Origin of the sequence: Actinokineospora enzanensis DSM 44649 (assembly GCF_000374445.1) — a bacterium.
Classification (GTDB): domain Bacteria; phylum Actinomycetota; class Actinomycetes; order Mycobacteriales; family Pseudonocardiaceae; genus Actinokineospora; species Actinokineospora enzanensis.
In genome coordinates this window covers 461,372-519,042 of sequence record NZ_KB894404.1, presented here as the reverse complement: position 1 = coordinate 519,042, position 57,671 = coordinate 461,372, and the positions used below count along the sequence as shown (strand labels likewise).

General features: G+C 69.8%; 50 protein-coding genes (2 of these 50 running past the window's edge). 27 read left to right on the top strand and 23 right to left on the bottom strand.

Translation table 11 applies throughout. From position 1 onward, the window contains the following. On the top strand, positions 1-28 hold the end of the coding sequence (locus C503_RS0104590) for a pyruvate, phosphate dikinase (RefSeq protein WP_018681029.1). 1,430 nt of this gene lie to the left of the window's left edge; 28 of the gene's 1,458 nt are visible here — the last part of the coding sequence; the start codon falls outside the window, past its left edge; the stop codon is at positions 26-28. On the opposite strand, the gene C503_RS0104585 is transcribed toward C503_RS0104590, so the two are convergent. Next, positions 29-616, bottom strand: a complete 588-nt coding sequence (locus tag C503_RS0104585; protein ID WP_018681028.1) for a histidine phosphatase family protein — start codon at positions 614-616, stop codon at positions 29-31. It abuts the gene before it with no gap. A 188-nt stretch (positions 617-804) separates the two neighbouring features. Between C503_RS0104585 and C503_RS0104580 the strand changes: the two genes are divergently transcribed. Both C503_RS0104580 and C503_RS0104575 read left to right on the top strand, forming a co-directional pair. Then, positions 805-1,764 (top strand): NAD-dependent epimerase/dehydratase family protein, encoded by a 960-nt coding sequence (locus C503_RS0104580; protein ID WP_018681027.1) that lies wholly within the window; start codon positions 805-807, stop codon positions 1,762-1,764. 16 nt (positions 1,765-1,780) lie between these two features. Next, positions 1,781-2,350 carry a TetR/AcrR family transcriptional regulator gene (locus C503_RS0104575; protein ID WP_018681026.1) on the top strand — a complete coding sequence of 190 codons (570 nt, stop codon included), beginning with the start codon at positions 1,781-1,783 and terminating at the stop codon, positions 2,348-2,350. Positions 2,351-2,399: 49 nt separating this feature from the next. On the opposite strand, the gene C503_RS0104570 is transcribed toward C503_RS0104575, so the two are convergent. The 3 genes from C503_RS0104570 to C503_RS0104560 form a co-directional block, all read right to left on the bottom strand. After that, the gene (locus C503_RS0104570; RefSeq protein WP_156892953.1) at positions 2,400-3,209 is read right to left on the bottom strand and encodes a hypothetical protein; all 810 of its coding nucleotides are present in this window, start codon (positions 3,207-3,209) and stop codon (positions 2,400-2,402) included. A 23-nt stretch (positions 3,210-3,232) separates the two neighbouring features. After that, complete coding sequence (locus tag C503_RS37865; protein ID WP_018681024.1) at positions 3,233-3,544, bottom strand: beta/gamma crystallin domain-containing protein; 312 nt, start codon at positions 3,542-3,544, stop codon at positions 3,233-3,235. A 183-nt stretch (positions 3,545-3,727) separates the two neighbouring features. Further along, positions 3,728-5,968: an ATP-binding protein gene (locus C503_RS0104560; RefSeq protein WP_018681023.1), complete on the bottom strand. Its 2,241-nt coding sequence runs from the start codon at positions 5,966-5,968 to the stop codon at positions 3,728-3,730. A 92-nt stretch (positions 5,969-6,060) separates the two neighbouring features. Here C503_RS0104560 and C503_RS0104555 point away from each other — a divergent pair, with 92 nt between their 5' ends. Next, positions 6,061-6,708, top strand: a complete 648-nt coding sequence (locus C503_RS0104555) for a helix-turn-helix transcriptional regulator (protein WP_018681022.1) — start codon at positions 6,061-6,063, stop codon at positions 6,706-6,708. A 179-nt stretch (positions 6,709-6,887) separates the two neighbouring features. Next, entirely contained in the window at positions 6,888-8,015 is a 1,128-nt protein-coding gene (locus C503_RS0104550; RefSeq protein ID WP_156892952.1) for a hypothetical protein, read from the top strand. Between the two features lie 243 nt (positions 8,016-8,258). Here the strand turns inward: C503_RS0104550 and C503_RS0104545 are convergent, their stop codons facing one another. From C503_RS0104545 to C503_RS0104535, 3 genes are read right to left on the bottom strand one after another with little or no spacing between them, the layout of a single operon-like run. Continuing rightward, the gene (locus tag C503_RS0104545; RefSeq protein ID WP_018681020.1) at positions 8,259-8,699 is read right to left on the bottom strand and encodes an SRPBCC family protein; all 441 of its coding nucleotides are present in this window, start codon (positions 8,697-8,699) and stop codon (positions 8,259-8,261) included. 20 nt (positions 8,700-8,719) lie between these two features. Then, positions 8,720-9,058 (bottom strand): ArsR/SmtB family transcription factor, encoded by a 339-nt coding sequence (locus tag C503_RS0104540; RefSeq protein WP_018681019.1) that lies wholly within the window; start codon positions 9,056-9,058, stop codon positions 8,720-8,722. Next, positions 9,055-9,513, bottom strand: coding sequence for an SRPBCC family protein (locus tag C503_RS0104535; RefSeq protein ID WP_018681018.1), 459 nt, complete (start codon positions 9,511-9,513; stop codon positions 9,055-9,057). Before C503_RS0104535 ends, C503_RS0104540 begins: the two co-directional genes overlap by 4 nt. 145 nt (positions 9,514-9,658) lie before the next feature. On the opposite strand from C503_RS0104535, the gene C503_RS0104530 reads away from it, so the two are divergent. Then, positions 9,659-10,678, top strand: coding sequence for a LacI family DNA-binding transcriptional regulator (locus C503_RS0104530; RefSeq protein ID WP_018681017.1), 1,020 nt, complete (start codon positions 9,659-9,661; stop codon positions 10,676-10,678). Positions 10,679-10,732: 54 nt separating this feature from the next. Here the strand turns inward: C503_RS0104530 and C503_RS0104525 are convergent, their stop codons facing one another. Next, complete coding sequence (locus C503_RS0104525) at positions 10,733-11,197, bottom strand: cupin domain-containing protein (RefSeq protein ID WP_018681016.1); 465 nt, start codon at positions 11,195-11,197, stop codon at positions 10,733-10,735. Between the two features lie 225 nt (positions 11,198-11,422). Between C503_RS0104525 and C503_RS0104520 the strand changes: the two genes are divergently transcribed. The 4 genes from C503_RS0104520 to C503_RS0104505 are packed head-to-tail and all read left to right on the top strand — an operon-like array spanning position 11,423 to position 16,544. Further along, positions 11,423-12,955, top strand: a complete 1,533-nt coding sequence (locus tag C503_RS0104520; protein WP_018681015.1) for an ABC transporter substrate-binding protein — start codon at positions 11,423-11,425, stop codon at positions 12,953-12,955. Between the two features lie 13 nt (positions 12,956-12,968). Next, complete coding sequence (locus tag C503_RS0104515) at positions 12,969-13,937, top strand: ABC transporter permease (protein ID WP_245572395.1); 969 nt, start codon at positions 12,969-12,971, stop codon at positions 13,935-13,937. After that, positions 13,934-14,773, top strand: a complete 840-nt coding sequence (locus C503_RS0104510) for an ABC transporter permease (protein ID WP_018681013.1) — start codon at positions 13,934-13,936, stop codon at positions 14,771-14,773. The genes C503_RS0104515 and C503_RS0104510 overlap by 4 nt, the downstream gene beginning before the upstream one ends. Before the next feature lies 1 nt (position 14,774). Beyond that, positions 14,775-16,544: a dipeptide ABC transporter ATP-binding protein gene (locus C503_RS0104505; protein WP_018681012.1), complete on the top strand. Its 1,770-nt coding sequence runs from the start codon at positions 14,775-14,777 to the stop codon at positions 16,542-16,544. On the opposite strand, the gene C503_RS0104500 is transcribed toward C503_RS0104505, so the two are convergent. Genes C503_RS0104500 through C503_RS0104490 form a run of 3 tightly spaced genes read right to left on the bottom strand, consistent with a single transcriptional unit; the run spans position 16,531 to position 19,402 of the window. Further along, entirely contained in the window at positions 16,531-17,286 is a 756-nt protein-coding gene (locus tag C503_RS0104500) for a carbohydrate ABC transporter permease (protein ID WP_033400237.1), read from the bottom strand. The genes C503_RS0104505 and C503_RS0104500 overlap by 14 nt on opposite strands. Then, positions 17,286-18,170, bottom strand: a complete 885-nt coding sequence (locus C503_RS0104495; RefSeq protein WP_018681010.1) for a carbohydrate ABC transporter permease — start codon at positions 18,168-18,170, stop codon at positions 17,286-17,288. Before C503_RS0104495 ends, C503_RS0104500 begins: the two co-directional genes overlap by 1 nt. After that, positions 18,167-19,402 carry an ABC transporter substrate-binding protein gene (locus tag C503_RS0104490; protein ID WP_018681009.1) on the bottom strand — a complete coding sequence of 412 codons (1,236 nt, stop codon included), beginning with the start codon at positions 19,400-19,402 and terminating at the stop codon, positions 18,167-18,169. Before C503_RS0104490 ends, C503_RS0104495 begins: the two co-directional genes overlap by 4 nt. A 121-nt stretch (positions 19,403-19,523) precedes the next feature. On the opposite strand from C503_RS0104490, the gene C503_RS0104485 reads away from it, so the two are divergent. Beyond that, a complete protein-coding gene (locus tag C503_RS0104485; protein ID WP_018681008.1) occupies positions 19,524-19,895 on the top strand; it encodes a VOC family protein in 372 nt (123 codons plus the stop codon). Positions 19,896-20,046: 151 nt separating this feature from the next. On the opposite strand, the gene C503_RS0104480 is transcribed toward C503_RS0104485, so the two are convergent. Further along, positions 20,047-20,718 carry a papain-like cysteine protease family protein gene (locus tag C503_RS0104480; protein WP_018681007.1) on the bottom strand — a complete coding sequence of 224 codons (672 nt, stop codon included), beginning with the start codon at positions 20,716-20,718 and terminating at the stop codon, positions 20,047-20,049. Between the two features lie 240 nt (positions 20,719-20,958). Here C503_RS0104480 and C503_RS0104475 point away from each other — a divergent pair, with 240 nt between their 5' ends. From C503_RS0104475 to C503_RS43000, 7 genes are all read left to right on the top strand, one after another. Further along, positions 20,959-21,381, top strand: coding sequence for a PPOX class F420-dependent oxidoreductase (locus tag C503_RS0104475; RefSeq protein ID WP_018681006.1), 423 nt, complete (start codon positions 20,959-20,961; stop codon positions 21,379-21,381). A 112-nt stretch (positions 21,382-21,493) separates the two neighbouring features. Next, entirely contained in the window at positions 21,494-21,976 is a 483-nt protein-coding gene (locus C503_RS37860; RefSeq protein WP_018681005.1) for a YbaB/EbfC family nucleoid-associated protein, read from the top strand. Then, positions 21,976-22,299 (top strand): WXG100 family type VII secretion target, encoded by a 324-nt coding sequence (locus tag C503_RS0104465; protein ID WP_018681004.1) that lies wholly within the window; start codon positions 21,976-21,978, stop codon positions 22,297-22,299. Before C503_RS37860 ends, C503_RS0104465 begins: the two co-directional genes overlap by 1 nt. Before the next feature lie 15 nt (positions 22,300-22,314). Continuing rightward, complete coding sequence (locus tag C503_RS45670) at positions 22,315-29,367, top strand: WXG100-like domain-containing protein (RefSeq protein ID WP_156892951.1); 7,053 nt, start codon at positions 22,315-22,317, stop codon at positions 29,365-29,367. Next, positions 29,367-29,798, top strand: coding sequence for a hypothetical protein (locus tag C503_RS0104450; RefSeq protein WP_018681003.1), 432 nt, complete (start codon positions 29,367-29,369; stop codon positions 29,796-29,798). Before C503_RS45670 ends, C503_RS0104450 begins: the two co-directional genes overlap by 1 nt. Before the next feature lie 21 nt (positions 29,799-29,819). Further along, positions 29,820-31,745, top strand: coding sequence for a YrhB domain-containing protein (locus C503_RS0104445; RefSeq protein WP_018681002.1), 1,926 nt, complete (start codon positions 29,820-29,822; stop codon positions 31,743-31,745). Between the two features lie 191 nt (positions 31,746-31,936). Next, on the top strand, positions 31,937-32,818 hold the full coding sequence (locus C503_RS43000) for a GerMN domain-containing protein (RefSeq protein WP_156892950.1): 882 nt from the start codon (positions 31,937-31,939) through the stop codon (positions 32,816-32,818). Between the two features lie 199 nt (positions 32,819-33,017). Here the strand turns inward: C503_RS43000 and C503_RS0104430 are convergent, their stop codons facing one another. The 5 genes from C503_RS0104430 to C503_RS37850 form a co-directional block, all read right to left on the bottom strand. Beyond that, entirely contained in the window at positions 33,018-33,887 is an 870-nt protein-coding gene (locus C503_RS0104430; RefSeq protein ID WP_026315970.1) for a universal stress protein, read from the bottom strand. Positions 33,888-33,904: 17 nt separating this feature from the next. Further along, a complete protein-coding gene (locus tag C503_RS0104425; RefSeq protein WP_018680998.1) occupies positions 33,905-34,300 on the bottom strand; it encodes a universal stress protein in 396 nt (131 codons plus the stop codon). Between the two features lie 214 nt (positions 34,301-34,514). Continuing rightward, complete coding sequence (trpA, locus tag C503_RS0104420; protein WP_018680997.1) at positions 34,515-35,300, bottom strand: tryptophan synthase subunit alpha; 786 nt, start codon at positions 35,298-35,300, stop codon at positions 34,515-34,517. Continuing rightward, complete coding sequence (trpB, locus tag C503_RS0104415) at positions 35,297-36,472, bottom strand: tryptophan synthase subunit beta (RefSeq protein ID WP_018680996.1); 1,176 nt, start codon at positions 36,470-36,472, stop codon at positions 35,297-35,299. The genes trpA and trpB overlap by 4 nt, the downstream gene beginning before the upstream one ends. 134 nt (positions 36,473-36,606) lie before the next feature. Continuing rightward, a complete protein-coding gene (locus C503_RS37850) occupies positions 36,607-37,371 on the bottom strand; it encodes a GntR family transcriptional regulator (RefSeq protein WP_169514492.1) in 765 nt (254 codons plus the stop codon). Positions 37,372-37,948: 577 nt separating this feature from the next. On the opposite strand from C503_RS37850, the gene C503_RS0104405 reads away from it, so the two are divergent. After that, complete coding sequence (locus C503_RS0104405) at positions 37,949-38,737, top strand: hypothetical protein (RefSeq protein ID WP_018680994.1); 789 nt, start codon at positions 37,949-37,951, stop codon at positions 38,735-38,737. A gap of 460 nt (positions 38,738-39,197) precedes the next feature. On the opposite strand, the gene C503_RS0104400 is transcribed toward C503_RS0104405, so the two are convergent. After that, positions 39,198-39,593, bottom strand: a complete 396-nt coding sequence (locus C503_RS0104400) for a helix-turn-helix transcriptional regulator (RefSeq protein ID WP_018680993.1) — start codon at positions 39,591-39,593, stop codon at positions 39,198-39,200. Positions 39,594-39,671: 78 nt separating this feature from the next. Here C503_RS0104400 and C503_RS0104395 point away from each other — a divergent pair, with 78 nt between their 5' ends. After that, positions 39,672-40,907, top strand: a complete 1,236-nt coding sequence (locus C503_RS0104395; protein WP_018680992.1) for an MFS transporter — start codon at positions 39,672-39,674, stop codon at positions 40,905-40,907. A gap of 10 nt (positions 40,908-40,917) precedes the next feature. On the opposite strand, the gene C503_RS0104390 is transcribed toward C503_RS0104395, so the two are convergent. Together C503_RS0104390 and C503_RS0104385 are read right to left on the bottom strand one after the other, a co-directional pair. Beyond that, a complete protein-coding gene (locus C503_RS0104390; protein WP_018680991.1) occupies positions 40,918-44,814 on the bottom strand; it encodes an endonuclease/exonuclease/phosphatase family protein in 3,897 nt (1,298 codons plus the stop codon). Between the two features lies 1 nt (position 44,815). Next, on the bottom strand, positions 44,816-47,584 hold the full coding sequence (locus C503_RS0104385; protein ID WP_020608203.1) for a hypothetical protein: 2,769 nt from the start codon (positions 47,582-47,584) through the stop codon (positions 44,816-44,818). Between the two features lie 379 nt (positions 47,585-47,963). Between C503_RS0104385 and C503_RS0104380 the strand changes: the two genes are divergently transcribed. From C503_RS0104380 to C503_RS0104350, 7 genes are all read left to right on the top strand, one after another. Continuing rightward, positions 47,964-48,767 carry a S1 family peptidase gene (locus C503_RS0104380; protein WP_018680990.1) on the top strand — a complete coding sequence of 268 codons (804 nt, stop codon included), beginning with the start codon at positions 47,964-47,966 and terminating at the stop codon, positions 48,765-48,767. 161 nt (positions 48,768-48,928) lie between these two features. Further along, positions 48,929-50,383, top strand: a complete 1,455-nt coding sequence (locus C503_RS47240; RefSeq protein ID WP_156892949.1) for a HEAT repeat domain-containing protein — start codon at positions 48,929-48,931, stop codon at positions 50,381-50,383. Positions 50,384-50,459: 76 nt separating this feature from the next. Beyond that, positions 50,460-51,668: an ROK family transcriptional regulator gene (locus C503_RS0104370; protein ID WP_018680988.1), complete on the top strand. Its 1,209-nt coding sequence runs from the start codon at positions 50,460-50,462 to the stop codon at positions 51,666-51,668. Positions 51,669-51,779: 111 nt separating this feature from the next. After that, complete coding sequence (locus C503_RS0104365; protein WP_018680987.1) at positions 51,780-53,111, top strand: LLM class flavin-dependent oxidoreductase; 1,332 nt, start codon at positions 51,780-51,782, stop codon at positions 53,109-53,111. 75 nt (positions 53,112-53,186) lie between these two features. Continuing rightward, entirely contained in the window at positions 53,187-54,158 is a 972-nt protein-coding gene (locus tag C503_RS0104360; protein WP_018680986.1) for an ABC transporter substrate-binding protein, read from the top strand. Further along, entirely contained in the window at positions 54,155-54,949 is a 795-nt protein-coding gene (locus tag C503_RS0104355; RefSeq protein ID WP_018680985.1) for an ABC transporter ATP-binding protein, read from the top strand. Before C503_RS0104360 ends, C503_RS0104355 begins: the two co-directional genes overlap by 4 nt. Further along, the gene (locus tag C503_RS0104350; RefSeq protein ID WP_018680984.1) at positions 54,946-55,776 is read left to right on the top strand and encodes an ABC transporter permease; all 831 of its coding nucleotides are present in this window, start codon (positions 54,946-54,948) and stop codon (positions 55,774-55,776) included. Before C503_RS0104355 ends, C503_RS0104350 begins: the two co-directional genes overlap by 4 nt. 134 nt (positions 55,777-55,910) lie before the next feature. Here the strand turns inward: C503_RS0104350 and C503_RS0104345 are convergent, their stop codons facing one another. The 3 genes in view from C503_RS0104345 to C503_RS0104335 are tightly spaced (at most 40 nt apart) and all read right to left on the bottom strand, a layout consistent with a single transcriptional unit that may run on beyond the window. Beyond that, entirely contained in the window at positions 55,911-56,639 is a 729-nt protein-coding gene (locus C503_RS0104345) for an alpha/beta fold hydrolase (RefSeq protein WP_018680983.1), read from the bottom strand. Between the two features lie 40 nt (positions 56,640-56,679). Beyond that, positions 56,680-57,264, bottom strand: a complete 585-nt coding sequence (locus C503_RS0104340; protein ID WP_018680982.1) for a TetR/AcrR family transcriptional regulator — start codon at positions 57,262-57,264, stop codon at positions 56,680-56,682. Between the two features lie 28 nt (positions 57,265-57,292). Beyond that, positions 57,293-57,671, bottom strand: the 3' portion of a protein-coding gene (locus C503_RS0104335) for an ATP-binding cassette domain-containing protein (RefSeq protein WP_018680981.1). Its footprint extends 467 nt past the window's final position; only the last 379 of its 846 coding nucleotides appear in the window; the start codon falls outside the window, past its right edge; the stop codon is at positions 57,293-57,295.

Sequence of the window (57,671 nt, the reverse complement as noted above, 5' to 3'; positions counted from 1 at the left end):
CGCCCAGGCCGCCCTGCGCCTCAGGTGATCACGGCCGGACACCGGGGCCGAACCCCGTCCACCGCAGATCCGCTGGAAGGTGCCCCATGTCGTTGTAGAGCAGGACCGTCGGCTCCAACACGTCGTGAAACCCGATCGCCGTCAACGCCGCATTCCCACAACTCAGCCCGAGCCACCGCACCGACGGCGCGCCGAGCGCGTGCCGCACCAGCCAGGACACCTGGTAGGCATGCGTGACCAGCACCTCGTGCGTCTCGGTCTCCGCCGGACGCGCGAACCGCTCCACCAACGCGGCCGCGCGCCTGGCCCCCTCCGCCGCCTCGGCAGCGTCGAACCCATCGAAGAACCCGACCCACGCCGCAGGCGGCACCTCCGGCACATACGGAACATGGTCGATCAGCTCCGCCGCCTCACGCACCGGCACCCCCGGCAGGTACTCGCCGAGAACCCCGGCACACGCCACCGCCCGCGACAACGGCGAATGCCACACCGCGTCGATCGGCAACCCGACAAGCCGCTCCCCGAGCAACCCCGACTGCCGCCGCCCCACCTCGGTCAACTCCCCGAACGCATCCGCCGCCCCATGCCGCACCACATACAGCTGCCTCGTCGCCATCCCACCCCTCCAGATGTCATTGACACTCGGATGTTGCCATCATCTTAGCGACCGACTCACGGTTGTCGCCGCCAAGCAATCGGGTTGACACCGGCGACTGTGAGTGGTTGATTACTCCTATGGCCAGCTCGACCAGAACCGAGCACATCCAGAAAGTGAGTGACCTACCACTCAGCGAAGGGAATGTCATGAACAGCGCAACCGGAGAGCTGCACGTCGTATACGGCACCGGCCCCGCCGGGCTCACCCTGGTCGACGAACTCCTGGCCCGCGGGCACGCCGTCCGCGCGGTCAACCCGGACGGCTCCGCGCCCGTGCCGAACGGCGTCGAGGTCGTGGCGGGCGATGTCACCGACATCCAGGCCATGCGGGAGCTCAGCGCGGGCGCGACGGCGATCTACCACTGCGTCCACGCCCCCTACCAGCTCTGGGACGACCTCCTCCCCCGCTTCCAAGCCGGGTTCCTGGCAGGCGCGGCGAGCAGCGGCGCCCGTCTCGTGGTCACCGACACGCTCTACATGTACGGCCTCACCGGCGGCGCGCCCATGACCGAGCAGACCCCGCACCTGGCCACCTCGCACAAGGGCAGGCTGCGGGCGAAGATCGCGGACCGCTACCTGCGGGCCCATGCCGACGGCGAGGCGGAGGTGGCCATCGCCCGGTCGGCCGACTTCTACGGGCCGCGGGTGATCAACTCGGCGCTCGGTGGCGCGGTGTTCCCGCCCGCCCTCCACGGCGCGCCGGTGCGCGCGCTCGGTGACATCGACCAGCCGCACGCGTACAGCTACATCGGCGACGTCGCCAAGACGCTGGCCACCCTGGGTGAACGCAAGGAGGCGCAGGGCCGGGTCTGGCACGTCCCCACCACCTCGCACCTGTCCACCCGACAGGTGCACCGGCTGATCGGGGAACGCCTGGGCCGCGAACTCGTCGCCGACGTCCTGCCCGCCGCGACCGACCAGGCGTGGGGGCCGTTCGACGCCACTTTCATGCGCGAGTACGCCGAGCTGTTCTACCAGTACCTGGAGCCCCAGATCGTGGACTGCCAGGCCGTCGCCGACACGTTCGACCTCCGGCCGACGCCGATCGGGGACGCCCTGGACACGACCATCGCGTGGTACCGCCAACTTGACAACACCGCCATGTGAGTGATTAATGAGTCACATGACGAGACCCACCGGCAGGCAGCTCTCCACGGCGGGTGAGCGCCGCGAGGTCGTGCTGCGGACCGCCATCGGCACGTTCGCCGCCCGCGGTTACTACGGGACCACGACGTCCGAGGTGGCCAAGGCCGCCGGGATCTCCCAGGCCTACGTCTACCGCCTGTTCCCCGACAAGGAGTCCCTCTTCGTCGCCGTCATCGAGCACTGCTCGGTGCGCATGCGCGAGGCCTTCGCCGACGCCGCGGCCACCGCGAAGGGCAGCGACCCCGCGGCCGTGCTCGACGCACTGGGCGACGCCTACGCGCGGCTGATCGTCGACCGGGATCTGTTGCTGGTCCTCATGCAGGCCACCTGCGCGGCCAGCGAACCGCCCATCCGCGACGCGATCCGCGAGTGCTACGCCCGCGAGGTCGAGTACGTGCGGGCGGTCTCCGGTGCGTCCGATGAGGACATCCAGCAGTTCTTCGCGCGCGGCTTCCTGTGCAACAGCCTGACCGCCATGGGCATCGACGGTGTGGACGCCCCCTGGGCGCGCACCCTCATGACCGGCATCCGCCACTACGGCACATGACCGGATGGCGGGCCGCCCCCGAGAAGTCAGGGGACGGCCCGCCTGCATTTCAGTGGTTCCGCGTGTAGTCCTGCAGCCTCCGTTTGAAGGCATCGAGCTGGTCCACACGCGACTCGATGTACTGCTTGTCGTACGCCGCCTGGACCGCGACCGCGACGCCCACCAGGTTCGTCTCGACCTTGCACCGCACGTCGGCCGTGGCGGTGTCGATCTCGGCGGGGGTGGGCGGCGGCCGGGTGCCGTCCGCCGTCGAGATCGGGCGCTGCCACTTCGGGTCCAGCAGCGGGTCGATCGGCCTCCGGTACGGATGACCGGCCTGCGCCATGCACGCCGACCACTTCTCCCCGGCGTCCACGACCCGCCGGTCGGCGACCGCCGCCGTCGGGCCGCCGTCCGGGAGGATGCGTTCGTCGGTGACCAGATTCAGGTTGCCGATCGCGGTGCTGCCCGCCTTCTCGCAGGTCTGCACCACATCCGGGGCCGCGTACGGCGCGGACACCTCCATCGCGCCACCGCTCCCGGACGCCGCACCGTAACCGTCCTGCCGGGCGGTGCCGGGGCTGAAGAACCCGTAGAGCCGGGTACGGGTCCGGTCTTCCGCGCGTAGGACCCGCAGCCGGTCCCGGAGCCCCGCCGGGACGTTCTCGCGGTTCGCGGTCCCGTGTTCGGCGTAGCAGGCCGCCGCGGCGGCACCCCGCACCTCCCACAACCGCACGAGATCGTCCGCACTGGGCAGGTAGGCGTCGATGGGCCGGGTGATCTGCGTGTCCTCGGTGACCACGCCGACCGCCCCCACCTCCGGTTCGGAGCTGCTACCACATCCGGCGGCCAGGGCCGCCAACGCCAACGCTCCGGCCAACGCCCGCACTCGACGGCCGGGCACTAGTCGATGTGGACGGTGTCGATGCGGCGGTTGCTGAACTGGTAGGTGGAGAACTTGTTCGGGAAGAACACGTAGCCCGACGGCGAGGCCAGCCAGCCGGCGTTGTTGCCGCTGTTCACCGCGTAGACGCCGTAGAGCGCGACGCCGACGGTGCCCGCGTTCGCCCAGCAGGTGGTGTCGGACGAGACGATCCAGGTGTAGCCGGATTCGTTGCAGCTGACGCGGTTGATGGCACTCGCGGTACCCGCGCTCGCGACGATCCCGGCGGTGGCCAGGGCCGCGATCGTGCCCGCGGCGAAGAGCTTGCGCATGAGCCTGCTCCGTTCGATGGTGGGTTCGGCACCGTGGCGACATGTCCCCAGTGCTGCGGGATTCCCCTGCCCCGCTGGTACCGAGTCTCACCCTTTGCAGCGCGGCGGAACACCTTCCACGACAGCTGATGCCCCAAAAGACCGGCATCACTGCCTGGAATCACCCCACGCCCGGTACGAACCTCAAGCCCTGGGAAGGAGTTCCAGCTCCGCCTGCACGCGAACCCGTAACCGACGGGTGATCGCGAGGTCCGACCCCTGCATCGCCACGTGGAGACGATCCCGCGCGGTCGCGTACTCGCCCGCCTCCCGCCAGGCGATCCCTTCCTGCAACGCGTTCTCCGCGGCCTCGACCACGTAACCGGCCTCCCACGCGAACTGCCAGGCGGCGTGGAACGCCTCGGCAGCCGCCCGCCATTCCCGGCGCGCCAGCAGGACCCGGCCGATGTCGGCGGTGGCGAGCGCCTTCAGGAACCGCCAGATCTCCGGGTTGGCCTCGTCCCGGTACATGTCCGCGCCTGCCAGCACACCCCGGTGCACGGCCAGCGCCTCGTCGTAGCGGCCGAGGTCGCGCAGGATGTGCCCGAGCGTGTTCTGGATGGTGCACCGGCCGATCCAGAAGGTGAACACGCCGGAGAGCGCCGCGGCCCGGCGGGCGTGGTCGAGCGCCTCGTCCAGGCGGCCGAGGGCGCGCAGGCTCCGGGCCAGGTACGTGTGCGCCCACCCCTGTTCGGCCTCGTCGCCGATCTCCTCGGCGACGGCCAGCCCCGCCCGCAGCGTGCGCACCGCGGCCTCGTCGTCGCCGACGCAGCACCGCTCGGCCCAGCCGACGAAGTTGAGCAGCGTCGCCTCGTCGGGCTTGCTGCCCAACGCGCGCGCGGCCGTCACGCCCAGCGAGAACACCTCCTCCCACGGGTGTTCCTTGCTGCGGCCGTCGGAGTACCAGTGCATGGCCCTGGCCAGCTCCATGACCGGCCGGTGCCTGCCCAGGCGGGCCGCGACCCGTTGTGCGGCAAGCCAGTTCGACCCTTCCAGCTCCAGCCAGCGCGAGGCGTCCTGCCGCGAGGAGAACGCGCCGGTCTCCAGGACGTCCGGGAAGAAGATCCGGGCCGCCGTCGCCGACGCGTCGAGCAGGTACGTCAGCACGGCGTCCCGCACCCGCGCGCACACCTCCGGCGACTCCTCGGTCTCCAGCTGGCGACCGGCGAACAGTCGGATCAGATCGTGGAACTGGAACCGACCGGGGGTGGGCGAGTCCTGGAGCAGGCTCGCCTCCACCAGCTCGTCGAGGTGCCGGTCGATCCCGCGCTCCCCCACCGCGACCTCGGCCAGCTCCACGCCGAAGTCCGCGCCCGGGATCGCGGCCAGCCTGCGGAACACCGAGCGGGCGGACGGCGAGAGCCGTTGGTAGGACAGGTCGAACGCCGAACGCACCTGCAGGTCGCCGACGGCGAGGGCGCTGAGCCGCGTGCTCTCGTCGCGTAGCCGCTCGACCAGGTACGCCAGCCGCCAGCGCGGCCGGGTCGCCAACCGGTTGCCCACGATCCGCACGGCCAGCGGCAGGTTCCCGCACAGCGCCGCCAGTTCCGCGGCGTCCTCGGGCTCGGCCTGGACACGGTCGGGTCCGACGATCGCCGCGAGCAGGTCGACCGCGTCCGGGGTGGTCAACGGGTCCAGCCAGACCCGGCGGGCGTGCTCAAGGCCGCCGAGGGCCCGGCGGCAGGTGACCAGGGTGAGGCAGCCGGTGCCGGTGACCAGCAGCGGGCGGACCTGTGCCTCGTCGGCCACGTTGTCGAGCAGGAACAGCACCTGCCGGTCCTCCACCAGCGACCTCAGCAGCGCGGACTGCTCGGATTGCCGGGTAGGGACGTGCTGCGCCGCGATGCCCAGGGCGCGCAGCAGGCGGTCGAGGGCCGTACGGGGGCTGACCGGCTCCTCGTCGACACCGCGCAGGTCGACGGCGAGGCAGCCGTCCGGGAACAGTGGCCGCAGCCGGTGCGCGGCCGCCACGGCCAGCGTGGTCTTGCCCACACCCGGCTGTCCCACGATCACCACGGCGGTCCCGCCGTGCGCCGCCGACTCGATCTCCGCCAGTTCCGCGTCACGTCCGCGCAGGTCGGCGATCCGGGGCGGGAGCGCGCAGGTGCCGACGGGGATGGGACCACGGCGTCGGCCCTCCCTGGCCAGGGTCAGGAACAGCTCCCGCTCGCTGCCCGCCAGGCGTAACGCGTCGGCCAGCAGCTCGGCCGACCGGCGCTGCGCCGCCTGCGCGCGTCCCCGTTCCAGGTCGCGCAGCGCACGCACGCTCACCCCGGAGGCACCCGCGAGCTCCTCCTGGGTGAGCCCACCGGCGCGACGGTGTGCAAGCAGCAACTTGCCGAAGGCCGATGGTTTGTCGTCGGGGATGTCAGATGTGTCGCCCACCGGGCCTATTCAACCGGCAGGATCGCCGGTCGGGAAACCTGCCGCCCCTCCGTCCTTGTTCCGGCGGGCCGAAAGCCGGTTATCTGGAGGTCATGCTGTCGATGATTTCGTTGCCGTCCGGTGGTTTTCTCGCCTCGCGCGACCCGCACGCCGCCGTACGGGTGGCCGTGCGCGCGACCGACCCGCTGGACCACGCCGGACTGCTCACCCAGCTGCGGGAGAGCCCGGAGATCGAGCTGGCCGAGGACGTCGAGGACGCGGACGTCCTGGTCGTGGTGGCCGAGGACGGCCTGCCGGAGCTGCCCGCCGCCGACCGGCCGCTGGTGCTGATCACCGACCGGCCGCGGCAGGCCGAGCTGTGGCGGGCGATCGAACACGGCCTGGCCGTGCTGCTGCCCAGACCGGCGGCGACCCCGGCCCGGCTCCGCCAGGCGATCACCGACGCCCACCAGGGCCGCGGCGACCTGCCCGGCGAGGAGCTGGGCGGCCTGCTGCGTGGCCTGGTCCGGCTGCACGAGGAGATCCTGGCCCCGCGCGACCTCGCGCTCAGCGGCCTGGGCCCGCGCGAGGCCGACCTGCTGCGCATGCTCGCCGACGGGCTGAGCACCGTCGAGATCGCCACGCGGATGGCCTACTCGGAGCGCACGGTCAAGAATATTCTCCAGTCGTTGCTGTCCCGGTTGGGGTTGCGCAACCGCACCCACGCGGTGGCGCACGCGCTCCGGCACGGGCTGATCTGACGTCCTTTGTGGATGAATGGGTGATCTGTGCCCGTACGGACCTGTTTGCGCGCGTGGGCGCACGAGACACTGAGGGCGGAGGGTGTTTCGTGCAGGGGAGGTAGGTCATGCGAAGAACGGGTTGGGGTTCGTGGTCCATTGGGGCTATCGGCTTGCTCGTCGCGGCGATGGTGGGATCGGTGGCCCCGATCGCGTCGGCCGCGCCCGGTGTCCGACGGCTGGTCACGTTGGAGACGCCGGGGCTGGAGAGCCGGGCGGTCGACATCAACGAGTCGGATGTCTCGGTCGGTTCCGTCGACCGTGCGAGCGGCAACGTACCCGTGCGCTGGGACCGGAACGGGCGGCTCACGGAATTGCCACTGCCTGACGGTTTCGGAACAGGGCGGGCGAACGGGATCAACGACGCGGGCACGATCATCGGATACGCCTACGGCAACGACTATTCCACCCGCGCGCTCAGCTGGGACCGGGATGGTTCGCTGACCGCGTTGACCGTGCCGGATCACGAGAATGCCGAGGCAGACCACATCAACCGGCGCGGGGTCGTGCTGGGCCAGGTCTACGAGCCGAAGGGGCAGCAGTTCCGGGCCGTGCGCTGGGACCACGGTCGTGCCACGCTGCTGGAGCCGTTGCCCGGACATGCCAGAACGCACGCGTGGGGACTGCTGGGAGACAACGGGCCGATCGTGGGCGACTCCTTCGGCGGGGACGCCGGGTCCGACTACATTCCCGTACAGTGGGATCGCAGCGGGAAGGCGACCGCGCTGCCGGTTCCCCCGGGGACACAGCGGGCCTTTCTCCAGGGTGCCAACGGCTACACCGCTTTCGGCTCCATCATCCCGGTCTCGGGACTCACCTACTCGGTGCGGTGGGACCTGGACAAGGGCACGGTCTCCCCGATCCCGTTCATCGGTACCGCGGAATGGTTGTACCCGACGGCGGTCAATGGGTGCGGGACGATCGTGGGGATCACTCGGCGGTCGTATTGGTCCGCCGGGGCCAAGTGGCCTGCGAGCGGGGACGCGGTGCAGCTCCCGTGGTTGCCCGGCCATGCCTCGGGCGGGGCGTTCGCGATCAATGACGCGGGGGCGGTCGCGGGGATTTCGAGCTCGGCGGACGCCACGGACGACGAGGTGCCGGTGGTCTGGGATGTGGCGGGGAATGTCACGGCGTTGGAGCAGGTGCCCGGCGCCAAGGGGATGCCGGTGGCGATGTCCGAACGTGGCTCGGTTCTCGGGTACGCGATGGTGAAGGTGGATCAGTCGTATCGGTATCGGTCGTTCCTGTGGACTTCGTCGCGGCGGTGAGGTTGTCGGTCCTCGTTGGGGATCTCGCTCGTTGACGCGAGTTTCGTAGTGGCTCGGTACGTGCCCAGCTCGGCGGAGATCGCCGGGCAGGCCGCGTTGTGCGAGCAGGCGAGATGCCCCGTCCTGCACCGTTCCCGGTGCCGTGGTGGCGATGTGGCTGCCAGGCCGGGAACGGTGCCGGGCGGGAATGAGGGGTGGGTGGCGGGAGGAAAAGACGAAGGGTGGGTGGCGGGAGGAAAAGACTCAGTGCCAGTTGCTGATCTGGACGTCGTTGGGTGCCGGTTCGCCAGTGCCGGTTTCCAGTAGGCGCTTGAGGCTCATCAGGAACGTTCCCCACTTGGTATTGCAGTGGTACATGAAGTCCACCGGTTCGCGCCAGCCCTCGTGTCGGAACAGGACGATCGTGTAGTCCTCCTCCTGCTTCAGCTCGAAGCGGACACGGGTGCCGATCCACTCCTCCGGTCCCTCGACCACCTCCCACAGCACGAGCTCGGCCGGTCGGGCTTCCAGGACTCGCATGTCGAACCCGCCCTGTTCAAACCGGAACTGCAGTAAGCCGCCGACGTCGCCACTCCCCTGGGTGTCCTCGGTCCACCACTTGGCGAGTCCATCCACTGTGGTCAGGGCCGGGTAGACGGCGGCGGGAGTCCGGGTGATGCCGATGCGGTGCATGATGTCGACCATTGCCATACCTTCGTCTCGGGTCAGTTCTCGCGGGTGCGTTGGATGGCTTCGGCGATCCGCTTGATACGGAGCAGACGGGCGTTCCAGGCCGCGCCCACGGAAGCCAGCTGGGCGACCGCGCGGGCCAGTTGGACTTCGTCCACTTCGTACCGACGTTCACGGCCCGCCGGGGTCGCGTGGACCAGGCCGACGCGGTCGAGGACGCCGAGGTGTTTGGCGACGGCCTGGCGGGTCACCGGGAGGTGGTCGCTCAGTGTGGTCGCGGTGCCGCCGCCGTCGGCCAGCAGAAGATCCAGCAGGCGGCGGCGGGTGGGGTCGCCGATGGCGGACCACAGGTCGTCGTCGATGGCGGCGGTCATGGGGTCTTGACGAGACGGGCGATGTAGGGGGTCAGGCGGGGCAGGAAGTAGTCCCAGCCGGACACATGGTCGCGGTACTGCTCTTCCAGGATCGCCGCCTCCCAGCCCTTCTCGCGGAAGCCGGTCTCGGTCATCCGCAGCAGGGTGCCGGTGCCGACCGGCACCAGGTCGAAGGTGACCAGGAGCGAGTTGGTCGCGGTCGCCACGTCCTCGTAGACCCAGCGGAAGGAGAACCTGCGGGGCGGGTCGGCCTCCACGACCGTGATCGGGGCGATGTTGTCGGCGGACGAGATGTCGCCGCCGAAGGAGATCACACCCGTGGCGCCGGCAGCGGAGGTGAAGTCCGCGTCGTCCGGCCACCACTCGCGCAGATGCTCGGGCGTGCTGACCACTTCGTACACCACCCCCGGTGCCGCCTCGATGTGGATCTCGCGCTCGATGCTCCCGTACTCCACGCCATTCTCCGTTCGCGCAACCATCGGTTGCTCATGACTGTAGGCCGCCCGCCGGTCATGCGCAACCATCGGTTGCACGGAGATCCACCGCCGCCCGGTGCTCTACAGTGGGGCGCAGCAACCCGACCGGACAGGAGCCAGGCGCGTGGGAAGCAAGAGGACGGCCCGCTCCACGCGCAAGCCCACCCTGCTCGACGTCAGCCGGTTGGCCGGGACGTCGACCGCCGTGGTCAGCTACGTGCTCAACGGCGGGCCCCGGCCGGTGTCGGACAAGACCCGGGTGAAGGTCGAGGAAGCCATCCAGCTGCTCGGCTATCGGCGCAACCCGCTCGCGGGCGCGCTGAGCGGCGGACGGTCCAATCTGATCGGTCTGCTCGTCCCCGACACCGCGAACGCCTTCTTCGGGGAACTCTCGCGGTGCGTCGAGGCCGAGGGGCGGCGGCGTGGGTTGCTGACACTGCTCGGCAACACCGGCTACCACTCCACGCTCGGCGACCAGTACGCCGAGGCGTTCGCGGAACTGCGGCCGCGCGGGATCTTCGTGACCACCGGGGAACGACCCCGCCACGAGGACGAGACCCCGCGCGTCTACCTGCAGTGGGCCGCGCCCGAGCCCGGCTCCCCCAGCGTCACGTTCAACGACCTGCAAGGCGCCACACTCGCCGTGGAGCACCTCATCGGACACGGCTACACCGATATCGTCTGTGTCGCGGGCGAGATCGAGGTCGGACCGGCCGTGGGTCGTGAAGGCGGCTGGCGCCAGGCGATGGCGGCCGCGGGCCTGCCAACCGACGGCAGGCTCATCCGCACCTCGTTCGACCGGGTCGAGGCGGAACGCGCGGTGCGACAGGTGCTGGAGAGCGACACTCGCCCGCGCGCCATCTACGCCACCACCGACGAACAGGCGCTCGTCACCATCCGCACGGCCACGCACCTGGGCCTGCGGGTGCCCGAGGACCTGGCCGTGGTCGGGTTCGACGGCATCCGCGAGGCGCGTCTGGGCGCGTTCCCGCTCACCACGGTCGGCCTGCCGCTGGAGGAGTTCGCCGTCCGTGCCTTCGACGCCCTGGACGAGGCCTTCTACGAGGGCGGACAGGCAGGCACTGTCGTCCTTGACGGCACCCTCAGCATCGGCGTGACGTGCGGGTGTCCGACCGACCGGTGACGCGCGTCGGCCCCGCCGCGGGCACACGACGGGGCCGACGAGACCACAGAGGACTTACTCGACGGGCTTGTGCTCGTCCGAGGAGTAGTTCGGGCTCAACGACAGCGCGCTGAACCGGAACGGCCGGTCGACCCGGTTGAATCCGAGCGGGCAGTGCCGGGTGCCCGCCGGGATGTAGACCGAGCCGCTGGTCGTGATGGTGTGCCGGACGCCCTCGATGTCCATGTAGATCTCGGCGCCGAGGTCGTCGACGTTGTCCGGGTCGTTGCCGTGCCAGATCAGGATCTCGTCGTAGTCGTGCTCGTGCTCCTTCACCCACTGCACCGGCTCGGAGCACTCGTGGATCCAGCAGTAGGTCAGGTGGATCTTGCTCTGCGGCACCTCGTTCGACCGCATCAGGGCGAGCGCCTCGCCCACGTTCGGCGGCTCGACGACGCCGCTCGCGGCGCCCTCGTTGACGAGGTCGTCCAGGCAGTTCGGCATCTTCCTGACGAACAGGTGCTCGTACGGGCTGGTCATCGTCGTACTTCCTCCTAGCTCCGTCCCCCTGACATCTCGACGCAGAAGGTAACACGTCCTCAGTTCTTGAATCTAAGCGTTTAGAAAGTTCTCTTCGCGGTCTTCCCTTCGCCCATCCGGCGTCGTAGCCTGGGCCGAACTTCTTCCGGGGACCAGGCATCGGGGATCTGGTCTAAGGGATTAGAGCTGTCCCGCGTGCCGTATTCACCAGACTGGAGCCGCCCAGTGACCCGCTGCCCGACATCCCCCGGACCCACTCGGTCGACCCGTGCGCTCGCCGCCGTCCTCGCCGCCGCATTGCTCGCGGCCTGCTCGGCCCCAGACCGCGCGAGCGGGGGTGCCGGGAGCGCCACGCTCCGGATCGCGGCCGCCACCGACCCGGGCGAGACGCTCAACCCCTACGCGAGCAACCAGAGCCCGACCCAGCAGCTGCGCAGCGCGCTGCTCTACGAGGGACTCACCCGCCTGGACCCCACCGGCAAGGTGGACTGGGCGCTGGCCACGGACATGACGCCGAACGCCGACCTGACCGAGTGGACGATCAAGCTGCGGTCCGGCGTGAAGTTCAGCGATGGCAGCGACTTCACCTCTGCCGACGTCGTGTCCAGCATCAAGTACCTGCGCGACCCCGCGCACGCGGTGCAAGGATTGGCTTTCATCCAGACAGTCGACGCGAACACCGTCACCGCACTGGATCCACTGACCGTCCGAGTAGGACTCAGCCAGCCGTTCGGGCCGTTCAAGGACATCTGGGCGAACATCCTGCTGCCCATGACCAAGACCGGCACCGCACCGGCGAAGCCGGTCGGAACCGGTCCGTTCTCGGTCAAGACCTTCACTGCCGGACGGCAGTCCACACTGGCCCGGTTCGACGGCTACTGGGGTGACAAGCCCAAGCTCGGCGCGGTCGACATCGTCGAGTACGAGAGCCAACAGGCGCAGGCGAACGCACTGCTGTCCAAGCAGGTCGACATCGCCTCCGGCGCGAGCCCGACCATCGCGAAGTCGTTGGCGGGCAAGGACGGCATCCAGCTGCTGGACAGCAAGGGCGACTACACCCTGCGGATCGGTCTCAACACGACAGTCGCGCCGTTCGACGACATGCGCGTGCGGCAGGCATTGCGGCTGTTGATCGACCGCGACCAGGTCGTCTCCAACGCGTTCGGCGGCTACGCGCGAGTGGCCAACGACCACGAGGGCGGGACGCCGCAATGCCCCGCGCCGGACTTCCCGCAACGCAAGCAGGACATCCAGCAGGCGAAGAAGCTGCTGGCCGAGGCCGGGCAGAGCAACCTGTCCTTCGCCATCACGACCGACGGCCTGCTGCCGGGTATGCGGGAGCTGGCGCAGGTGTTCGCCGAGAACGCGGCCAAGGCCGGGGTGAAGGTCGAGGTCAACGTGGTCCCGGTGCCGGAGCTGCTGTCGAAGTGGGGCAAGTGGCCCGCGTTCGTCGACTTCAACCCGATCCCCTACCTGCCGACGGTGATCGGGACGCTGCAGCCCGACCAGGTCTCGAACGCCACGCACTGGGACAACGCCAACTTCATCAAGCTGTCCGGCGAGCTGTTCCAGGCGACCGGCGACCGGCAGTGCGCGGTCATGAACCAGCTGCACAAGATCGAGAACGAGCAAGGGTCGATGATCATACCGGCGTTCGTGGACGTGCTGATGCCCTACCAGGGCAGCGTGCAGGGGCTGGTGACGGATGTGAACGGGCGGCCGCTGTCCTTCCTGACGAATGTGACCGTCGGAAGCTGATATGTCCTCACTGATGACGCGTGTTTCCGTCCCGCGAGGTGGGTTGTCCTTCTCGTGGCTGGTTCGTCGTCTCCTGCTCGGCGTGTTCGTGCTGCTGCTGGTGTCCGTGCTGCTCTTCCTGGTGACGCAGGCGTTGCCCGGTGACGTCGCGCGGATCATCCTGGGCAAGGACGCGACCGCCGAGCAGGTGGCGGACCTGAGGCAGCAGCTCGGGCTGGACCGGTCGCTCGTGGTCCAGTACTGGCACTGGCTCACCGGGGTGCTCACCGGGGAGATGGGGTCGTCGTTGCAGAACGGCGAGCCGGTGGTCGACATCATCGGGCCGCGAATGCTCGACTCGTTCGCGCTGGGTCTGATCTCGCTGGTGCTGATCCTCCCGATCGCCGTGGTGGTCGGGGTGTTCAGCGCCCACCAGCGGGACAGCGCGTGGGACAAGGCGTTCGTGGCGGTGTCCTCGCTGTTCACCGCGTTGCCCGCGTTCGTGGTGGGGATGCTGCTGATCGCCTTGTTCGCCACATCGGTGCTGGGTGTGCTGCCGGGCGTGTCGAACATCCCGCCCGGGGACATGCCGTGGTGGCATCCGGCGGAGTTGGTGCTGCCGGTGACGACATTGACGCTCATGGGCGTGATGTATCTGGGGCGGTTGGTGCGGGCGTCCTTCATCGACGCGATGAACAGCGAGTACGTGCAGATGGCGACGTTGAAGGGGCTCAGCGGGCGGCGCATCCTGTTCCGGCACGCCCTGCCCAACGCGGTCGCGGCAAGCCTGCCTGCGGCGAGCCTGGTCGCGGCGGTGACCATCACGGGTGTTGTGGTGGTCGAGTACGTCTACTCGTATCCGGGCCTCGGCACGGCGGTGGTGAGCGCGGTGAACTCGCACGACCTACCGGTGTTGCAGGCGTGCATTCTCGTTCTGGCCACCGCGTACTACGTGTTCAACCTTCTCGCGGACATTCTCTCGGCGATGGGCAGGTCGCGATGAACGGCAACCTGTCGGTACTCGGGCGCGCTATGCGGACCGGACAGGCCCGTCTGGGGCTGGTGTTGTTGTCCGTGGTGGGGTTCGTGGTCCTGTTCGGCCACTTCCTCATGCCGTACGCACCGGACACGATCGTGGGACAGCCGTTGGCGGATCCCGATGGGAGCTTCCTGCTCGGGACGGACATCCTTGGCCGGGATGTGCTGAGCAGGCTGCTCGACGGTGGGCTCACGCTGTCGTGGATGGCCGTGCTCGCGGCGGGGCTGGGCGTGTTCCTGGGATGTCTGGTCGGGTTGACCGCCGCCTACCGGGGCGGCGCGGTGGACGCGGTGCTCATGCGGGCGATGGATGTCCTGCTGAGCTTCCCGGAGATCATCTTCGTGCTGCTGTTCGTGTCGATGCTCGGGCGCAGCACGCTGCTGACCTCGGTGCTGGTCGGCATCGCGTTCATGCCCGGCGTCTCTCGGGTGCTGCGCGGGGCCGCGCTGCCGGTGGTGGCCAGCGAATACGTGCTGTGGGCGCGGGCGAACGGCCTGCCACCCCGCCAGGTCCTGCTGCGCGAGGTGCTGCCGGGGGTGACGTCGCCGCTGATGGTGGAGACCGGCATGCGGCTGGTGTGGGCGGTCGCGGCGATCGCCTCGCTGAGCTACCTGGGGTTCGGCATCGCGCCGCCCGCGGCGGACTGGGGACTGATGGTCGGGGAGAACCAGGACGGCCTGTCCGTCGCGCCCCTGCCGGTGCTGGCGCCGATCACGCTGATCCTGATGATGGCGCTCGGCGGCAACCTGGTCGCCGAGTCCGTCGCCCGAACTGTCGGCCGCACGGAAGGGAAGCGCTGACTTGATCGAGGAAGTCACCCAGGAAGTCCAGGTCTCCGGCGTCACGGTGACGATCGACGGGACGGGGCACGACATCGTCCAGGACATCGGCTTCGCCCTCGGCCGGGGCGAGGTCATGGGCGTGGTCGGGGAATCCGGCTCGGGCAAGAGCACGCTGGCGCTCGCGCTGCTCGGCTTCGCCCGACCGGGAGCGACGATCACCGGCGGCCGAGTGGTCGTCGACGGCGTCGACCTTCTCGCCCTGCCGGAGGGCCGGTTGCGGCGGGCGCGGGGGCGCAAGGTCGCGTACGTGCCGCAGGACCCGGCCACGGCGCTGAACCCGAGCCTGAGCCTCGCGACGCAGCTCACCGAGGGCCTGGGGGTCCCCCGGAGAGAGGCGTTGCCCCGGGTCAAGCAGCTACTCGTGGACGTGGGCCTGCCCGGCGACGACGCGTTCCTGAAGCGCCGCCCCCGCCAGCTGTCCGGCGGCCAACAACAACGCGTGGCCATCGCGATGGCGATCGCGGCGGGCCCCCGGCTGATCGTGCTGGACGAGCCGACCACCGGGTTGGACGTGTCCACGCAGGCGCGGGTGTTGGAGATGGTGCGGTCGCTGTGCCGTTCGCGGGACATGGCGGCGATCTATGTGTCGCACGACTTGGCGGTGGTGGCGGATGTCGCGGACTACGTGACGGTGATGTACGGGGGTGAGGTTGTCGAGAGCGGTAGTGACCGGGATGTGCTTGTGCGCTCCGGCCACCCGTACACGCGTGCGCTGTTGGCAGCGGTGCCATCCGCTACTCACCGACACCAGTTGGTCCCCATTCGCGGGCGCGCGCCTGGGGCCGATGAAGCCCGTCAAGGGTGTGTTTTCGCGCCTCGATGTGACCATGCTGTGGATGCCTGCTCGGTGACTCGTCCGTTGTTGACGCCAGGCCCGTCAGGGACCTCGGTGCGGTGTCTGCGGATGGACGAGGTGGCCCGGACTTCTCGGGCTGTGTCGCGCGCGCCCTCGGCTCGGGTTGTCGGTGGTGGCGAGGAGGTGTTCTCGGTCGCCGGGCTCAACGCGGGGTATGGCGGGCGACAGGTGCTGTTCGATGTGTCGTTCAGCCTGCCTCGGGGTGAGTGTCTGGCGTTGGTGGGCGAGTCGGGCAGCGGGAAGACGACGTTGTCGCGGTGTCTGGTCGGGTTGCATGAGGAGCAGGAGGGGGTGCTGACGTTCTCCGGCGCTGCCATCGGGAGGACGCGCGGGAAGGAGGTCCAACGCCAGGTGCAGTACATCTTCCAGAACCCTTATGGCTCCCTGAATCCCCGCCGGACCGTGGGCCGCAGCCTGGCCGTGCCGCTCCAGCACTACTTCGGCCTGACCGCCCGTCAGGCCGAAAGCCGGGTCCACGAGGCCCTCGAACGCGTCGAGATCCCTGCTCGGCTGGCATCTCGCCATCCTGCCGATCTCTCGGGCGGCCAACGCCAACGTGTCGCGATCGCTCGCGCGCTGGTGTGTGATCCGGCGGTGCTTGTCTGCGATGAAGTGACGTCTGCGCTTGATGTGTCTGTTCAGGCCTCTGTGGTGGAGCTTCTTCGTTCGCTGCTGAGTGATGGTCTGTCGATGGTGTTCGTGACGCATAACCTGGCGGTTGTCCGCAGCATCGCCGATACGACTGTGGTCCTCAACCAGGGGCGGGTCGTGGAATCCGGCGTGACGGATTCCGTGCTCGGCAATCCGACGCACCCCTACACCCAGAGCCTCATGGCCGCGACCCTGGAGGTCCCTGAAGCTACTGGCCGGTGAGGCCGGTTTCGGTGACGCCGCGGACGAGGTAGCGCTGGAGGACGACGAAGATCAGGACGATCGGGAGGATGGAGACGGTCGCGGCGGCGAAGAGCAGGGTGATGCGCGGGTTCTGGGCGGTCAACAGGCTCGACAATGCCACCTGGACCGTCCACGTGGAGGAGTCCTGGGCGATGATCAACGGCCACAGGAACTGGTTCCAGCTGCCGATGAAGTCGATCACCGCGATAGCCGCCACGAACCCCCTCGAATTGGGAACGACGACCCGCCAATAGACACCCCACACAGTCAGGCCGTCCAAGCGGCCTGCTTCCTCCAAGGGCGTAGGAAAGTCCTGGAAGTACTGGCGGAAAAGGAAGACGTTCAACGCGCTGAACAAGCCAGGGACGATCAGGCCGCGAAGGTCGGACAGCCACCCCAGGCTGGACACGACCACGAAGCTCGGCAGGAATGTCACCGCCGTGGGCACCATCAGGGTGGCCACGATCGCGTACAGCACGACGGATGCGTGCCGGTACGGGACCCGCGCCAAGCCGTAGCCCGCCAGTGCGCACAACACCACCTGACCCACGGTCTGCCCGACCGCCACCACCGTCGAGTTCAGCAGGCTGCGCACCAACGGGATCTCCCGATCGGAGAACACCTCCGACCAGCCACCCACCCCGTCCCGGACCAGAACCGCGAACGGCAGCAGGAACACCACCGCACCGACCGACAGAGCAAACCACCGCAGAGCGCGCATCACTGCGACCTCCGGAAGACCCGACCGGTCAGCAAGGTCACCAACGCGATCACCAGCGCCAGGACGACCGCGCCCGCGCTCCCCCGGCCCAGATCCTGGCCGCCGGAGCCGAGCGACGTGTAGTACAGGTACACCAACGGCGGGCGCGCGAACGGCGGGTAGCCACGGGAGTCGCCGAGGATGTTGTAGAACTCGTCGAAGGCCTGGTAGGCGTTGATGAGGTTCAGGGTCAGTACGGCGATCAGCGTGCCGCGCAGGCCGGGCAGGGTGATGTGCCGGAACGCCTGTCGAGGCGAGGCGCCGTCGATCCACGCCGCCTCGTACAGGTTTCCCGGGATGCGTTGCAGGGCGGCGATGAACAGGATCATGTAGAAGCCCAGTTGCAGCCACAGTCGGACGGTCACCAACACGACCCAGTACAGCGGCGGGTCGACGGTCCCGATCCACGCCTGCGGCTCGCCACCGAACCAGCCGAACACCGTGTTCACGACACCACTGTCCACTCCGGAGAACAGCGACATCTTCCACACCAACGACGCAACGACATACGAGCACGCGAACGGCAGGAAGAACACCGATCGGAAGAACGTGCGCGCGAACCGGATCCGATTCACGAGCAGTGCCAACGCGAGTGCCAGCGCCGTAGTAGTAGGGATGATGAACGCCGCGAACACCGTGAACGTGCTGACACTACCGAGGAACTCCCCGTCCGTGAGCACGTCCACATAGTTGGCGAGCCCGACGAAGTCCGTCGGTGCCACCGTGTTGTGCGCGTCGAAGAAGCTCAGGTACGTACTCCACCCGATCGGCACATACGTGAAGACCAGCAGCCCGGCGACGAACGGGCCGACGAACAGCCAGAACGTGCGCGCGGACCGCCTCACCGGTCCAGCCGCGCGATCTCGTCCCTGGCCACGTCCAGCGCCGTCCCCAGCTCGCCCGCCGCGTCGGCACCTTCGCGCGCGATCCGCGACACCGCGTCCGACAGCGCCAGGTTGGCCCGCGACGACCACCGCGCGGGCGCGGCGATCCGGCCGCTACGCGTGACGAACTCGACGACCTCCCGGCCCGGCCCGTTCTGCGCCGTCTTCGCGGCCAGGCTCTGCCGTGCGGGCAGGTGCGCGCCGAACGCGGTGGCGAACTCGGTCTGGTAGTCGGTCTTCTCGACCCACAGCCACTTCACGTACGCCTTCGCCGCCGCCACGTCCGCACTGCGCGCGTTCACCATCGCGCTGTACGCGCCCACCGGCACCGACTCGTCGCCCGCCATGTCCAGGCGCGGGAACGGCAGCACGCCCACGTCGCCACCCAGCGCCGCGGTGATCTTGGGCAGGTTCCACAGGCCGGTCCACTGCATGGCCGCGAGCCCGTTGACGAACGCGCCCGGGTCGGACCAGTCGGTCGGCGAGCCGAGCAGCAGGCCGCCCTGGTTGAGCTCGCGCAGCTTGCCGAACACCATGGCCGCGCGGGCGTCGTCGAAGCCGGGGGCCTTGCCGTCGCGGGAGAGGAAGTCCAGGCCCGCCGACCACAGCAACGGCCCGGTGAGCACGGCCACGCCGCCGTCGTTGCCCGCGAACAGGCCGCGCACGCTGCCGGTGTCCAGCCGTTTCACCGCCTCCACCAGCTCGTCCAAGGTCTTGGGCGGGGTGACGCCCGCCTTCTCCAGCAGGCTCGGCCGGTAGTAGAGGATCTGGGTGTCGATGGCCTGCGGGATTCCGTACAGCTTCCCGTCGACCGTCTGGGAGTCCAGCAGCGTGCGGACGAAGTCGTCGCGGGTGTCGCCGAGCAGGTCGTCCAGCGGCACGACCTGCTTCTGCCGCACCCAGTCGACCTTGAGCTGGGCCTCGAAGACGTCCGGCACGGCGCTGTTCTGCAACGCGGTCACGATCTTGGAGTCGTAGTCGCCGGGGTTCCACTGCACCTCGACCTTGGCCCCCGGGTAGGCGGCCGCGTACCGGCGGACCGCGTCCTGCACCCCGTCCTCGCCATACGCGTGGTACCAGTGCCGCAACGTCCCGGCCGCGGACCCCTCCCGCCCGGTATCCGACCCGCACGCTGCCAGCCCCAACAGGCCCGCGACCACCAGGAACGACCGGCGGTTCAGCTCGGCGCCCATCCCCCACCTCCCGACTCGACGTGGGGGAATTGTCGAACCAGAATGATCATCTGTCGAATTCTCCCACCAGGAGGGACCCCGCCCGGTTTCGGATCGCGACCGTCCGGGCAGGTCCACCCCTGTGATCGGACGACTGCGCAGCATCGTGCTCGACACCCGTGACCCGGGGAGACTCGCCCGCTTCTACGCGGCCCTGCTGGGCGGCGAGGTCACCACAGAGGAGGAGGACTGGTACGTCGTCACCGACCCGAACGGGGGACGGCTGGCGTGTCAGCTGTCACCGGAACACGAGCCGCCGCGGTTCCCGGACCCGGCGGGGTCGCAGCAGCTGCACCTGGACATCGCGGTCGAGGACATCGAGGAGGCCGACCGCCGGGTGCTGGAGATCGGCGCGACCCGGGTGCCCGATCCCCATCCGGAGACCGACTTCCGGGTGTACCGCGACCCGGCGGGTCACCCGTTCTGTCTGGTTTTCCACCTCAGCGCCCAGTAGCGCCCGGCGGTGAAATGGCGCGTGCACGGCGGTTGTCCACCGTGCACGCGCCCCGGTCGTGGGGCTGTCGGTCCGGGGGGCGGGGGTGGCGGTCCGAGGGCGGGCCCACCACCTTCCGCCGGTCCGGCCGGTGGCCGCACGACCGCGTCCGTCACGCCTTGGCGATGTTGACGATGGTGTCGCCCCAGGTGAACTGGCCGTTGGTGCGGTACCGGCTGTACGCCCAGGTCTGGTAGCGCTGGTACTCGGGCCACGGGTCGCCGACCATGATGCTCTTGTTGGTCGAGTCGTAGCCGTAGATGACGTTGGCGTGACCGCCGCCGGAAGTCCAGTAGATACCGGTCAGGTGCGGGATTCCCGCGTCGATCTGGCCGACGACCGCGGCGAAGGTGATGGCCCCGTTGGCGTTCTCGGCCTTGTATCCGGTGCCTTGGAAGGCATGCACGATCTCGTCGATCTCCGCGCCCTCGTTCGGGCAGTACGACGCCGAGCTGTCCTTGCCCGCCGCGCAGAACTGCCGCTGCGTCGCCTTGCCGCCCAGCGTCCGCTCGATGCTGGACCCGGTCGCCGCCCAGCACCACTGGTCCTGCGACTGCACCTGCTCGGTGAAGGTCAGCTTCTTCGCCGCCGACGGCGTCGCGTTCAACGGCGCGTGCACGGGCACGACGTCCCGGGCCCCGGTGTGGTCCGCGGTCTTGATCAGCCCGTTCGGCCGCGCGGGCGCACCGGAGTCGGCCACGGCCGGGGTGGCCGACGCGAGCGCGGACACCGCCGCGGCGGCCACGAGGCACGGCAGGCCGCGCCGGAGGAGTGTTCGGTCCACGAGGTCTCTCCTTGCAGGGTGAGGACTGTCGAGGGACCTGACCGGCGGCCCCGATCCCACCGTCGCCCGCACCCCCACACCGGACAACGCCGCACCGTTACCAGGCGGAACCCTGTGATCGTTCACCGCCGGTACCTGGCCCCGGGGCCTCCAATGGCAACGTTCCTGGTCGTTCACCTGTGATGAAATGTGGAACCGGGTGACGGGAATAGCCCACGACCCGCACGCCTTGCCGCAGATATGACGACATTCGACCCACGAGCCCTCCTGACCGAGAGCCGCCTTGGCATCCTGGCCACCATCAAGTCCGACGGCCGCCCCCAGCTGTCCCCCGTGATGCCGTTCTACGACCCCGACACGAACCTGCTCTACGTCTCCATGACCGACGGCCGCGCCAAGACCGTCAACCTCCGCCGCGGCCCGCGCGCCACCCTGGAGGTCACCGCCCCCGACGGCCGCTCGTGGGCCACCGCCGAGGGCGTGGCCACCCTCACCGGCCCGGGAACCGATCCAGCGGGCCCCGAGGTCGACGCCCTGGTCGAGTACTACCGCCGAGCCGCGGGCGAACACCCCGACTGGACCGAGTACCGCACCGCCATGGTCACCGACCGCCGCGTCCTGATGTCCATGCCCGTCGACCGCGTCTACGGCCAGAACCTCTGACACCGGCCCACCGGAACGGCACCTACCAGCGACTTACCCGGACGCGCGCGGTAGCAGAACACCGTCACGATAGGGTCGGAGCCGCACTACCACCGGGGGAGCTGGGGGACGGATGCCAGGCGAGGACCTGACCGAGTTGCGGGCACGCAACGCGGCCATGAAGGAGCAGGTCGACAACCTGCTGGACACCTTCCACCGCCAGACCGAGGCACTGCGCGACGCGCAGCAGGAAGCCGCCCAGGTCACCGCCACCGTGACGTCTACCGACGGCCTCGTCACCGCCACCGTCGACGCCACCGGTGTGCTCTCCGCGCTGGAGATCTCACCCTCCGCGTTCGCCAAGACCACCCCCGAGGTCCTGGCCAGGGAGGTGCTGCGGCTGTCCCGGCAGGGCGCGAGCAAGGTGCGCGGTCAGGTTTCCGCCCTGATGACGCCGCTGACCAGCGGCTTGCCCGATCTGGACGACCTGTTCGAGGACGCCCCCGCGCTCAAGGACCTGCTGCCGGAGATCCAGGTGACCGCCCCCGTGGCCGACGACCCGCTCGACGACGAGGACGGCGCGCCGGACACCTGGCTGCGCAAGCGGCGGTCCTGATGAGCGGCCCGGGAGCAGGCTTCGACATCCAGCCGGACGTCGCCGCCCGCGCCGCCGAGCGGTTCGGCGCGGCGGCCGACCAGCTGGCGGGCATCGCGTCCACCCTGGAGAACGCGCTCGCGGCGGCGGGCGAGTGCTGGGGCGACGACGACTCCGGCCGGGAGTTCGCCAAGGACTACGTGCCCGGCGCGGAGGGCACCCGCGAGGGGTTCGGGTCCATCGACGAGGGGCTGCGCAACATCCGGCAGGGCCTGGTCGACTCGATGCGGGGCTACCGGGGCAACGAGGACGCGACCACGTCCGGCCTGGGGAGCGGGGCCTGATCCGTGGGTATGGAGATGCCCGACGAGGTCAAGTGGCTGCTTCCGATCGTCGTCGGGGAGAGCTGGCCGGAGGGCGACGAGGACCGGCTGCGGCAGCTGCGCGACGCCTGGCACCAGGCCGCGCAGGCCATCCCCGGCGTGTCCGGCACCGCGAACCAGGGCGCGCAGGAGGCGCTGGAGAACTGGGACGGTGCGGCCGCGCAGGCCTTCGGCGAGCTGTGGAAGAAGTTCGTCGACGGCGACGGCGCCTACTTCACCTCCCTGGCCCAGGCCTGCCAGGCCCTCGGCGACTCGGCCGAGGCCACCGCCCTGGACGTCGAGTACACCAAGTACATGATCATCGCCTCGCTGATCATGCTGGCCATCTCGATCGCGGCCATGATCGCCACCGCCTGGTGCACCTTCGGTGCCTCCACCGCGGGCATCGTCCCGGCCCAGCTGGCCACCCGCACGGTCGTGCAGCGGCTGTTCCAGCAGCTGATCGAGAAGCTGATCCAGCAGGGCTTCAAGAAGCTGGCGACGGAGATCGTCAAGCGGGTACTGAAGAAGGTCGCCAAGGAGGTCGTGCAGAACGTCGCCATGAACGTGGCGATGGACGTCGGCATCCAGGGCATCCAGATGCTCTCCGGCGACCGCAAGAACTGGGACTGGAGCAAGACCACCGACGCGGCCGTCGGCGGCGCGGTGGACGGCGTCGTCGGCGCCGCCTCCGCAGCCATCCCCAAGAACGTCACCCGCGGCGTCGGCGACAGCCTCGGCAAACACTTCGTCGACAGCGCGGTCCGCGGCGGCGTCCGCGGCGCCGCGGAAGGCGTCGCGTCGACCGTCGGCCAGGCCGCAGTCACCGGCGACCTGGGCAACCTGTCGGCCAAGGACATCCTCACCGGCGCCAGCAGCGGCGCCATCCAGGGCGGCGCCGACCGGGCCAAGGAGGGCATTTCCCCGGGGCACGGCACCGGCGCCAAACCCGTCCCGGACGAGGCCGCGCGCGGCCTGTCCCCCGGGCCGTCGCGCCTGTCGTCGGTACTCGACACCGCGACCCTCGACACCACGACGGAGTCCTCTGCCGTGGCCACACCGGACCTCGACCGGTCGACTGGTGGATCACGTTCTGCGAGCCCCACCCCGGACGCAGGCCCGACGGCGGGCTTCCAGGGAGCCGCTTCTGCGGGGTCCGGCAACAGCTCCGCTGGCGCGGGCCGGACGGGAGCGCCTGCCGCGTCCAACAGCGGGGCGACATCCGGTTCACCGAACGCGGGCTTCCGCCCGGCTGCCTCCGGCGTGGACAGTGCTAGGAGCGGTCCCGCCAGCCAGACAAGCAGCCCGCCCGCACCGCGCGCCGGCGGTCCTGCCCCGGCCAGCAGCGCGGCATCTCAGAACGCATCCGCTCCACACACGAACAGTCCCGCACAGGGAAGCGCCAGCCACTCGTCCACGACCAGTGGCACCGGAAACGGTCCGACGCCCCACGGCGCACCCGCACAAGGAAACACAGGCGGCCCTGGCAGCAGCACTCCTCCAGCCCACAACGCACCCAGCAGCGGCACTCCCTCAACCCATAACGCACCTCCACCAGGAAACGCCGGCAGCGGTGCTCCCCCCACTCACAACGCACCGTCACACGGGTCTAGCGGCCCCAACAACGGTACCCCCGCGCCCCACAACGCGCCCGCGCAAGGGAACACGGGTGGGCCCGGCAACTCTCCAACGACCCACAACGCACCCGCACAGGGCAACACCGCCGGCTCCGGCAACGGAGCACCCGCAGGTCACAACACACCCTCGCCGCAGGGGCTCGGTGGTCCTGGCAACGGAACACCCCCTCATGCGAATGGACCCACGCAAGCGGGCAGTCCAGCGCCGACAGGCAACAGTGCCGGGAATGTGCAGGCAACCCACGGCGCACCGGCAGCGCACGCAAGCAACTCACCGGGCGCGGGCGGTCATGTCCAGGCGACCACCGACGCGCCGCATTCCGGCCGTGGCAACACCGGTCAGCCGATCACGGCGAGTGGGCCAGGTCATGCGCCGGTAGACAGCAGCCCGGCTGACCGTGGCGGCAGTCCAGGCGCTCCGATGGCGCAGACACCGGCAGGCGGCGGCCCGAGCGGTTCACGCGCCAATGACGGGCCCGGGACCGGACATGGCCAGGCCAGTCCTTCCAGCACGGGCGGATTCGGCCAGACAGCAGGCGGATTCGGGCATTCCGCCGAACCACCCGCGACGCGCGGCAGCGATCCGCGAGCAGGCGCACCCCGTTCCGAGCAACCTATCGACAGCACGTCACCCGGAGCGGCGACCGGCGGGTTCGGGATGTCACCCGCCGGGTTCGGACCGTCGGGGCAGGAGCCGCCTCGGGGACCGTTCGCACCACAGCCGGGACCGTCCCAGCCCTGGAACGGTGGTGCGCCACATCCCCAGCAGGGCTTCGCCCCTCGGCAGTCACCGGGATACGGCCCGCCACCCCAGGCTTTCCACCCGGGTCAAGCCCCTCGCCGGCAGCCACCGCCCCGCGGCCCCATGCCGCCCCAGGGACGGCCGTTGCCGCCACCCCAGCACCCGATGCGCCCACCCACGCCGGACCAGCGGTCCACTATGGACCATCCGGGCACCGGACACCCGCGATCGGCTCACCCCTACCCGCCGGGCTCACCCATGCCCCCAAGGCGTGAGGGCGCCAACCCGTACGACCGCGGCACACAGCAGCAACCACACCGACAGCCGATGCCGCCCGAGCAGCGGCCTGCCGGTCCGGGCAGCCGACCCCACCCCGGTTCGACACGCCCCAGCCAGCCCGCGCCCCGACAGCACCAACCGAACACCCCGACGCAACACCACACGGGACCGCCGTCCGACCAGCACGCACCCCGCCACCCAGAGTCCACTGCGAACAACATCCACGGTGACACCCGGGCGCGCCCCGGCTTCACACCACAACACCAGCAACCGGGTACAACCGCGCGCGACACGGGCATCGACGGCCGACGCGCAGACCACACACCAACGTCTATTCCGGACAGCACCACTCGTGACCCGCGAACGCCCGACCAACACGAGCAAACGAAAGCGCCCGCGCACCAGCCCACAGACGATGCGGATCGGCGCACAAATCAGCCCGCCTCCCGGGAATCGGAGCACGTCCAGCAGACGACCGAGTCCACTGCGGAACGCGACACCCGACCGTCCTCTGAGGCATCGCACCCCGACCAGCACACGCCCCACCGCGAGGAAGCGCGCGAACGAGTCGAAGACCTCGGTGGCTCGGATCGGGTAGCCGACCAAGCCCGGGACGGCGCGTCGGATCGTCGAGCGGACCACGGCGGGGACGATGGGCGCAGTGCCGTCGACAAGGCGCTCGACCCCGGACCGGAGCCGGTCCGGTTCGACGAGAGCTACCTGCACGACCCGGACTACCGAGCCGGACCAGCGGAGAACCATGCGATCCGGTCGCTGATCACGGAGCCGGACCGGGCGGACAAGCTCACCGAGACCGCGCTCCGACTCCGGGACCGCTCGCCGCACATGGCCGGTGTGTCGGACGCGGGCGCGTTCGCACTGCACTCGTATACCGAGCACGACGTGTTCGACACGGTCAACCGGTCCATGCGGCTGGGGCCCGAGGATCGAACGGCCCTGTTCGAGGCGGACTCGCTGACCAACCGGGCGATCGTGTCGGCCATCAACGAGCTGCCACCGCAGGAACTGCGGATGGTGCGCGGCATCCGGTCGTCGCAGGGCATGGCCGGTGCGCACCGGATCGCCGCCCAGTACGTCGAGGGCCGCACGACCGTCGAGCCCGCCCTGGTGAGCGCCACGATCAAACTCGACGACAACGACACGAGCCCGTTCGGCGACGACGTCGAGATCCACATCGAGAGCCGCACCGCCCGCGACATCCGGGACCTGTCGCTGAAGACCGCCGAGCGGGAAGGCATCACCAAGCCCGGCACCCAGTGGCACACGGTCTCCAACCGGACGGTCGAGGTCGTGGAAAACGGCCGGGCCCGGGAGAAGATCGTCATCCGGGTCAGGGAAGTCCTTCCCGGTGACCCGGAGTTCCTCGGCCCGGAAGACGCCGCCGCCGAACTGTCCCACCGCCGCGACCTGAACCGCCAGGAAGCCGCCCGCCGCGACGCCATCCGCACCCTGGTCAACAACAACAGCGGCACCCCCACCGACCGCTCCTCCATCCAGAGCATCCTCGCGGGCGAGTCCGACCAGCCCCCGGCCGAGCACGGTCCCGACGCCCAGGAACCCGAGACCGCCCACCCGGCCGACGAACACCGAACAGCCCTGTCGCCCCTTCCAGACCAGCACACTCCCGACGACCACCCCCTTCGCCAGCCGGACACCGACCCGACCCAGCCGCCCGACCGCCTTACCGAGCCGGACCACCACGACCTCGGTCATCCCACCGGCGAACGAACCGGCCCCCCGGACACAGACGGTGCTCCTACTCCCGACCGTCCGGCTGAGACGCGAACGAGCCACCCGGCTCCCCGCCACCAGAACCAGCTGCACGCCAACCTCGACCACCCAGCTGATCACGGCGACGGGCAAGCCAGCCACCCCACACCAGATCGAGTAAGCGCACAGCCGGCCCTCCCAGACCACACCCGTACCGGCCACCCGGGCATCGGCCCCGAGCACCCCGGCGGGCGAACCGACCAGCCTGCACCGAACCACGTCGGCCGGACAAGCTCCGAGCCCGGACTTCCGGACCACACGAGAACCGGTCAATCAGCCGCTGGCCTCGACCACCCGCGCGACGGACAACCCAGCCACCCGGTACCAGGCCATCGCCACCGCGCAGGTGCCGATCCCGACCTGCCGGATCGCACTCGGGCAGGTCAATCGGACACAGGTCGTCCGTCGGACCGCGTCGGCGGCGAACGAACCGGTCAGCAGGCAGCGGACCACCACAGCCACGTCGGCACCGAGCCCGGACCGTCAGACCTCACACGCACGGACCGATCGGCGGCTGGGCCGGACCGTCGTCCCGGCGGAGACGGAACCAGCCGACCGACACCGGGTCACCAGGTCGGCGCCGAGCACGGCCGACCGGACCACCGGCCCGGGTCCACCGATCGCCCGCAAACCAGCCATCCGGATGCCTCCGGCACCCGCACGGGCACCGAGCCCCGCCAGGCCGCCCCACCCCGCCATCCGGGACAGGCACCCGGTCAGCCAGAGCGACACGCGCATTCCGGCGATCACCAGGTGTGGCAGGACGCTCATCACCTTGCCGCCGACGGGCACACCCAGCCGGTGCGGACGCATGAGATGGCGGCCGGAGAGCGGCAGGGCGGGCGTGACTGGTCGCGGTTGTCGTGGGCCACGCGGCCGCCGTATGAGGCGGCGATCCATGCCGGGACCGCGAACCCGAGAACCGCGGCGCACTACATGGCCGAGCAGCATGCCGCGCTCGCCGCGCTGAACCCGCACTACTACCACAAGTACGGTCACGAGAACGGATTCCGCACCAACTGCACCCGCGTCACCGTCGCGTCGGCATTGCGGCACGCGGGGATCGAGGCGTCCGCGGGCCCGGTGCTGCCCAAGGACCTGGAGACCCTGGGCACGCTGGAGTACGTGCAACGGAACCTGGGCGGCCGGTGGCAGGAACACCCGAACTTCGACACCGTGATCCGCGAGATGCGCGGCCGCCAAGTCGGCTCCCGAGCGGTGATCGCCATCGAGCACCGGGGTTCCGACGGCAAGATCTACAAGCACGTCGCCGACGTCGTGCACACCCGGGACGGCGTCGCCTTCGTGGACGGCCAGTCCAACACCCTGATGCACCTGCCGCCAAACGCCCACCGGGTCCGCCTCCTCCCCTACGACCTCGCCGAGGTCGCCCGCCGCCACCACGAACGCGCCACCTTCGGCGCCGACCCGTACGGCCATCCCGGCAATGCATCCGGCCACGGCTTCGGCGCGGCCCCGGAACCGCACCGCCAGACACCGTCCGTCGAAGAGGTCCACCACTACCTCCAACGCGACGACGTCCAGAACGCGATGGAACGCGCCGACGCGGCCAGCAAGCGAGACGAAACCGCCAAGATCCCGGTCGAGGTCGACGGCGAGATCCGACGCCTGCACATCGGCGAGGCCATCGCCGCCATGCTGCCCCGTCACCCGGAGCTGCTGGGCACCATCCAGGCCCTGCCCTTCCTGGAGGAATCGATCCTCCAGCGCCCGATCGCCCTCGCCAACGTCCTCCGTCACCAGGAGGCCATCGACATCCTGGGCGCCTGTGTGGACGAGGTCCTCCACCACCCGGGCGGCGCCGAGGCCTTGGTCGACCACTTCGACTCGCTGGACGCGCCGTTCGCCGCGGTACTTACCCCCGAGCAACACGCGGTGGCAGATCTGGCCGAACAGCGGGCAGCGAACGTGCCCACAGATTCAAACCTTCAGTCCGACTACGACGGATCTCGTCATGGTGATGACGAGTACAAGAAGGCATACATCGACGGGCTGTTTGAAAACTGGCGGCAGAAGCAGGACATGCTGCACGCACTGGCTGACGCTGTAGCTCAGGAAGCCGACGGCGAGGCCCACTCCCGCACATCGGAGAAGAGCCGGGTGCGCGCTTGGGACAAGGCGACTGCCGAGGGCAAGACGCCCGCCGACCTGAACGACCTCATCGGCTCGAAGGTACAGTTCCACTCCATGGCCGACGCTTATCGCGGACTGGGCACCCTGCTCGATATCGCAGGCCAAGCGGAGTCGCCGTATGACATCGTGTCCTTCGAGGATCGATTCCAAAACCCGCAGGACAGTGGGTACCGTGACCTCCAGCTGGGAATCCGCGTTCGCCTCCCGGACGGCACCACACATGTCGGCGAACTTCGTCTGCACTTACACAAGATCGACGACGTCGCACACTATGAACACGCGCTCTACGAGATTCGGCGGGACATCAAGGCCATGGCGAAGGACCGGCCGGACAAGACGATGACTCCGCAGGAGAAGGCACTGTTCAATTCCATCAGACAGCGCGAACGGGAGCTTTTCGGCGCCGCCTACAAGGCGGCAGGTGGCACGACCGAGGGAGACGCCTGATGGCCACGCAGACGAGATACTACCGTTACGGGAGCACCACCTACCGGATTGAACAGGATGAGAACCGCGAGGAGCGCGGTTACCTGCTCAACCTCGAAACCGGCGTCTTCCAGCGCAACGACGACCTGATCGACGAGGTCACCGGCGCCACCACTACCAGCTACATCACACGGACCCATTTTGACAACTTCGTCCGATACTCCGAAGGAGTCCGCCAGCGTCTCCGCGGCGAAGGACCCGCCTTCGCTCTATACGATACCATTCAAGCAATCCATGACAAGCTTCAAGCCGAAGGACGAATCCAATTCGAGCCTGCCGAAGCAGCTCTGGTCCAAGCCATCCACAAACGCACATTCCCGCTGTGGGAAGAAGACGAACGCCGCCGAGCCGAGGGGCTGCCGCCGAAGAACATCGCGACCGGGTGGCGTTGATGGGGAACGAGAGGGTGAGTCATGGACGCAGCTGAAGCCGCCGCACGGGTCGAGGAATGGCTGCGGCTGACCGAGGCCACCGGCCTGCGCGTCGACCTGGACAACGTGATGCGCGTGCCCGAAGGCTGGTCGGTGCCCTACAACTCCGTCGCCTACCTTGACGGAACGGAACCTCTCAAGGAGATCTTCCCCGCGCCCTCGCTCATCGTCCGCTACTTCGACGGGCAACTGCGGCACTCCGGCCCGCAACCGTGGATGTGCAGCGTCCCGGCAGAGGTCCCCGGGCAACGGCACCTCGTCGAACTCGTCGACCCCGAGGTCAACGAATCCGGCCTCGCCTACCTCGGCGTGCCCATCAACGCCGTCATGGCCTGGGAGGACCCGAAGACCGGCGAGCGGATCGACAGCCCGGTCTACCTCTGCGGCGGACTGCGCAAGGGAATGCGGCGGCCCGACCACCCGGTGGAATGGCTCATGGTCTACCGCAACGCAGGCTGGTTGGACGACGAGCAGTTCCTTGTCGCACTTACCCAAATGGACGTCTACCTGCCGCGCACGCCATACGGCCACATGGTGTACGCGAGCCCGCTCGCCCTCGGCCCGGACCAGGACAAGGCGTTCTGGCGCAAGGTGTCCCTTTCGGAGTATGTCACCTCCGTGCCCGCCGACGCGCAGGTCATGATCCGTGGCGCGCAACGGTCCGACTCGTTCATCGCCGGTGACCTCGTCCGCACCCTGCAGGACTTCCCGCGCGTGTTCCCGCCGGTCGACGAGGAAGGCACCCGGTACGACCAGGTCGGCGAGATCGTCGACCTGGTTCGGGCCACCGCGACGGAACTCGACTACAAAGGACGGTTGGAACTCCCGCGAACGGAAGTGGAACACGCGCGGGAGAACGGTTGGGAGCTGACCGAACAGCAGGTCCGGTCGATCGTGCGCGGCAAGCTGTGGCTCCAGTCCGGCCGCCCGCTCCCCCCGGACCCGTACTCCGTCGGACTGCGACCGTCCTATGACGACGATGGTCGGCTCGTGGCGGTGCTCGACACGTACGGCAAGTACGACAACAAGCACCACTACGGCTGGAAATACAGCTACCCCAAGGTCCTCGGCGCGTTCATCGGCTTCGCCCTCGGCGAGGCACTCGGCAGGCTCGACCAGACCCGGTTCAACGTCCCCGCCACCCTCCCTCTCGGCCCGTTGACCCGCCGCCTGCTCGCGATGACCGACGGCCTCATCCGCGGCCCCCAGCGCACCCCCACCGGCGCCCAGGTCCACGCCGCGGCCGAAGCGGGCCTGACGGCCACCGACGGCTGGCTCCCCCGGGCGCTGGGCCCCGTCCCCCCGGTACCGAACACCATGGCCCTCGGCCTGGTCTCCGCCCTCCCGGCCGCCCTCCTCGACGGCGGCCCCTCCACTGCCCCGGCGGGTGGGGTCCCGGCGGCGGCCTGGGCCCTGACGTCCGAAGAGGACAGGCAGCCTGCGGCGTATCTCGCGGAGGTGCTGGCGGCCATGATGGTCAAGGAGCCGCTCGACAACCGCCTGTGGCTGGTCACCCGCCAAATCGAGGGTGTCGATGTGAAGCTCCCCCACTTCAATGACCGTGGCCTCCTGACCACCCCGTCACCGACGGATTACGGCACCGGCCAGGACGCTGTGACCGTGCTCCGACAGGCATTCAGCGCCGTATCGGGCTACGAACACCTTGCCGACTATGCCCTCGCTCGCGCGGTCACGCATGGCGGCAACCGGCCCTTGGTGGGCGCTATCGCGGGCGCGTTGCTGGGCACGCATGTGGGCATGCCAGGACTTCCATGGCAGTACAACCTCACCGACTACGCGGCTGTCGACACCATCGCCACGGATGCATATCGGCATTTCAATCACGCCTCTCCACGAAACAGCCCCGGTGAATGGGACCGCCGTTATCCACCGCTGGAGAACGAGTAGCCCTGGTCCATTCACCAGCCGACATGACGGCCCGGCGACCCGGATCGCCCGGTCGCCCGACGCGCCGTCCAGGCCCGGTAAGTCCACTGTGGACTACAGGCTGACCGGGGACTTTCGCTTCTTGTTCGGGTGTGGTGGCGCGGAGGAGGATGGGGCGGCCGGAACGCACACGCAGTAAGGGAGTGTCGACGATGTCGAATACGCCGTGCACCTCGACCGTCGAACACGGTCTGCCGCCTGCCAACCATCCCACGGCCGTGTTGGTCGATGTCCGTACCGGCGGTCATCCCGATGAGGGGTTCGACCGGGTGGTCTTCGACTTCCGTGACAACACCTCGACGCCGGGGTTCTCGGTCGGCTACGTGCCCGAGGTCATCGAGGATCCCAAGGGCACCCCGCTGCCCATGCTGCCCGGCGCGAAGCTGCTGGTCACCATGCGATGGGCGGCCGCGCACGAGAACGGCGCGCCGACCATTCCGGTGGGCGATCGCGACCTGCGCCCCGGGCTGCCGCAGATTCGGCAGGTCAAGCTGGCGGGCGACTTCGAGGGGCACCTCAGCTTCGGCATCGCGGTCGGTGGCGAGGAGCCGGTGTCGTTTCGCGCCTACTCGCTCAGTGGGGCACGGATCGTGGTCGATATCGCGCATGCTGGTCACAGTCCGTGGTATTGCGGCGAGGTCTTCTTCTGCGACAACCACAAGGTGGACGCCAATATCGACCCTCCCGTCACCGCCGTCGAGCGGCGCCTGGACAAGCCTGCGGTCGCGGGCGCCGCGCTGCGCGCGCTGTTCGAAGGTCCGACCGAGTCCGAACGCGGTCGGGGCCTGCGGTTCGTCGACAGCCACGCCACCGGCTTCACCGACCTGCGCGTCGACGCCGACCGGGTGGCCCACGTCCTGCTGCTGGGTCCGATCAACTCCGACGGCTCGGCGGTCATCACGATCGCGGGCGAGATCATGCCCACGCTCAAGCAGTTCCCGACCGTCGACTGGGTCAAGATCTACGACGAGCACGGCGTGACCCAGCACCCGACCGGGCAGCGCGACTCGATCCCGGTCCAGCTCGAACCCTGACCGATCGACCCGCAGGGCGAGCTGGTCGTCCGGGGAGTCGAAATGCTCCTCAAACCGGAACTCCGAGCGGGCGGACGATGTCTTCTCGACGTGCAGTCCCCGGTGGTCACCCACCCGACGCCAGTCGTGCGCGGCCCATGCTGCCTGCACACCGGATCCACGAGCGTCACCATGTGTCGGCCGCGGACCGCAGAACGGCTCAGGCGTGGACGACGGCGACCGGGCAGTCGGCGTGGTGGAGGAGGGCTCGGGTGGTGGAGCCCATGCCCAGGCCGGTCAGCAGGTGGCGACCGTGGCCGCCGACCACCAGCAGTTGGGCGTCCGCGGTGTGTTTCAGGAGGGCGCGGGCGGCGCGGTCGCGGACCAGGACGCGGCGGACCGGGACGTCGGGGTACTTCTCGCTCAGGCCCGCCAGGCGTTCGGCGAGGAGTCGCTCCTCGTCGCCCGCCACCTCGTCCCAGTCGATGACCAGGGGCAAGGGCATCCAGGCGCCCGCGTAGGCGATGTCGCTCCAGGCGTGGACGGCCAGCAGGCCGTGGCCACGGGCGGAGGCCTCGGCGAAGGCGAACTCGATGGCCGCGTCACCCGCGGCGGAGCCGTCGACGCCGACGATCACGGGGCCATCAGGGGCCGACGAACCGCGCACGACCACCACGGGGCAGCGGGCGTGGGCGGCGACAGCGGCGGAGACCGAGCCCAGTAGCAGGCCCTCGAAACCGCCGATGCCGCGATGGCCGGTGACCAACACCGCCGCGTCCTTCGCCAGGTCGAGCAGTTCCGCGGCCGGGTAGCCGTGACGGAGTTCGCGGTGCGTCTCCAGTCCGGGGTGGACTTCCCGGACGGTTTCCTCCGCCGCCGCGAGCCACTGCGCGCCCTGCTCGGTCAGCGGGTCCAGCCAGACGGGGCGGCCGGTGGTCGGGTACTCGGCCGCGACCGGCGCGCACGCGTACACCAGCCACAGCGGGAGAGCGCGGCGCGCGGCCTCGGCGGCGGCCCAGCGGACGGCTTCGGTGGCCGAGGGCGACCCGTCGACGCCGACGACCACGGGTGGGCGGGTGGGGGTGTTCACGGTGGTTTCCTCCTCGATCAGGATCGCTCGGCGTGCACGGGCATGACGACGACCGGGCACCGGGCGTGCCGCACGCAGTAGGCGGTCGTGGATCCGACCAGCGCCGACAGCACACCGCCCGTACCGTGCGAGCCGACCACCAGCAGGTCCGCCTCCTCGGCGGCCCGGACCAGGGCCGGACCGGGCGCCCCGGTGCGGTCGTCGTACTGCACATCCACGGTCGGGTGCCCGGCGACCGCCGCGGCCAGCCCCTCGGCCACCCGGTCCCGCTCATCCCACGGCGGCCCGCTGGTCCACGCCCAGACGACCCGGACCGCGACGTCGCGGCGCTCGGCCTCGGACAACGCCCACTCCAGCGCGGTGGCCGCCGTCGGTGACCCGTCGAACCCGACCAGGATGTGCTCCGCCCGCATCACGTGCTCCTCTCGCCGACACCTCCGAGACTGCTCGCTCGCGAGCGAGCCGGAATCGGCCCGGAGACCCCAGCGGACCGGGACCTTGGTCCATTCGATCGGTCCTCTATAGAGCCCGAGCACGGGCCACCCGACGCAACGCCAAGCGGCACGAAAGACCGGGGGCCCAGCAGGCTCGGCGTCGGTCTTGCTCGTGAGCAGGACCACGACAGAGTCATCCCGCGGCTGCGAAGGCTCGTGTCGGCGGGGCCGCGGTATCGAGTGCCGTGCGGAATTGCGCGACCAAGGTGGCCACCTGGTCGGCGTCGTCGGATTCGAGGATGCGGCGGACCACCGGGGTGCCGACGATCACACCGTCCGCGTCGGTCGCGAGGGTGGCCGCGTGTTCCGGTTTCGACACGCCCACGCCGATCAAGGCGGGGAGGTCCGTGACCGCGGTGATTCGGCGGGCCATGGTTCGGGCCGAGGTCGCCAGGTCGGGGCGCTCCCCGGTGACGCCCAGCAATCCCATGCCGTACACGAATCCCCGACTGCGACGGCAGATCTCCGCCAGGCGGTCGTCCGGAGTGGTCGGGGCGGCCAGCAGCACGGCGGCGAGGCCCGCGTCGGCGGCGGCGCGTTCCCACGGGGCGGACTCCTCGATCGGGAGGTCCGGCAGGATCGTGCCCGCGATCCCTGCCGACACCAGGAGATCCGCGAACTCCGCCAACCCCAGATTGTGCGCGAGGTTGTAGTAGGTCATCGCGATCAGGGGCACGTCCCCGCGATAACGGGCAAGATCCCGCGCCACGGTCGACGGCGTCGTCCCGCGCTCCAACGCACGCACCGACGCCGCTTGGATGACCGGGCCGTCGATCACCGGGTCGCTGAAGGGGATGCCGATCTCCACCGCGTCCGCGCCCGCGTCGACCGCGGCGTGGACGTGGTCGAGCCAGTTGTCCGAGACTCCGGCGGTGACATAGGGGACCAGGAGCTTGCGGCCGCGGGATCGGAGGTTCATCGGGCACCGTCCACACGTTCGAGGATCTGGTCCATGTCCTTGTCGCCCCGGCCGGACATGTTCACCAGCACGGTCGAGCCCGGCGGGATCTCGCGACCGGCTTCCCTGAGCACGTAGGCGAAGGCGTGCGCCGATTCCAGGGCCGGAATAAGTCCCTCCGACCTGCTCAACACCCGCACCGCGGTAATCACCTCCGCGTCGGTCACCGTCGGATAAGTGGCACGACCGATCTCGGCGAGATGTGCGTGTTCAGGTCCGATACCCGGATAATCGAGACCAGCCGAAATCGAATACGCCTCCACAACCTGACCGGCGTCATCCTGCAGAAGCAGGCTCCGCGAGCCGTGCACCACACCGGGACGGCCCTCGGACACCGACGCCCCGCCCGCGGCCTCGACCCCGATCAGCGCCGCGTCGGTGTCGGCGAACCCGGCGAAGATCCCGGCGGCATTCGAGCCGCCGCCGACGCAGGCCACGACGTGGGTCGGGGTGGCGTCGATGGCCTGGCACTGGGCATGGGCCTCGTCGCCGATGACGCGTTGGAACTCGCGGACCATCAGGGGGTAGGGGTGCGGGCCCGCGACGGTGCCCAGGCAGTAGTAGGTGTCCTCGACGGTGGCGACCCACTCGCGGAGAGCGTCGTTGAGGGCGTCCTTCAGGGTGCGGCTGCCGGAGGTCACCGGCCGGACCTCGGCGCCGAGCAGTTCCATCCGGCCCACGTTGAGCCGTTGCCTGGCCATGTCGACCTCGCCCATGAACACCACGCAGTCCAGGCCGAACAGCGCGGCCGCGGTGGCCGCGGCGACACCGTGCTGGCCCGCGCCGGTCTCGGCCAGGAACCGGCGCTTGCCCATGCGGCGCGCCAGCAGGGCCTGGCCGACCACGTTGTTGATCTTGTGCGAGCCGGTGTGGTTGAGGTCCTCGCGCTTGACCAGGACCCGAACGCCCAGGTCGGCCGACAGCCTGCGGCACTCGGTGACCGGCGACGGCCTGCCGGTGTACTGGCGCAGCACCTCGTCGAACTCGACACGGAACGCGGGGTCGGCCCAGGCGTCGGCGAAGGCGGCCGCCAGCTCCAGACAGGCGGGGACGATCGGCTCCGGCACGAACCGGCCCCCGAACCGTCCGAACCATCCCTGTTCCGTGGGCGCACCCATGGCGGCGACGCGCATTCCGACCTCCCCTGCGACGGTGGCGCCCCCAAGCGGTGCGCCGCCTCCATGTTCGGCCGGTAAATGCCCCGGTGTCAAGTAGCGTTCTAGAAGGCTCTAAGTCGCTGGATCCCATGGCGTTCTAGAAGGCATAATCAGTCGACTCGATACTGGAAGCTGGAGCCAGCCGCGGAGAGTTCCCGTTCGATCGTGACCACCATGCGCTCGCTGACCAGCACCGCCCGGTCGTACACCAGGGCCGTGTCGTGCGCGTCCGAGGCCAGCCGGTCGCTGCGCAGGCCCAGCGCGCCGGGCTCGACGCCGAGCAACCCGGCCACCCCGGCGTCGATCGCCAACGGCGTGATGCTCTCGGCGGCCCGCACCGGGATCGCGCCACACCGCTCGGCGAGCAGGCCGTACAGAGAGGCGCTGTCGAAGTCCGCGTCGGCCAACGCCTCCGCGAACGGCCCCGGCACGGCGGACACCTGGTGCACCACCGGCAACTCCCCCACCAGCCGCAACCGCTCGACCTCCAGGACCGGCTCCCCCACCAGCACCCCGAGCCGGTCCGCGACCGGCGCCGTCGCCGACGCCATCGCCACCCGCAGCACCCGGGTCGACATCGCGATCCCCTGCACGGCCAGCTCGTCGGCGATGCTGCCCAGCCCGGTCGCCGGGTACGGCACCCGGTGGGCGCGCACGAAGGTGCCCCGCCCGGTCACCTGCTCGACGATCCCCTGCTCCTCCAACGCCGACAGCGCCTGCCGCAGCGTCATTAGACTGACCCCGTACTCCTGGCTCAGCTCGCGCTGGGACGGCAACGCGGCACCGACGCGGAACTCCGCACGGCCGATCCGGCGCACCAGGTCCCGCTGGATGGCCACGTACTTCGGCCCGACGGTCACCGTCCTGCGCCCCACGCCCACCATCCCCACGACCCTCCGCGTCCGACGTCACCGGTCGCGGGCCACCGTACTGCGCCCCGCCACCCACACCCCCGCCGTCATCGCGCATGTCGCCAGTGGACCGACCCTGGCAGGCTCGCCCGAACCGAATCACCCTCGACCGGGTACGCGACAAGACATCCGGTCATCCCATACGACGATGGCCACGGCGGCGTTCCACGTGCTCATATATGAGCCGAGCCGCGACCGGGTGCATGCGGGCGGTTTGGCGTCACCGGTGCCCCAGGCACCCGTCTCCTTGGCCGTTGTGCGCGCTCCCGGCGGGGCGCCCGGATCACCCGCCGCGAGGAAGTCGCCAAGCGCCGGGTGACGGCGCTGGCCACCCGTTCGGGGTGATTGTCACGGAGAAACCAATCCTCATCGAAATGATCATGCGCTCGCGCGTCCCCTGGCAGCGGCAAACCCCATATTTTCGGCAACGGAGAGTGTCGTCTGAGCGGGATACCCGAGTCGCACCCGAGTCACGTACCGACCCGCTCCCCGCGGCCTCGAACCTTGTGTCATCAAGCCAGAACGAACCAGGGAGAATCCGATGCGCCGCTCGATCACCACCTTCGCCGCCACCGCCGCCGCGGCCATCGCGGTGATCGTCATCGCGCAGCCGACCTCCTCCGCTGCCGCCGCCGACGACAAGCTGACCCTGGTCGCCCAGGCCATCACCCTCGACGACGTGACCGGCGACAGCGGCGACGCCTCCGCCGCCGCGGCGACCGCCACCGCCGGTGCCGAGGCGTGCAGCGACACCACCTACGCCCTGAAGACCTGGAAGGTCGGCAACCTCAACTGGCTGTACAACGGCTCCGGCGTCCCGGCCAACATCGCGGGCACCGCGCTCGGCACCATCACCGACTCCACCAACACCGTCGCCACCGGCGCCAACCGCTGCGGCCTGCCGAAGCTCACCGCCTCCACCTACACCTACGGCGGCACCACCACCGTCGCCCCGCAGGTCTCCGCGACCGCCACCTGCACCGGCAACGACGGCAAGTCCGTCACCGGCTGGGGCGCCCTGCCCGCCAAGGTCCTCGCCTACACCTGCACCTACTACAACGCCAAGGGCGTCGTGGTCTCCTCCGACACCATGATCGACAACAAGCAGTTCCCGTGGTTCACCACCGTCCCGGCCAACTGCACCGGCCAGCAGTACGACCTGCAGTCCACCATCACCCACGAGCGCCTGCACACTGCCGGCCTCGGCCACGTCGACCAGGCCCGCAACGCCGCCCAGACCATGGTCCCGTCCAGCTCGCCCTGCGACACCTCGCACCGTCTGCTGGGTGCGGGCGACTACGCTGGTCTGAAGGCTCTGATCGGCGGCTGAGTCCGACGCGCTGGAACTTGGCAAGGAAAGACCCCTCCTTTGGGAGGGGTTTCCTTGTTTTCTGGGCTCGGCTTCGCCGAGGTGGGTTGGGTTTGGTGGGGTGTCTTGCCGGGGGGGGATCTCGCCGGGGGCGGGTGCGGCTTTTAGGGAGGGATATCGGCTGCTGCTGTGTTTATTGGCTCGGCTTCGCCTCGCGGCGGGATCGCCTTTAGCCGGTCTCTTCCAGCCCGATCACGTGCGGCCCGGGGGGCCGAACGTGATCGGGCTGGAAGAGACCGGCGCGATCCCGCGTGGTGGTCCGGTTAGGGGTGGCTGAGTTGGGGGTGGCTGGGTTGGGGTGGGCTGGGTTGGGGTGGCTGGGTTGGGGTGGGCTGAGTTGGGGGTGGCTAGGTAGTCGCATGAGGGGGCGGGAGGGGTGCTTGGAACTTGTCGATTGGGTCGGGAGGGCTGTGGGGGGAAGTCATTCGGTTAGGGCTGTGAGGACCTTGTCTAGTGCGGAGTGGGCGGCGGCTGATGTGTAGGGGCCGACTGCGACCAATGAGGCGATCAGTACCGACGCCTCGCCTGGGGTGAAGACCACGGGGGGCAGTCGGGGGCGGGCGTCGATTCGGTAGCCGCCGCCGGGGCCTCGGTGGATGGTGATGGGGACGCCTGCCGCGCGTAGGCGGGTGATGTCGCGTTCGATGGTTCGGACGCTCACGCCGGTCGACTCGGCCAGGTCGGCGCCGGGGACTCGGCGGGGGGCGCGGGTGCGTAGGAGTTCGATGATCGCGTGTTGGCGTTCCACCAGTGGTACGGCCTGGTGTAGCTGGGTGAGGCCCGCGATGCCGCCGGATCCGGCCGGTCTGCCTGCCATGTGTTCCCCCCGATAGCCGACACCGCGTTGTCGGTCAGCCGATCCTACGGTGATCTTCCACCCGAGGATTGGATTCGCATGTCCGTTCGGTTCGCCCATCCCGACGACTTTCGCAGGCTGTGGCTCGGCCAGACCGTCAGCGCGTTCGGGGACAAGATCTCCCGGATCGCGCTGCCGACCGTCGCCCTGCTCGATCTGCACGGCACGGCCTGGGACGTCGGTCTGCTGGCGGCGGCGCGGTTCCTGCCGTTCGTCCTGATCGGGGCGGTCGCGGGAGTGTGGGTGGATCGGGTGTCGCGGCGCCGGACCATGATCCTGGCCGACGTGGGTCGGATGGTGGCGACGGCGAGTGTGCCGCTTGCCGCCGTGCTCGGCGGGCTCACCATGGCGCACCTGTTCGCCGTCGCGGGTGTGGTGGGTGTGTTGACGGTGTTTTTCGAGGTCGCGGCACAGTCCTATATGCCGGTGCTGGCAGGCCCGGAGGGGATCACGGCCGGGAACGAGCGGTTGCAGTCTTCACGGGGCGCGGCCGAGGTCGGCGGTTCGGCCGCTGCGGGTGGGCTGATGGATCTGCTCGGCAATGCGTTGGCGGTGTTGGTGGACGCGTTGTCGTTCGTGGCGTCGTTGGTGACGTTGTTGCTGATCCGGCATCGGGAGCCGCTGGTCGAGAAGGTGTCGACGCGAGGGGCGGTTCGGGAGGGCTGGCGGGTGTTGCTGGCGGACGGGCGGTTGCGGAACCTCATGTTCGCTACCGCCGTGGTCAACCTGGGGCTCGCTACTGGTGGGGCGATCGTGCTGGTGTTCGCGTATCGGGACCGTGGTCTCGGTCCGGGGGCGGTGGGTGTGGCCGCCGCGCTGGGTACGATCGGGTTCATCGCGGGCGCGGTGAGTGCGCGGACGATCGCTCGTTGGATCGAACTGGGCCGGACACTGGCGTTGGCGATTGTGGTGACCGGGTTGGGGTTCGTGCTACCGGTGCTGGGTGAGTCGGCGGTGGCGTTGCCGATGTTGATCGCTGGGCAGTTCGTGTTCGGGTTCGCCGGGTCGGTGTTCAACGTGCATGTGCTCAGCTTGGTTCAGCGGATCACGCCTGCTGCGATGTTGGGGCGGGTCAACGGGACCGCGTTGTCGGTCGTGTGGGGTACGGGCACGGTGGGCGGGCTTGTTGGTGGGGTTGTCGGGAGTGCGGTCGGTGGCGCGGCGGGGTTGGTGGTGGCTGGTGGGATTGTCTGCTGTGGGGCACTGTTCGTCGTCTTCGGTCCGCTGAGGACTGTCCAGCCAGAACCTAGTGGTGCGCCTGCCTCGCGTTTGTAGCCGATAACTCCTAATCGAACAGCACTTCGAGGTCCACCTCCACGACATAGGCCGATCCGTCGCCGGTCAATGGCGGTAGCGCTATGCGGTGCCGGGACATCGCCTGCAGTTCGGTTCGGGTGAAGGTTCGGGAGACTGTGCCCAGGGAGTCATCGGCGGAGAGGTCGTCGAGTTCCAGGCCGCCTGCGATGATCGCGAGCTCGGAACCGGGGTCGCCGAAGAGGAGTGGGGTGGTGTCGAAGTCGTGGACCGTGCCTGCGGATACCTCGTCGATCTCGACGCTGCGGGTGGACTGGTGGTGGCCATGGGCGGTGTACACCTGAAGTTCGAACCGGACCTCGTCGTCGCCCAGGCCGGAAGTGGGTTGCAGGCAGGTGAAGGACGCGAGGCGGACGGACAGTCCGCGCAGCGGCTGATCATCCGGCAGTAGCTGGGTGGTGGTGTCCAGGGTCGCTTCCACGCCGTAGTGGTCGGACATGTCACGACCCGGTTCCCATTGTTCGACCACGACCCGGGCAGAAGCCTGGTGTTGGGCGTAAAGGACGCCAGGAAACCAGAAGATGTAATCGAGACGTTCGCAGGTGGTGCCGAAGCGGGCCGGGTCGTCGGCGGGGCGGGATGGGTGGCTGGGCTGGAAAGAGGAGACGTCGCCGTCGTCGCTTTCGCTGGTGCCGGTCGGTCGGGGGCGGGCCAGCGAGACCGACGGCGTCGCATCGGCAGGGTTGCCGAGGGTGTTGACCAGGTACGTGTGGAGATCCGGGTGGGCGAACTGGTCGACGTTGAAGTCTCCGCAGAGGAGAGCCGGGGTCAGCGGGTCTCGGCAGGCTCGGATGAACGCTGCCAGGTGGCGGATCTGGGCCTCGACGGCCGTCCGGGCGCCTGCCGTGGTGCCCGCGATGGTGGGGTGGGCGGCCTGGGTGTGGGTGAGGAACACGTCGACCGGGCTCGGGTTGCCGCGTGGGGTGATTCGGGCGTGCAGGGCGCCCTTGTTGGCCAGGCAGTCGTCGCCGGAGCAGTGGCGGTAGACGGTGGTGTGGGTCGACACGATTTTGTGGCGGCTGAGCAGGAGCAGTCCGCCGCCTTCGACTTCGATGTCGCCGAACGGGGTGCTCAGTAGTGGGTCGTGTGGGCCTTCGATCCAGTGCGGATAGATGTCGCGCAGACCGTCGGTGACTCGTTCGCGGTCGTTCGAGGTCCACATCTCGCTCAGGCCGACAATGTCGGGGCGGCGTTCGCGGAGGATGTCGACGAGGTGGTCAAGGGATCGGTCGCGGTCGATTCCCTTGTACAGCGGCCATGGGAGCAGGCCCATGTTCTGCGCGTACACGGTCAGCGGTGTGTCGTGCACGAGTGAGTTCAGGCGTCGACCGACGGTCCGTTTGCCCGCCACCACGTCGTGGACGAACGAGTGGTCACCATGTTGCACCACATAGCGGTCCTGCAACCATTCCACGCGCGCGAACGGGTCACGCATGCGGGGGAAGTCGTCCTCCGCGATCGGCATTCCGTGGTAGCTGGCGTTGCCGTCGTGTTCCACCGCCAAGCGTCGGCCATGGGGAACGTCGTAGGAGCATTCCAGTGAGTCGCCGTCGATGCCGGACACGTGGATTCGGGCGGTGGTCACCTCAGCGATGAACCGCTCGAAGGAACCGAACTCGGCTGAGGTACCGATCTGGAGGATGAACGCGTTGCGGTCGCCCTCGGCGCGGATCTCTCGATCATTCCATGGGCCGCCCTTGGTCCAGTCGGCTTCCCGGGCGGTGAACAGCCCGAGGTAGCTGTCGCCCGCGAGACCGAAGAACCACCGGCCCGAGTCCCGGTTGCACGCACCCGCCAGCGGTCCGACGGTCCGGTCGAACTGGGCGCGCGGGAACCACGCGTGCGTGCGTTCGCCGAACAAGAGCTTCTGCAGGTCAGGAGCCTGGTAGAGCATGATCGCTGCGGTGCCGTACTGGGCCACGCGCGGCTGGACCACGTTGCCGGTCCACCAGTTCGGGCCGTCGTCGCCGCCCGCGAAGATCTTCTCGTCGATGTCGACCCTGATCCCCAGGATCTTGTCGATCCGCAGGCGGCTGTCCGCCGACGGGTACGACGTCCACACCATCGCCCCGGTGGACAGCGCCGCCACGCACGGCAGGTTCTGGAAGCTCAGCTGACCCGGCCGGAAGTTCAACGCACTGGCCAGCACCGCGCCGTCGAGCCGGTGGGCGTACAGGTTGGCCCGGCTCAACACCGGCCCCTCGGTGATCACCGACGCCAGGTCGGCCACGTCCGCCTCGGTGGAGTCCGGCAGTGCCGCGCCCAGCTTCGCGCCGCCGATCGCGCCTGCCACCGCGCCCGGCGGACCCGCGACGGCGAACCCCCAGGCCGCGCCCACGACCCCGCTGAGGAACCCGGTGGCGGCGTCCTCCGCCGCGTCGATCGCCTTGGTCACCTTCTCGATCATCGGCAGGATCTGGTTGAACGGCGGGGTGTCCAGCAGGCCGTGCGCGGTCGCCACCTGTCGCGTGCCCGCGATCGTCCACTTCGTCGCGTAGGCCGCCCGGCTCCACCAGAACTCCAGGTCGTCGGCGGTCTCGTAGCCGACGCCGTAGTCCCGGGACTCGGCGAGGGTGATCGACACCCGGGCCCGGACGGTGAACGGGTCGCGAGCGGCCAGCGCGATCTCCCGACACACCGGCGGCGGCTCGTAGCTGGGCGAGGTCGCCAGGAACACCGCCGCGTTGTCCACCCCGGCGTAGTGGCCTCGCTGTCCGAACAGGACTTCCGTGGAGTCCCGGATGGACTGGTCCCACACACAGTTCTTGTTGCCGAAGTAGGCTCGGCCCGAGGTCCCGGCCAGCGCGCCGCCCGCCTGGAAGGTCGCCAGGTCCAGCACGAGCATGTCCAGCACCATCGCGGCCCGGGTGGCGATGTCCTGGTCCACAGCGAAGTCGACCAGGTTGACCAGCGGCAGCACGTCCTCGACGTAGTAGCCGGGCGCGTTCCACTCGGCGAAGCCCAGCCGCAGCCGCTCGTCCAGCCACCGCCGGACCCGGGCGCGGCCGCGCTCCCGGTGCTCGGCCCCGGTCACGTCGCCGGGACGGGGAGCGGGGTCGCGCCGATACGGCTTGGCGGAGATGTAGAGGTCGTCCGGCCAGTACTGGCCCGCCAGGTATTCCGCGGTGCCGAACAACAGGCGGTGGTTCTCCGACCAGTACGTCATATCCGAGCCAGGATCCATGTCGGTGTGCCCGTTGAGGTCCTTCTTCTCCCGGATGTTCTTGGCCTCCCCGGTGAACTCGCTACAGCGGAAGGGATCGGTGAACCAGTACTTGAAGATGGTGAACTGATCCCGCAGCATCCGCTCCCCATATTCGGGAAACTCCGAGGCACGGGTGTGGTCGTCCCGCCAAGTGGCAGCGTCGAGCAGGTGTTCCGGTGTCGGGGCCAGCAGGTAGAGGATGCGCAGCAGCTCGTTGGCGCCGAAGTCGGCGGTGTCGAGCAGGTACTTCATGTGCGGGCTGGCGAGCTGCCTGGTCCAGTATTCGTCATGGTCCAGGCCGGTTCGCTGCCAGCCGAAGAGTTCGTCCGCCCGGCGGGGGTCGGCGCGCAGGAGCACCGCGCGGGCCAGTGCGGCGATGCGGTCGTCGGTGGACACGCGGGTGCGCAGCACCTCGGCCTGCTCGTCCGGGGTCAGCCAGGCCAGGTCCTCGGCCGCCGCGTCCAGACCGGGGTCGAGCTGGTCCAGGCCGAGATCGGCGACCGCGTCGCACAGCGTGAGCACGGCGTCCTTGTCCGCCGCCAGCCGCCGCGTCTGCCAGCTCTCCCAGGCGTCGCCCTTGAGCAACGCCCGGTGGACCACTCGTTCCAGGTAGTCCGCTCGGCGCTCGTCGCACTCTCCCCCGTCCGGGTCGAACGGTCGCATGTCAGAAGCCCGGGTCCGGCACGTCGCCCGGCCACCTCGGCACCGACCCGTCCGGTCGCGCCCACACCAGGTCGGTGGCCAGTCGGAACTGCCACGGCTCGCCCAGCGGTGTCTCGACGTCGCCAGCGCCGCGGCGTAGTTCGTCCACAAGCGACACCCACAGTGGACCGCCGACGTCGAGCTGCTCATCGGTGGTCGGCACGTTCCCGGTCGCCAGGAACCGCTCGAACGCCGCCTCATGGCCGGGTCGGATCGGCAAGACCACCCGGGCCGCGCCCGCGTCCAGGAACGCGGCGAACGCCGGGTCCGGCTCGTCGCCCAGGATCTTGGCGGCCCAGCCCTGCTGCCCGCCCCAGAAGTACGGGTAGCAGGCGTAGGCCAGCTGGTCCCATTCGACGGCCTGCTGGAAGAACCGGATGTAGGCGGCGAGTCCGGTGCTCGCCGCCGGGTCGGCGTAGGGGAAGCCCTGGCCGTCGAGCCGCAACGCGTTGAAGCCGCTGAAGTTCTGGCCGGTGAGCACCTCCAGGACGGTGCGCTGGAGTTCGGTGCGGACGGTGGCGGCCTTGCGGTCGGCAGCCATGTTCTGTAGGTACAGCCGGGCGATGGCGTCCCGGGTCGCGACCGCCTGTTCGTAGTCGCGCGCGCGGCGCTCGTACGCGTCCAGGATCTGCGCGTGCGTGCGGACCTGCCAGGCGGACACCAGCTCGGGTGTGGCCTCGCAGAGGATCTCCACGCCCACCGAGAAGGTGCTGACGCCCCAGTTGACGCCGTCGCTGTCGACGTGCACGGCGACGTGCAGGTTGTCGGTCTCCCCGGTCAGCTTGCCGTGGAAGATCGCCATGTTGACCGGGTTCGAGCCGAGCACCCGCTTGTCGCCGATGCTGATCCCCATCCGGCCCGCCGGGTAGGACTCGGCGTTGACGTCGGCCATCCAGCTCACCGCCCGGTAGCCCTTGGGGATCCGGGTGGTGCGGGCCTCGGCGAAGATCACCGAGTTGGTGGTCGAGTCCACCGCGAACGGGTCCTTCGCCCGGTTGCCGAACGACTCGGCCACCGTGGTGTAGGTCGGCGGCGGCGCGTCGACGCCGCTCGCGTGGTGGCCCGCCGCGTAGTAGGCCCAGTTGTCGATGTCCAGGTCGGTCGGCGCGACGGTGAACCGCGCGGGTCTGGTGGGCAACGGCAGGCCACTGCGCGAACGGGACAGGGCCGCCCGGAACACCGCGGACGGGTCCGGCACGACCAGGTCGTAGAGCAGCCTGCGGCCGCGCCTGAACGCCTGTGCCGAGTGGACCGCGTCGAGCCGCTGGTAGACGCCGTGCACCACGGATTCGCCGCCGGTGACGACGTGTTCGGTGATGTCCTCGCGTTCGCGCAGCAGCCGATCGGTGGTGACCTGCCGGGTGCGGTTCGACAGGCTCGTGGACACCGCGTCGGTGACGGTCTGCGCGAAGTCGTGCGCGGGGGCCGCGGCGACCGGCCCCATGCCGGGACCGGAGGCGAGCGTGCGATGGTCCTGGTCGGCGGTGGTCTTGGCGGCCGTGCGCAGGTCGGTGTCCTCGGACTCGTTCGTGCCGGTCCGCTCGGTGGTGTCCAGCGCGCGCCTGCGGTGGGTGAGGACGTCGTGCGGGAGCACGTTCTCGATCGCGGTGACCTCGGCCCGCTCGTAGTGGTCGAGACCCGAGCGCACCACCACGAGGTCGGCGACCCCGAGCGGGCGGACCTGGGTGTGCGTGGTGGGCGGCGCGGTGGACACCGGCGGCGGACCGTCGGGCTCGTCCACCGGCTGCAACAGCCACGACGGCGGGATCCGCGGGCGGGCGTCGTCCACCTCGGCCGGGAGCTTGAGCTTGGCGAAACCACCCGCCAGCTCGCGCAGCTGCTGCCCGAGCTGTCCGTGTTCGTCGGTGAGCCGCCGGTTGATGTCGGCAATGGTGGACACCGCCGGGTCGAGGTTCAGGTCGCGCAGGGTGTGTGTGGCCCGGTCGCCCAGGAGTTCCACGGCGGTACCCGACAGCGTCACGTTCCGGCCGAGCGCGGCCCGCAGCAGCGGCGAGTTCGCGCCGCGCTCGCCCGCCTCGGTCGGCTGCTTCTCGTCCTGGCGCGGGGCGGGTTCGGCCCGGCCGACCTGGCGGTAGAGGTCGTCCAGGATCGTGCGCCTGCCGCCCTCGCTGAGCACCAGCTCGTCCTCGGCGTGCGCGGTCACGGCGGTGATCGCGTCGGCGACGGCGTCGCGCCGGGCGGCGAGGTCGTTGATCCGCCCGGCCAGTTCCCGCGCCTCGTGCCAGGGGTCCGGCTCGGGCCGGACGACCGGTGTCTCGCGCAGGCCCACGACGAAGTCGGGCAGGGCGAGGGGCGCGCGCAGGGTCGCGGCCGGGTCGTCGGTGTGTAGCAGGGCGTAGGCGCGGACCAGCTGCTGTGCGTCGGCGGCGGACGGCGCGTCCGGCAGGATGTAGGCGGCGACGACGGTGTCCTTGACGCGCTCCGCGTCGTGGCCGACATCGGTGTCGCCGACGGCCTCCCGGACGGCGCGCGCGGTGGTCTCGGGGTCGGTGCCCGCGGCGAGCAGGGCCACCAGCAGGGGCCCGTCGGCGACCTGCTCGGCGCCGCGGACGAAACCGGTGTCGACGAACTCGCGTGCCGCCCGGAGCACCGCGTCGCGGTCGGCGGCCTGCGCGAGGCGGTGCTGGAAGTCGGAGTGGGTGGACAGCGCCACGCCGTCGGCGTGACCGATAGCGGTGACCAGTGCGGCAAAGCGGAACACGATGTCCATGGCCGTGTTCTCGGTCGCTCGCGCGGGAACGTTTCGGCCCGCTCCGAGGTTTCCCATCGTGACATTTGTTGTGTGTCAACGAAAATGGGTGACCGGATGATCGGATACACCGTGACACCGCCCGATATGTCCACTCAGGACATCCGGGCCGCGGCCGTAACGCGGGCGTAATCCGCCGGATTTACCAATTGCCAGGAGGCCACGCGCAGCACCCGGTGCGGCATTCGATGTATTGAATCACCCCGGGTTGCCCGATTGATGCCGCCCTGCCCCGAGGAATCCCTTTGTGCCGCGGACGTTCCCACCCAATCGGGGGTGGCGAGTGAACGTCACTTTGCCGACGCTTGCCGGGGAAACCCTGCAACGGAAAGGAACTTCCATGATCAAGCGAGTGGTGGGCGCGCTCACCGTCGCGCTGGCCGGGGCGGCGTTAGTCGTCACGCCTGCCAGCGCCCAGGTGACCGCCGACTTCTCCGCCATCGTGGCGCTCGACAACTGCTCGGGCTCCGTCGTCCGGCCGCCGTCCGCGACCGACAACGACCCCGCGCTGGTCATGTCCAACGGCCACTGCGTGAAGCTGATGGGCGCCAACGAGGTCATCGTGAACCAGGCCACCAGCCGCACGTTCACGCTGCTCGGCCCGAGCGGGCAGTCCGCGGGCACGCTCCGCGCGACCAAGCTGGCCTACGCCACGATGAAGAGCACCGACGTGTCGTTCTACCAGCTGAGCGCCACGTACGCGCAGATCCAGCAGCAGTACCACACGCGGGCCCTGGACATGCTGGCCACGCACCCCACCCAGGGCACCAGCATCCAGGTCGTGTCCGGCTACTGGAAGCGCATCTACAGCTGCTCGATCGACGGGTTCGCGTACCGCGTGCGCGAGGCCAACTGGACCTGGAACGACTCCGTGCGCTACACCCGGTCCTGCAACGTCATCGGCGGCACCTCCGGCTCGCCGGTGATCGACACCGCCACCAACAAGGTCGTCGCGGTCAACAACACGATCAACGAGAGCGGCGGCCGCTGCACGATGAACAACCCGTGCGAGGTCTCGCAGTCGGGCCAGGTGACCGTACGCTCGGGCATCGGGTACGCGCAGGAGACCTACAACATCCCCGCCTGCATCACCACCGGCAACCAGTTCAACCTGAACGCGCCGGGCTGCACACTACCGAAGTAACCGCTGTCGCGTGACGGACGGATGGGTTCTCCGATGGAGGACCCATCCGTCCTATTTCACATGCGTACATGGCGGATCACGTCGAGAATGGACCGGTGTTCGGGCGACGACGTGGACGAATGGCGAGTGATCGGTCCAGACCGGCTGTGACCGTGGACCCGGTGCGGGTTCGACGGATCGTGGACGACGCCGCGCTCGGCCGCTCCGGCGCCGCCGACGAGCTCATCACGGTGCTGTTCTCGGCGAGCCATGGCGCCCAGGCGGCCAGGACGCTGCTGGCGGCGAGTCCGTCCGCACTGGTCGAAGTGGACTTCGCCGTGCGGCGAAGGTCGTGGCCCGGCGCGGCGGCGATCGACACCGTCCGCGACTCGGTGCGCTCGGGTGCGGTTCCGCCCCTCGCGCACCTGATCATCGCGGGCTGCCACCGGGACGGCCATGTCCGCCAGTCGGCCGTGGCGGCGCTCGACGAGGCCCTGCCGCTGCTGGCGCTGCGCGCGGCGGACTGGGTGCCACAGGTGCGCGAACAGGCCCGCTCGTCCTGCCTCCGGCACCTGGACCGGGCCCCGGCCGAGGCGTTCACGGCCCTGGCGCCGATGGCCTTCGCCGTGCGTCGACGCCGACACGGCGGCGAACTCGCGACCACCCTCGACGCCCTGCTCCGCGACGGGCCACCGGACGTGCTGGCCGCGGGCCTGTCGATCACCGACCACCGGGTTCGACGCGCCGCGTACACCGCAGGCATCGAGATGGGCAGACTCGGCCTTGACCGGCTGCTGCGCGGGGCCGCGAGCGACCGCGACACCCGGATCAGACTCCGGTGCGCGGACGCGGCCGTGCGCACGGCACGGGCCACGGGTGATCTGACCGTCCCACGCCTGCTGCTCACCAGCGGGTCGGCTGCGGCGCGCGCGGAGGCCGTGCACATGCTGGCGCTGGCGGGCGACGTCGAGCCCGCCTTGGCCGCGCTGACCGACCGAGTCGCCATCGTGCGGGCGACCGGGCAGGCCGCCCTGCGCCGGGCCGGTGCGGACTCGGCTGGGCGGTATCGGGCAATGCTCGCAGAGCGGACACCCGCGCCTGCGGTGATCGCGGGCCTGGGCGAGACCGGGACTCCCGCCGACGCGGATCTCCTGCTCCCCTGGCTGTCCCACCCCGGGCCGCGCGGCCGGGTCGAGACGATCCGCGCGCTGTGCCGGTGGGATCGCGTATCGGTCGACCTACTGCTGCCTCTTCTCGTCGACCCGGCAGCCGCAGTCACCCGCCAGGCGACCCGCGCACTGCGCGGCCAGGCGTCCACGCTCGACGAGCCCACCTTGCGTGCCCTGCTGGCCACCACCCGGCCACGGCATGTCCGCGCGGCCGCGCTCCAGCTGCTGCGCGCCCACGGCCCGTGGACCCGCATCGGCGTCGACCTCGCCCTGGTCGCCGACCCCGACCTCGGCGGCACGGCCCGCGCGGACCTCGTCGAGTGGCTGGACAGGGGCGCGGTGACGGCCTATTCACAGCCCACGGGTGAACAGGCGGAAGAGCTGGACGCGCTGCTGACGGCGGCGGAGGGCGCGCTCGACCCCGGCCGGATCCGCCTGTTGCGGTTCCACCTGGGACTCACCCGCTGACGCAAGTCCTTCCGACGCGCTATCCGCGCGTACGGCGTTCACGCAAGGGCTTCCGTGCAGTGGAACCACGCAGGCGATGAGGTGGGATCGTGCGACGATCGCGGGTGTGTCGGCGATCCCGGAGCACGGTGGTGACCGTTTCGCGTCCAGTACGGCGACGCTGCTGCGTGCGGCGTTGCGGCATGGGCCGTTGTCGCGGCGGGCGTTGTCGCGGTTGGTGGGGATGAGTGGGGCCGCGGTGACACGGCATACCGCGGTCCTGCTGGAGATCGGGTTGTTGCAGGAGAAGCAGAGCGAACTCCACGGACGCGCCGGGCGACCGCATGTCCCGTTGGCGGTCAACCCGCAAGCCTGCAGCGTGATCGGCATCCACCTCGCCCACGAGTTCGGCACCATCGCCGTCGCTGACCTGTGTGGACAGATCATCGACCAGCGCCGGATCCCTTACCAGGGAACAGATCCAGCCGCCATCGTCGACGCCGTTGCAGCCAAGGCAGCCGAGTGGGTACGGCCCAGCACGCGCGCGGTGGGAGTGGCGACCGGAGGCTGGGTCGACGTGGACGCGGGCTCGCTCGTGGCGCATCCGTCCCTGGGTTGGCAGTCCGTTCCACTGCGTGATCTCGTCGCCCGCCATATCCCGCTGCCGGTGTACGTGGACAACCACACGCGGGGCCTGATGCACGCGGAGGAACTGTTCGGCGACGTCGATCCGGATGAGTCCGTGCTGTACCTGTTCGTCGGCAACGTGGTCGACGCGGCCGTTCGCACCGGGCGGGCCGTGCACCGGGGTCCCCGATCGGGCGCGGGGGCGATCGCGCACCTGCCGGTCGGCGACCCCGACATCGGCTGCGCGAGCGGGCACCGGGGGTGTTTCGAGGCGACCGTGTCCGACCAGGCCTGGGCGCACCGGGTCGCCGCCACCTCGTTCTGGGACCTGCTGGCCGCGGCAAAAGCGGGCGACGCGACCGCGCGGGCACTTTTCGTGGAACGAGCCCGAATAGTGGGGAGAGCCGCCGCGCTGTTGTTCGACCTCGTCAATCCGGACCTGTTGATCGTGGCGGAATTGGGCGCGGCGGACATCCCGGAATGCCTCGACGCGATCCGGACCGAGGTCGGGGAGCGGTCGGTGGTGTGCTCGGCGCCGGAGCGGTCCGTGCGCGCAGGCGGTGTTCCCACCTCCCACATCCTCGGTTCGTCCGCCGCCAGTGTGGCACTCGCGGAGGTCTACAGCGACCCTCTCGGCGCCCTCGCCGACGCCGCGTCCCACCGGCTGGGCAGGAATTAATTTCGCCGGTCGCAAAGTTGACCGGCACTGGTCCGGCTGAACAGGATGGGTTTCGTCGACGGGCCGCGCGGAAATGCGGCACCGAATCCCCGTTCCCCTCCTGGAGCACCCATGCCCGAACGCCAGTTGCACCTCAACGCCTTCCTCATGGGGGTGGGCCACCACGAGGCCGCGTGGCGCCACCCGCGCACGGATCCGGCGCGGCTCGGCGATGTGCGGCACTACCAGGAGCTGGCGCGGATCGCCGAGGACGGCGGGCTGGACTCGGTGTTCCTCGCCGACGGCGTGCAGGTCTGGGGCGATGTCGAGCACACCGCCGCGCAGGTGTTCGAGCCGATCACGCTGCTGACCGCGATGGCCCAGGCGACCTCCCGGATCGGCCTGATCGCCACCGTGTCCACCAGCTACAGCGAGCCGTACAACCTGGCCCGCTGGTTCGCCTCGCTGGACCACATCAGCGGCGGCCGCGCGGGCTGGAACATCGTCACCACGGCGGGCGACCGGGCCGCGCAGAACTTCTCCCGCGACGCCGCCGCCGAGCACGCCGAGCGCTACGAGCGGGCCGACGAGTACCTGCGCGTGGTCACCGCGCTGTGGGACAGCTGGGCCGACGACGCGGTCGTGGTCGACCGGGCGAGCGGCCGCTACGCCGACCCGGACCGGGTCCGCGACATCGACCACCACGACCGCTTCTACCAGGTGCGCGGCCCGCTCAACACCCCGCGCATCCCGCAGGGCCACCCGCTGCTCGTGCAGGCCGGGTCGTCGCACGACGGCAAGGCGTTCGCCGCGCGCTGGGCGGAGGCGGTGTTCACCGCGCACCAGACGGTGGAGTCCGCGCGCGAGTTCTACGCCGACCTCAAGGGCAGGCTCGCGGACAACGGGCGCGCCGCCGACTCGCTGAAGGTGCTGCCGGGCATCGTGCCGGTCCTCGGGTCCACCCGGGCCGAGGCCGACCGGCTGGCCGCGGAGCTGGACGAGCTGATCGTGCCGGTCCGCGCGGTCCGGCAGCTGTCGGAGATGATCGGCGTCGACCTCACCGGCCACCCGCTCGACCGGCCGCTCCCCCAGCTGCCGCCGGTCGCCGCGATCAACGGCGCGCAGAGCCGGTTCGCGCTGGTCCGCGACCTGGTCGAACGGGAGCGGCCGACGCTGCGCCAACTGCTGTCCCGGCTCGGCGGCGGGCGCGGGCACCAGGTGGTCGTGGGCACCCCGGACCAGATCGCCGACCACATCGAGCTGTGGTTCGGCACCGGCGCGGCGGACGGGTTCAACATCATGGCCCCGCTGCTGCCGTCCGGCCTGTCCGAGTTCATCGACACCGTCCTGCCGATCCTGCGCGCCCGCGGCCTGTTCCGCGCGGACTACCGCGGCACCACCTTGCGCGACCACTACGGCCTGGCCCGCCCGGTCGACGGTTTCGCCACCCTCGCCGCCGTCTGAGCCACCGCCCACCACTCCAGAAGGACTCCCGTGCGCCCCACCTCAAGAAGATCATTCCTGGCCCTCGGCGCCTGCGTGACCGCGTTCGCGGCGGGCTGCGGCCGCGGCTCCGGCGGCGGCGAGGTCACGACCCTGCGCTACCAGGGCTCGGTCGGCCAGGTCACGCTGCCCGAGCTGGCCGCGGACCTCGGCTACCTCGGCGACCTGCGGCTGGACTGGGTCGGCAACACCATCAGCGGCCCGCAGGACATCCAGTCCGCGGCCACCGGCCAGGTCGACTTCGGCGGCGCGTTCAACGGCGCCGTGATCAAGCTGGCCGCGAACAAGGCGCCGATCACGTCGGTGATCAGCTACTACGGCTCCGACCAGGACTCCTACACCGGCTACTTCGTGCCGGAGTCCAGCCCGCTGCGCACCGTCGCGGACCTGCCCGGCGCGAACGCCAAGGTCGGCATGAACACGCTCGGCGCGCACGCGGAGGCCATCCTCGACATCGCCCTCGAACGCGCGGGCATCACCGGCGACACGGCGGCCAAGGTCGAGCGGCTGGCACTACCGCCCGTCAACACCGAGCAGGCGCTGCGCCAGGGCCAGATCCAGGTCGCCGCCCTGACCGGCATCCTGCGGGACAAGGCCACCGCCGCGGGCGGCCTGCGACGGCTGTTCGCCGACATCGACCTGCTCGGCCCGTTCAGCGCGGGCACCTACGTGATGACCAAGCGATTCCTGCAGGAGAACCCGACCACGGCGGCCACCTTCGTCACCGCCGTCGGCAAGGCACTCGACTGGACCCACACGACCCCGCGCGAGCAGGTCATCGCCCGCATGCGCACGATCGTCGCAGGCCGCGGCCGCTCGGAGGACGCGTCGGCCCTGTCGTACTGGAAGTCCTTCGGCGTCGCGCAACCGGGCGGCCTGATCCGCGACCGGGACTTCCAGGTGTGGATCGACTGGCTCGGCAGGCGCCGCGACATCGAGCCCGGCTCGGTGAAACCCGGCGACCTCTACGCGAACCAGTACAACAAGACCGGGCAGGCACCCCGATGACGGCCAAGATCGAGTTCCGGGACGTGGGCAAGACGTTCCCGATCCGCGGCGCGGACGCGTTCACCGCGCTCGACGGCATCGACCTGACCGTGGACCCCGGCGAGTTCGTGGTCGTGGTCGGCCCCAGCGGCTGCGGCAAGTCGACCCTGCTGGACCTGCTGGCGGGGTTGGCCGAGCCGACCGGTGGACAGGTGCTGGTGGACGGCTCGCCGGTCACCGGGCCGGGGCTGGATCGCGGCATCGTGTTCCAGCAGTACGCGCTGCTGCCGTGGCGCACCGCCCAGGGCAATGTCGAGTTCGGCCTGGAAGCCATCGGTGTCGGACGCCGGGAACGAGCCACCCGCGCCAGGGAGTTCCTGGACCTGGTCGGCCTCACCGGATTCGAACACCGCTACCCACACGAACTGTCCGGCGGCATGCGCCAGCGGGTCGCCATCGCCCGCAGCCTCGCCTACGACCCGGACGTCCTGCTGATGGACGAGCCGTTCGCGGCACTCGACGCGCAGACCCGGGAGTCGTTGCAGGAGGAGCTGTTGCGGATCTGGGAGCGCACGGGCAAGACGATCGTGTTCATCACGCACGGGATCGACGAGGCGGTGTACCTGGGGCAGCGGGTCGCGGTGATGACCTCGCGGCCGGGGCGGATCAAGGAGGTACTGCCGATTGATCTCGACGCGCGAGCGGCGGATGTCCGTTCCAGCGCCGCGTTCGGACGGCACCGGCACGAACTGTGGGAACTGCTGCGCGACGAAGTCGTTCGGTCGCGGGAGAAGGAGAGGGCCGCGCTGTGACCACGACCGAGATCGCGCCCGTTGTCGCGCCTGTCGTTGCCACGCCTGCGGTTCGGCCTGCCGTGGCGGGGCGGGTGTTACGGGTGCTGTTCACCAAGTCGGCGGCGATCCTGGCACTGCTCGCGGTGTGGGAGGTGGCGCCTCGGCTGGACCTGGTCGACAGCACGTTCCTGCCGCCGTTCAGCCAGGTCGCTGCCGCCTGGTGGGAGTTGTTGATCGACGGGCAGCTCGCGGTGCACTTGGCGGCGAGCCTGGTTCGGGCGTTGAGCGGGTTTGGGCTGGCGGTGCTGGTGGCGGTGCCGTTGGGGTTGTTGATCGGGTGGTACAAGCCGGTTTCGGATCTGTTGAGTCCGTTGCTGGAGGTGTTCCGGAACACTGCGGCGTTGGCATTGTTGCCGGTCTTCGTGTTGTTGCTGGGGATCGGTGAGACTTCCAAGATCGCGATCGTTTTGTATGCGTGTCTGTGGCCGGTGTTGCTCAATACGATCAGTGCTGTTCGGACTGTGGATCCGACGTTGGTGAAGTTGGCCCGGTCCATGGATCTGCCGCCGGCGCGGGTGTTCCAGAAGGTCGTGCTGCCTGCCGCGGTGCCCACCGTGTTCACCGGGATCCGGCTTGCCGGTGGGGTGTCCGTGCTGGTATTGGTGGCGGCGGAGATGGTGGGGGCCAAGGCCGGGCTGGGGCAGCTGATCAACGCGGCTCAGTACAACTTCGCGGTGCCCAGGATGTATGCGGGGATAGTGACGTTGTCGGTGTTCGGGGTGGTGTTCAACCAGGTGTTGGTCGCGGTGGAGCGCCGCTTCACCTCGTGGCGGGTCCCCGGGTGAACTCGACCGAACACAAACGAACGGCCGCGGTTCGAGTGCTTCAAGCTCGAACCGCGGCCGTTCTCCTCCCCACCTCGGCTCACCGCGCCCCACACGGGTCCCAGAAAGTCTGGATAAGAGCCGAGGTCGGAAACTCACACGCCCAGGAAGGCGAACACCTCACTACGCAGAGCGTCCCCGCCGAGAGCACCGAAGTGATCCCCGGGCACCCGCACCAGAGTGGCCCCCGGGACCAGCGTGACCAGATGGTCGATCCCCTGGGACATCGGGTCCTCCTGCCCGGCCAGGAACAGCGCGGGCACCTGCGGCGCACCGGCCCCCGGGTTGAACGGCTCCCGAGCCAGCCCCTCGACCACGTTCAGCAGCGACGCGCCATCCTGCCCAGGCGCCGACGCCATGCCGGTGATCATGCCCGTCAGCATGTCCTCCGGCTGCGGCCCACCCTGGAGCGCGGCACGGGCAGCGGCCACATCCACCGCCGCGAACGGCTCCATCGGGCTGATCCCGCCGAGCACCAGCTTGCGGACCGGGATCACCGCGGCGAGGTCCCAGGACAGCCGGGCGCCGAGCGAGTACCCCACCAGGTCGACCTCGCCGTCCACCCCGATGCCCGCGGCGATGCGCTGGAGCAGGTGGGCCGTGGTCACCTCGTCGGGTGAACCGACCGCCGGGCCGCCGCCGTGGCCGGGGAGGTGGACGACGATGGTCTCGCGGCCCGCGGCGGACAGGGGGGCGGCCCAGCGCTCGGCAGGCCAGTCGGTGGTGCCGGTGGAGGCGAAGCCGTGGATGAGCACCACGGGCGGGCCGGTCACCTCGCCCGCGGCGGGGGTGCGGGTGGTCGGCAGCGCGGAGACACTGGTCATTCTACGAGCGTAGACATAAACCCGTTGTGGGTCCAGCACCTCAGCCCGCGATTCGCCGCATCAGTTCATCGATGTACGAGGTGTAGCGGTCCACCAGCTCCCCGACCGGGTGCATCAGGCTGGCCACGTTCGCGCCGATGGTCACCGAGATGATCTCGTCGGCGACCACCCCGACGGCCGGGTCGTCGAGCTGCTTGGACCAGGCCAGGCCGATCCGGCGGGTGAGCTCGCCGCGCCAGACCGTGAGCAGCTCACGGTACTGGCGGGCGAGGTCGGGGTTGGCCACCGAGTGGCCCCACAGCACCAGCAGGACCCTGGCCGAGGTGATCCGGTCGGGCTCCAGCGGCATCGCCGCCTCGACGAAGCCGCGCAGCGACTCGACCGGGGCCAGCCCGACGTCCAGTTCGGACATCCGCTCGGCGGTCTCCTCCAGGACACTCTCGAAGGTGGCCGCGATGATGCCGTCCTTGCCTGCGAAGTAGTGCTTGAGCGCGCCGTTGGCGAAACCGGCGGCGGTGACGATGCTGCGCATCGTCGCCGCCTCGAAGCCGCCCTCGGCGATCAGCCGCTTGGAGACCTCGACGATTTCCCGGCGCCGTTGATCATGGTCGATGACCTTCGGCATGGCTTTGTACTCCCAACGCGCGGGTCGGTCAGGCCGATTCGCGGAGGCCGAGCCAGGCGGCCCGGCGTTCAGCCTGGCGCGCCGGGTCGGCGACGGGGGCGGCCAGCAGCAGCCGCCGCGTGTACGGGTCGGTCGGGGAACCGGTGACGGTGTGCGTGTCCCCGGACTCGACGATCTCGCCCTGGTACATCACCGACGTGCGGTGGCAGACCCGGCGCACCACGCCCAGGTCGTGCGAGATGAACAGGTACGCGACCCCGGTCTCCCGCTGCAGGTCGATGAACAGGTCCAGGATCGTCGCCTGGGTGGTCAGGTCCAGCGCGCTGACCGGCTCGTCGCAGACGATCAGCCGCGGCCTGCGCACCAGCGCCCGCGCGATGGCGATGCGCTGGCGCTGGCCGCCGGAG

Bases quoted from the DNA above. Each gene is read 5' to 3' on its own strand.
- C503_RS0104585 (WP_018681028.1), bottom strand. From the start codon at position 616: ATGGCGACGAGGCAGCTGTATGTGGTGCGGCATGGGGCGGCGGATGCG.
- C503_RS0104580 (WP_018681027.1), top strand. From the start codon at position 805: ATGAACAGCGCAACCGGAGAGCTGCACGTCGTATACGGCACCGGCCCC.
- C503_RS0104575 (WP_018681026.1), top strand. From the start codon at position 1,781: ATGACGAGACCCACCGGCAGGCAGCTCTCCACGGCGGGTGAGCGCCGC.
- C503_RS37865 (WP_018681024.1), bottom strand. From the start codon at position 3,544: ATGCGCAAGCTCTTCGCCGCGGGCACGATCGCGGCCCTGGCCACCGCC.
- C503_RS0104555 (WP_018681022.1), top strand. From the start codon at position 6,061: ATGCTGTCGATGATTTCGTTGCCGTCCGGTGGTTTTCTCGCCTCGCGC.
- C503_RS0104545 (WP_018681020.1), bottom strand. From the start codon at position 8,699: ATGGTCGACATCATGCACCGCATCGGCATCACCCGGACTCCCGCCGCC.
- C503_RS0104540 (WP_018681019.1), bottom strand. From the start codon at position 9,058: ATGACCGCCGCCATCGACGACGACCTGTGGTCCGCCATCGGCGACCCC.
- C503_RS0104525 (WP_018681016.1), bottom strand. From the start codon at position 11,197: ATGACCAGCCCGTACGAGCACCTGTTCGTCAGGAAGATGCCGAACTGC.
- C503_RS0104515 (WP_245572395.1), top strand. From the start codon at position 12,969: ATGACGCGTGTTTCCGTCCCGCGAGGTGGGTTGTCCTTCTCGTGGCTG.
- C503_RS0104510 (WP_018681013.1), top strand. From the start codon at position 13,934: ATGAACGGCAACCTGTCGGTACTCGGGCGCGCTATGCGGACCGGACAG.
- C503_RS0104500 (WP_033400237.1), bottom strand. From the start codon at position 17,286: ATGCGCGCTCTGCGGTGGTTTGCTCTGTCGGTCGGTGCGGTGGTGTTC.
- C503_RS0104490 (WP_018681009.1), bottom strand. From the start codon at position 19,402: ATGGGCGCCGAGCTGAACCGCCGGTCGTTCCTGGTGGTCGCGGGCCTG.
- C503_RS0104475 (WP_018681006.1), top strand. From the start codon at position 20,959: ATGACGACATTCGACCCACGAGCCCTCCTGACCGAGAGCCGCCTTGGC.
- C503_RS37860 (WP_018681005.1), top strand. From the start codon at position 21,494: ATGCCAGGCGAGGACCTGACCGAGTTGCGGGCACGCAACGCGGCCATG.
- C503_RS0104465 (WP_018681004.1), top strand. From the start codon at position 21,976: ATGAGCGGCCCGGGAGCAGGCTTCGACATCCAGCCGGACGTCGCCGCC.
- C503_RS45670 (WP_156892951.1), top strand. From the start codon at position 22,315: ATGCCCGACGAGGTCAAGTGGCTGCTTCCGATCGTCGTCGGGGAGAGC.
- C503_RS0104450 (WP_018681003.1), top strand. From the start codon at position 29,367: ATGGCCACGCAGACGAGATACTACCGTTACGGGAGCACCACCTACCGG.
- C503_RS0104445 (WP_018681002.1), top strand. From the start codon at position 29,820: ATGGACGCAGCTGAAGCCGCCGCACGGGTCGAGGAATGGCTGCGGCTG.
- C503_RS43000 (WP_156892950.1), top strand. From the start codon at position 31,937: ATGTCGAATACGCCGTGCACCTCGACCGTCGAACACGGTCTGCCGCCT.
- C503_RS0104425 (WP_018680998.1), bottom strand. From the start codon at position 34,300: ATGCGGGCGGAGCACATCCTGGTCGGGTTCGACGGGTCACCGACGGCG.
- trpA (WP_018680997.1), bottom strand. From the start codon at position 35,300: ATGAACCTCCGATCCCGCGGCCGCAAGCTCCTGGTCCCCTATGTCACC.
- trpB (WP_018680996.1), bottom strand. From the start codon at position 36,472: ATGCGCGTCGCCGCCATGGGTGCGCCCACGGAACAGGGATGGTTCGGA.
- C503_RS0104405 (WP_018680994.1), top strand. From the start codon at position 37,949: ATGCGCCGCTCGATCACCACCTTCGCCGCCACCGCCGCCGCGGCCATC.
- C503_RS0104400 (WP_018680993.1), bottom strand. From the start codon at position 39,593: ATGGCAGGCAGACCGGCCGGATCCGGCGGCATCGCGGGCCTCACCCAG.
- C503_RS0104395 (WP_018680992.1), top strand. From the start codon at position 39,672: ATGTCCGTTCGGTTCGCCCATCCCGACGACTTTCGCAGGCTGTGGCTC.
- C503_RS0104390 (WP_018680991.1), bottom strand. From the start codon at position 44,814: ATGCGACCGTTCGACCCGGACGGGGGAGAGTGCGACGAGCGCCGAGCG.
- C503_RS0104385 (WP_020608203.1), bottom strand. From the start codon at position 47,584: ATGGACATCGTGTTCCGCTTTGCCGCACTGGTCACCGCTATCGGTCAC.
- C503_RS0104380 (WP_018680990.1), top strand. From the start codon at position 47,964: ATGATCAAGCGAGTGGTGGGCGCGCTCACCGTCGCGCTGGCCGGGGCG.
- C503_RS0104370 (WP_018680988.1), top strand. From the start codon at position 50,460: ATGAGGTGGGATCGTGCGACGATCGCGGGTGTGTCGGCGATCCCGGAG.
- C503_RS0104365 (WP_018680987.1), top strand. From the start codon at position 51,780: ATGCCCGAACGCCAGTTGCACCTCAACGCCTTCCTCATGGGGGTGGGC.
- C503_RS0104355 (WP_018680985.1), top strand. From the start codon at position 54,155: ATGACGGCCAAGATCGAGTTCCGGGACGTGGGCAAGACGTTCCCGATC.
- C503_RS0104345 (WP_018680983.1), bottom strand. From the start codon at position 56,639: ATGACCAGTGTCTCCGCGCTGCCGACCACCCGCACCCCCGCCGCGGGC.
- C503_RS0104340 (WP_018680982.1), bottom strand. From the start codon at position 57,264: ATGCCGAAGGTCATCGACCATGATCAACGGCGCCGGGAAATCGTCGAG.